General features: G+C 57.5%; 34 protein-coding genes and 1 pseudogene (1 of these 35 only partly in view). 17 read left to right on the top strand and 18 right to left on the bottom strand.

The window, feature by feature from the left end:
* A pseudogene (locus WFM46_RS01900) lies at nucleotides 1-192 on the bottom strand (H(+)/Cl(-) exchange transporter ClcA); the annotation flags it as partial.
* Nucleotides 193-369: 177 nt separating this feature from the next.
* On the opposite strand from WFM46_RS01900, the gene hemL reads away from it, so the two are divergent.
* Entirely contained in the window at nucleotides 370-1,650 is a 1,281-nt protein-coding gene (gene hemL / locus WFM46_RS01895; protein ID WP_180210901.1) for a glutamate-1-semialdehyde 2,1-aminomutase, read from the top strand.
* Nucleotides 1,651-1,744: 94 nt separating this feature from the next.
* Here the strand turns inward: hemL and fhuB are convergent, their stop codons facing one another.
* From fhuB to hrpB, 6 genes are all read right to left on the bottom strand, one after another.
* Nucleotides 1,745-3,727, bottom strand: a complete 1,983-nt coding sequence (gene fhuB, locus WFM46_RS01890; protein WP_159339970.1) for a Fe(3+)-hydroxamate ABC transporter permease FhuB — start codon at nucleotides 3,725-3,727, stop codon at nucleotides 1,745-1,747.
* Nucleotides 3,724-4,611, bottom strand: coding sequence for a Fe(3+)-hydroxamate ABC transporter substrate-binding protein FhuD (gene fhuD, locus WFM46_RS01885; RefSeq protein WP_442913437.1), 888 nt, complete (start codon nucleotides 4,609-4,611; stop codon nucleotides 3,724-3,726). Before fhuD ends, fhuB begins: the two co-directional genes overlap by 4 nt.
* Nucleotides 4,611-5,408 (bottom strand): Fe3+-hydroxamate ABC transporter ATP-binding protein FhuC, encoded by a 798-nt coding sequence (gene fhuC, locus WFM46_RS01880; protein WP_103823288.1) that lies wholly within the window; start codon nucleotides 5,406-5,408, stop codon nucleotides 4,611-4,613. Before fhuC ends, fhuD begins: the two co-directional genes overlap by 1 nt.
* 54 nt (nucleotides 5,409-5,462) lie before the next feature.
* Nucleotides 5,463-7,712, bottom strand: coding sequence for a ferrichrome porin FhuA (fhuA, locus tag WFM46_RS01875; RefSeq protein ID WP_336996962.1), 2,250 nt, complete (start codon nucleotides 7,710-7,712; stop codon nucleotides 5,463-5,465).
* 236 nt (nucleotides 7,713-7,948) lie between these two features.
* Nucleotides 7,949-10,465, bottom strand: a complete 2,517-nt coding sequence (gene mrcB, locus WFM46_RS01870) for a bifunctional glycosyl transferase/transpeptidase (protein ID WP_159339971.1) — start codon at nucleotides 10,463-10,465, stop codon at nucleotides 7,949-7,951.
* Between the two features lie 112 nt (nucleotides 10,466-10,577).
* Entirely contained in the window at nucleotides 10,578-13,007 is a 2,430-nt protein-coding gene (gene hrpB / locus WFM46_RS01865) for an ATP-dependent helicase HrpB (RefSeq protein ID WP_336996961.1), read from the bottom strand.
* A 73-nt stretch (nucleotides 13,008-13,080) separates the two neighbouring features.
* Here hrpB and thpR point away from each other — a divergent pair, with 73 nt between their 5' ends.
* The 9 genes from thpR to panD all read left to right on the top strand — a co-directional run bounded on the left by thpR (nucleotide 13,081) and on the right by panD (nucleotide 20,094).
* Nucleotides 13,081-13,611: an RNA 2',3'-cyclic phosphodiesterase gene (thpR, locus tag WFM46_RS01860; RefSeq protein ID WP_336996960.1), complete on the top strand. Its 531-nt coding sequence runs from the start codon at nucleotides 13,081-13,083 to the stop codon at nucleotides 13,609-13,611.
* Between the two features lie 12 nt (nucleotides 13,612-13,623).
* Nucleotides 13,624-14,328: a DNA/RNA nuclease SfsA gene (gene sfsA / locus WFM46_RS01855; RefSeq protein ID WP_103178315.1), complete on the top strand. Its 705-nt coding sequence runs from the start codon at nucleotides 13,624-13,626 to the stop codon at nucleotides 14,326-14,328.
* Between the two features lie 177 nt (nucleotides 14,329-14,505).
* The gene (gene dksA / locus WFM46_RS01850) at nucleotides 14,506-14,961 is read left to right on the top strand and encodes an RNA polymerase-binding protein DksA (protein WP_012016093.1); all 456 of its coding nucleotides are present in this window, start codon (nucleotides 14,506-14,508) and stop codon (nucleotides 14,959-14,961) included.
* Nucleotides 14,962-15,033: 72 nt separating this feature from the next.
* The gene (gene gluQRS, locus WFM46_RS01845) at nucleotides 15,034-15,921 is read left to right on the top strand and encodes a tRNA glutamyl-Q(34) synthetase GluQRS (protein ID WP_336996959.1); all 888 of its coding nucleotides are present in this window, start codon (nucleotides 15,034-15,036) and stop codon (nucleotides 15,919-15,921) included.
* Nucleotides 15,922-15,974: 53 nt separating this feature from the next.
* Nucleotides 15,975-17,372 carry a polynucleotide adenylyltransferase PcnB gene (pcnB, locus tag WFM46_RS01840; protein ID WP_210405546.1) on the top strand — a complete coding sequence of 466 codons (1,398 nt, stop codon included), beginning with the start codon at nucleotides 15,975-15,977 and terminating at the stop codon, nucleotides 17,370-17,372.
* On the top strand, nucleotides 17,369-17,848 hold the full coding sequence (folK, locus tag WFM46_RS01835; RefSeq protein WP_156653924.1) for a 2-amino-4-hydroxy-6-hydroxymethyldihydropteridine diphosphokinase: 480 nt from the start codon (nucleotides 17,369-17,371) through the stop codon (nucleotides 17,846-17,848). The genes pcnB and folK overlap by 4 nt, the downstream gene beginning before the upstream one ends.
* Nucleotides 17,849-17,970: 122 nt before the next feature.
* The gene (panB, locus tag WFM46_RS01830; protein WP_103178311.1) at nucleotides 17,971-18,762 is read left to right on the top strand and encodes a 3-methyl-2-oxobutanoate hydroxymethyltransferase; all 792 of its coding nucleotides are present in this window, start codon (nucleotides 17,971-17,973) and stop codon (nucleotides 18,760-18,762) included.
* Nucleotides 18,763-18,773: 11 nt separating this feature from the next.
* On the top strand, nucleotides 18,774-19,628 hold the full coding sequence (gene panC / locus WFM46_RS01825; RefSeq protein ID WP_103823278.1) for a pantoate--beta-alanine ligase: 855 nt from the start codon (nucleotides 18,774-18,776) through the stop codon (nucleotides 19,626-19,628).
* Between the two features lie 85 nt (nucleotides 19,629-19,713).
* Entirely contained in the window at nucleotides 19,714-20,094 is a 381-nt protein-coding gene (gene panD / locus WFM46_RS01820; RefSeq protein ID WP_032616579.1) for an aspartate 1-decarboxylase, read from the top strand.
* A gap of 2 nt (nucleotides 20,095-20,096) precedes the next feature.
* On the opposite strand, the gene WFM46_RS01815 is transcribed toward panD, so the two are convergent.
* From WFM46_RS01815 to WFM46_RS01800, 4 genes are all read right to left on the bottom strand, one after another.
* Entirely contained in the window at nucleotides 20,097-21,344 is a 1,248-nt protein-coding gene (locus WFM46_RS01815; RefSeq protein ID WP_103178309.1) for a polysaccharide deacetylase family protein, read from the bottom strand.
* Nucleotides 21,345-21,406: 62 nt separating this feature from the next.
* Nucleotides 21,407-21,847 (bottom strand): PTS sugar transporter subunit IIA, encoded by a 441-nt coding sequence (locus tag WFM46_RS01810; RefSeq protein ID WP_156653922.1) that lies wholly within the window; start codon nucleotides 21,845-21,847, stop codon nucleotides 21,407-21,409.
* Nucleotides 21,848-21,952: 105 nt separating this feature from the next.
* Nucleotides 21,953-22,723 carry an ABC transporter permease gene (locus tag WFM46_RS01805; RefSeq protein WP_103178307.1) on the bottom strand — a complete coding sequence of 257 codons (771 nt, stop codon included), beginning with the start codon at nucleotides 22,721-22,723 and terminating at the stop codon, nucleotides 21,953-21,955.
* Entirely contained in the window at nucleotides 22,720-23,646 is a 927-nt protein-coding gene (locus WFM46_RS01800) for an ABC transporter ATP-binding protein (protein WP_103178306.1), read from the bottom strand. The genes WFM46_RS01805 and WFM46_RS01800 overlap by 4 nt, the downstream gene beginning before the upstream one ends.
* Before the next feature lie 107 nt (nucleotides 23,647-23,753).
* On the opposite strand from WFM46_RS01800, the gene can reads away from it, so the two are divergent.
* Complete coding sequence (gene can / locus WFM46_RS01795; protein ID WP_103178305.1) at nucleotides 23,754-24,416, top strand: carbonate dehydratase; 663 nt, start codon at nucleotides 23,754-23,756, stop codon at nucleotides 24,414-24,416.
* Nucleotides 24,417-24,492: 76 nt separating this feature from the next.
* Here the strand turns inward: can and hpt are convergent, their stop codons facing one another.
* Nucleotides 24,493-25,029: a hypoxanthine phosphoribosyltransferase gene (hpt, locus tag WFM46_RS01790; protein WP_103178304.1), complete on the bottom strand. Its 537-nt coding sequence runs from the start codon at nucleotides 25,027-25,029 to the stop codon at nucleotides 24,493-24,495.
* A gap of 205 nt (nucleotides 25,030-25,234) precedes the next feature.
* On the opposite strand from hpt, the gene WFM46_RS01785 reads away from it, so the two are divergent.
* A complete protein-coding gene (locus WFM46_RS01785; RefSeq protein ID WP_336996958.1) occupies nucleotides 25,235-27,622 on the top strand; it encodes a glucose/quinate/shikimate family membrane-bound PQQ-dependent dehydrogenase in 2,388 nt (795 codons plus the stop codon).
* Nucleotides 27,623-27,712: 90 nt separating this feature from the next.
* Here the strand turns inward: WFM46_RS01785 and cueO are convergent, their stop codons facing one another.
* Nucleotides 27,713-29,266, bottom strand: a complete 1,554-nt coding sequence (cueO, locus tag WFM46_RS01780) for a multicopper oxidase CueO (RefSeq protein ID WP_180210894.1) — start codon at nucleotides 29,264-29,266, stop codon at nucleotides 27,713-27,715.
* A gap of 145 nt (nucleotides 29,267-29,411) precedes the next feature.
* Between cueO and WFM46_RS01775 the strand changes: the two genes are divergently transcribed.
* The 3 genes from WFM46_RS01775 (at nucleotide 29,412) to speD (ending at nucleotide 31,527) form a co-directional block, all read left to right on the top strand.
* The gene (locus WFM46_RS01775) at nucleotides 29,412-29,759 is read left to right on the top strand and encodes a YacC family pilotin-like protein (protein WP_103178301.1); all 348 of its coding nucleotides are present in this window, start codon (nucleotides 29,412-29,414) and stop codon (nucleotides 29,757-29,759) included.
* A 110-nt stretch (nucleotides 29,760-29,869) separates the two neighbouring features.
* Nucleotides 29,870-30,727, top strand: a complete 858-nt coding sequence (gene speE / locus WFM46_RS01770) for a polyamine aminopropyltransferase (RefSeq protein ID WP_336996957.1) — start codon at nucleotides 29,870-29,872, stop codon at nucleotides 30,725-30,727.
* Nucleotides 30,728-30,732: 5 nt separating this feature from the next.
* A complete protein-coding gene (gene speD, locus WFM46_RS01765; protein ID WP_103181029.1) occupies nucleotides 30,733-31,527 on the top strand; it encodes an adenosylmethionine decarboxylase in 795 nt (264 codons plus the stop codon).
* A gap of 30 nt (nucleotides 31,528-31,557) precedes the next feature.
* Here speD and yacL read toward each other — a convergent pair whose 3' ends face one another.
* Together yacL and acnB are read right to left on the bottom strand one after the other, a co-directional pair.
* Nucleotides 31,558-31,920, bottom strand: a complete 363-nt coding sequence (gene yacL / locus WFM46_RS01760) for a protein YacL (protein ID WP_103178299.1) — start codon at nucleotides 31,918-31,920, stop codon at nucleotides 31,558-31,560.
* A 157-nt stretch (nucleotides 31,921-32,077) separates the two neighbouring features.
* Nucleotides 32,078-34,675, bottom strand: a complete 2,598-nt coding sequence (acnB, locus tag WFM46_RS01755; RefSeq protein WP_156653918.1) for a bifunctional aconitate hydratase 2/2-methylisocitrate dehydratase — start codon at nucleotides 34,673-34,675, stop codon at nucleotides 32,078-32,080.
* 314 nt (nucleotides 34,676-34,989) lie between these two features.
* On the opposite strand from acnB, the gene WFM46_RS01750 reads away from it, so the two are divergent.
* On the top strand, nucleotides 34,990-36,495 hold the full coding sequence (locus tag WFM46_RS01750) for a DUF3300 domain-containing protein (protein WP_336996956.1): 1,506 nt from the start codon (nucleotides 34,990-34,992) through the stop codon (nucleotides 36,493-36,495).
* 10 nt (nucleotides 36,496-36,505) lie between these two features.
* Nucleotides 36,506-37,297: a DUF2950 family protein gene (locus WFM46_RS01745; protein WP_336996955.1), complete on the top strand. Its 792-nt coding sequence runs from the start codon at nucleotides 36,506-36,508 to the stop codon at nucleotides 37,295-37,297.
* 87 nt (nucleotides 37,298-37,384) lie between these two features.
* Here WFM46_RS01745 and WFM46_RS01740 read toward each other — a convergent pair whose 3' ends face one another.
* The 3 genes from WFM46_RS01740 to aceF all read right to left on the bottom strand — a co-directional run.
* Complete coding sequence (locus tag WFM46_RS01740) at nucleotides 37,385-37,669, bottom strand: hypothetical protein (RefSeq protein WP_336996954.1); 285 nt, start codon at nucleotides 37,667-37,669, stop codon at nucleotides 37,385-37,387.
* Between the two features lie 226 nt (nucleotides 37,670-37,895).
* Nucleotides 37,896-39,320 (bottom strand): dihydrolipoyl dehydrogenase, encoded by a 1,425-nt coding sequence (gene lpdA / locus WFM46_RS01735; protein WP_103178294.1) that lies wholly within the window; start codon nucleotides 39,318-39,320, stop codon nucleotides 37,896-37,898.
* Nucleotides 39,321-39,519: 199 nt separating this feature from the next.
* On the bottom strand, nucleotides 39,520-41,390 hold the 3' portion of the coding sequence (aceF, locus tag WFM46_RS01730; RefSeq protein ID WP_336996953.1) for a pyruvate dehydrogenase complex dihydrolipoyllysine-residue acetyltransferase. The gene runs 34 nt beyond the window's last position; only the last 1,871 of its 1,905 coding nucleotides appear in the window; the start codon falls outside the window, past its right edge; the stop codon is at nucleotides 39,520-39,522.

The raw sequence follows: 41,390 nt of genomic DNA, 5'->3' as shown, positions 1-41,390 counted from the left end.
ACGCCAGTTCAGTACGCCATTGACGGCCCTTTCGAACGCGACGCCCACCAGCCCTGCCAGCGTGCCGACAACGGCTGCGCCCAGCAAAATTGCCAGCGGCGTCTTGTCGCGGTTGAGCAGCCGACGGATGCTGATACGGTATTGCGCGCGCGCAAATTGTTGTTCTTCAAATGAGGGGGAGTCTGATTTCATTGCCTGTTAGTTTTCGTCATACAAATCGCCGCAGGGATTTTACCAGAGACCGTCCAGCCGTCTCCTGAAAATTGCTTAACAATTGTTAATGCATTACCAGGGTAAAAATTTCATAACCTTCCACGAATCACTTAGAATAGTGCGCTTAACCATTTTATACGAGCCAGGAATCACGCCATGAGTAAGTCTGAAACGCTTTACAGCGCTGCCCGCGAGCTAATCCCTGGCGGTGTTAACTCCCCGGTCCGCGCCTTTACCGGCGTGGGCGGTACACCGCTGTTTATTGAACGTGCCGATGGCGCCTATCTGTATGATGTGGATGGCAAAGCCTATATCGACTATGTCGGCTCATGGGGCCCGATGGTACTGGGACATAACCACCCGGCTATCCGTAACGCGGTCATCGAAGCGGCGGAGCGCGGTTTGAGTTTCGGCGCGCCAACCGAGATGGAAGTCAAAATGGCGGAGCTGGTGACTGAACTGGTCCCGACCATGGATATGGTGCGCATGGTGAACTCCGGTACCGAAGCGACCATGAGCGCCATCCGTCTGGCCCGTGGTTTTACCGGCCGTGACAAAATTATCAAATTTGAAGGCTGCTACCACGGTCATGCCGACTGTCTGCTGGTGAAAGCCGGTTCCGGCGCCCTGACCCTCGGCCAGCCGAACTCTCCGGGCGTGCCGGCGGATTTCGCGAAGCACACCCTGACCTGTACCTATAACGATCTCGATTCGGTGCGTGCCGCCTTTGAACAGTATCCTCAGGAGATCGCCTGCATCATCGTTGAGCCGGTGGCGGGCAACATGAACTGCATTCCACCGCAGCCGGGCTTCCTGCAGGGCCTGCGTGCGCTGTGTGACGAGTTCGGCGCGCTGCTGATTATCGACGAAGTGATGACCGGCTTCCGCGTGGCGCTGGCGGGCGCCCAGTCTTATTACGACGTGGTGCCGGATCTCACCTGTCTGGGCAAAATCATCGGCGGCGGCATGCCGGTGGGCGCCTTCGGCGGTCGCAAAGAGGTGATGGATGCGCTGGCCCCAACCGGTCCGGTCTACCAGGCGGGCACCCTCTCCGGGAACCCAATTGCCATGGCCGCCGGTTTCGCCTGTCTGACCGAAGTGGCCCAGCCGGGGATCCACACCACCCTGACCGATCGCACTACCCAGCTGGCAAACGGTCTGCTGGACGCGGCGGAAGATGCGGGTATTCCGCTGGTGGTAAACCACGTGGGCGGCATGTTCGGCCTCTTCTTCACCACGGCTAAAACCGTCACCTGCTATCAGGATGTGGTGCAGTGCGACGTTGAGCGCTTCAAGCGCTTCTTCCATCTGATGCTGGACGAGGGCGTTTACCTGGCGCCGTCGGCGTTTGAGGCGGGCTTTATGTCGGTTGCGCACAGCGAAGAGGACATCAACAAAACCATCGAGGCGGCGCGCCGGGTGTTTGCGAAGCTCTGATGATGTTGTTTGCCGGGTGGCGCTAACGCTTACCCGGCCTTCAAAACCCTCAAACCGTAGGCCGGGTAAGGCGAAGCCGCCACCCGGCATTTTTTTACCGGCTCTGCTTGCGCAGCAGATAGATAAAGTACGGCGCACCGATAAAAGTGGAGAGCAGCCCCGCCGGGATCTGATACGGGAACAGCACCATCCGGCCGCACCAGTCGGCGAACACCAGCAGTATCCCTCCGATTAACGCCGACATCACAATGTGCGGCATCGTCCGACGGAAGCCCATCATCCGCGCGATGTGCGGCGCCATCAGCCCGATAAAACTCAGCGGGCCAATCGTCAGGGTCGCCGTCGCCGTCAGCGCTGCCGCCAGCAGCAGCAGGCCGATTCGCGAGCGGTTCAACGCCATGCCCACCGAACGGGCCGTGTCGCCACCCAGCGGCAGCACCGTCAGCCAGCGACGGCAGAGCGGCACCAGCGCCAGCAGGAGGAGCATTGCTATCCCGGTGCTCATAACCTGTTCGGTCGTCGCATTATAGGTTGAGCCGGAAATCCAGGTCAGGATCTGCGCCATACGCGGATCGCCGCTGGCCTGCAGCATCATCAGCAGCATGGTGAAGGCGGTACTCAGCGCCATCCCCGCCAGCAGCATCCGGTGCGGCGAGAAGCCGCCGCGCCCGGCAGAGACCAGGATAATCAGCAGCGTCGCTGCGGCACCAAGGCTACCCGCAGGCATCAGCCAGCCGAAGGCATTACCCGGTACAAAGAAGAGCATCAGCACCACGCCGAACGCCGCACCGGAGCTGATCCCCAGCACTTCCGGGCTCGCCATCGGGTTACCGGTAAGGCGCTGAATAATGCAACCCGCCACCGCCAGCATCACCCCGGCCATCAGGGCGGCAAAAATACGCGGCGCGCGCCACGGCAACAGTTCGTCAAGCATCGCTCCGCTCGCCCAGTGCCATCCCTGCGCATCCCGGCCAAACGCCATCGCCGCTATCACCGCCAGCAGCAGTACCGCGCCGCCTGCCAGGGCAAACCACACCACGTGGTGGCGCTCGGCCTGCACTTTATCGCCCGCGTTCATCGCCGGGGCGCTCATGCTGCGCAGACGCGGCAGCAGCCACAGCAGCAGCGGCGCGCCGATCAGGGCGGTTACAGAACCGGTGGAGACCTCCATCCATACCCGCGTCAGCCAGAGGATCACCTGGTCAGAGAGCCAGAGGATCAGCGCCCCAATCAGCGGGGCCAGTATCAGTCGGGAGAGCAAGCGCCGCGCCCCCAGCATTTTCGCCAGCAGCGGCGCGAACAGTCCGATAAAGCCGATGATGCCCACGGCATTCACCAGCAGAGCACTGATAACAATCGCCAGCGTCAGCGCTGCCAGACGCGCCAGGGAGAGCGCCAGCCCGAGGTTACGCGCCACGCCATCATCCAGCCCCATCAGGGTAAGCGGGCGCAGCAGCAGCAGAGTCAGCACCACGCCGGCGAGCAGCTGCGGCCAGAGGCGCTGGACGATGCTCCAGTCGGTTTGCGTCAGCGTCCCGGTACTCCAGAGGAACATGCTTTGCAGCTGGTCGTGATGGAAAATCACCAGCAGTTGGTTAACCGCGCCGCAGTAAAGGCTCACCACCAGGCCTGCCAGGATCAGCGTGACCGGCGAGAGGCGTTTACCCCAGGCCACGCCAAAGACAATCGCCCCGACGACGCAAGCGCCCACCAGCGCGGCGAACTGCGCCGCCAGTACGCCCGGTAGCGCCCACAGGGTGATGATGGTCATCCCCAGCTGGGCGCCGGTCGCCACCCCCAGAGTGGTTGGCTCGGCGAGCGGGTTACGCAGCACCTGCTGGAACAGTACGCCCACCAGCCCGAGCCCTGCCCCCACCAGCAGCGAGATCGCCAGCCGCGGCAGCAGGCTGTAGTGGAACAGCATCTGTTGAATATTGTCGATATCCGGGGCGGCCAGCGCGCTGCCCCACTCGCTGCGCGGCAGCGCAATGCTCAGGTTCCACCAGGTTAAGCCCAGCGCAACGGCCAGCAGCAGCGCCATAAACAGCGCCGGGAAAAGGGCAATCCGTGACCTCATGCCTGGCCTCCCAGGGCGCTATCCAGCACGCGGGCAAAGTGCATCGCCGACAGCGTCGCGCCGTAGAACCACACCGCGGGAACGCGCTTCACGCGCTGCTGGCGGACAAACGGCATCGCCTGCCACAGCGGCGTCGCCATTAGGGTCTGCATTTCCCGTTCATTGCCGTGATCGAAGCAGAGCACATCCACATCCTTAAACGCCGCCAGACGGTCGATCCCCACGGCGGTACTCCCCCAGAAGGTCATCTCCCCTTCCCAGGCGTTTTTAATCCCATAGCGATCCAGCACTTCCTGGAACAGGCAGTTATTGCCAAACACCAGCATATGACGGGCATCGAGCAGCGTCACCATCAGCAGCGGACGATCTCCACGACCGGCGAAGCGCGGTTTATAGCTGTCAATCACGCTGTCGAAATGGTCGAGATGCTGGCGGGCCGCACTCTCCAGATTCAGAAGCTGCGCCATCTCGGTTAACGATTTCCGGGCATTGGTCAGCGGTTTTTTCCCGTCGCTAAAGGCAAAACCCCGCCCCGGCGCAATGCGCGCCAGCTTCTCTTCTGACGGGCCATACCCGGCCGACCAGACCAGGTACGAGGGTTTCATCTGGGTGAGCAGTTCGAGGTTGGGCTCGGTACGCAGGCCAATGTCGATAACCGACTCTGGCAGCCGGGGCTCGTTCACCCACAGGGTGTAGTTAGGAATATCGGCCACGCCGTAAGGGGTCACGCCGAGCGCCAGCAGGAGCTCAACGGGGAGCCACTCCAGGGCCACAATGCGCTGCGGATCGATAGCGGCAGCCTGCGCCGTGTTCATTTTCCACAGCAGCGGCGAGAGGGCCATGGCCGTCAGCAGGCGGCGACGGCTAATCATAAAATCAGGCATCAGTAGACAAAGCTCACCGGTGCCGCTCCCGCAGGATGCGGCAGAATACCCATAGGAATGCCGTAAATGTTTTCCAGCGTCTCGCTACGCATCAGCTCGGCAGGCGTGCCCTGAGCGATCATCTCCCCGCCGCGCAGCGCCACCAGGTAATCGCAGTAACGCGCCGCCATGTTGATGTCGTGCAGCACCGCAATCACCGTCAGCCCGCGCTGCTGGCTTAAGCGATGCACCAGCGCCAGCACATCCACCTGATGGGCGATATCGAGGGCCGATGTCGGCTCATCCAGCAGTAAACAACGGCTATCCTGCGCCACCAGCATGGCGATCCAGGCGCGCTGGCGCTCGCCGCCGGAGAGGCTATCCACCAGACGATGGGCCAGCGGTTTTAACCCCACCAGCGCAATCGCCTCTTCCACTTTCTCGCGGTCGGCCACGCCAAAACGCCCCAGCGCGCCATGCCACGGATAACGGCCGATCGCCACCAGCTCGCGGACGGTCATCCCTTCCGCCTGCGGCAGTTGCTGCGGCAGATAGGCCACCTTGCGGGCAAAGGCTTTGCTGTTCCAGCTCTCCAGCGGCTGGCCGTCGAGCAGGATATCGCCCTCAGACGGCGGCTGATGGCGGCCGAGCATTTTCAGTAAGGTGGATTTGCCAGAGCCGTTATGGCCGATAAGGCCGGTCACCTGGCCTGCGGGGAAGGTCAGCGAAAGGGGATGCAGCAGCGTGCGTCCGGGAACGCGAAAGGAGACGCCATCGAGCGCAAAAGTGGTATCGGATTGCGGGTTGTTTTCCTGCATGTCAGCCAACTTAAGTAAAGAAAAGGGCACGAAAAACGTGCCCAAATTTAAAGGTTAGAAGCGGAAGGTCGCAGTCGCAACAACCTGGCGTTCTGCTCCCCAGAAGCAGCCATAGGTGTTGAAGCAGCTGGCGACGTATTCACGATCCAGCAGGTTGTTCACGTGCAGCGCCACGTTCGAGCCCGCCATGCCAAAGCGCGCCAGATCGTAGCGCACCAGCGCATCCATCACTGCGTAACTGCCCACCTTAAAGGAGTTCGCCGGATCGCCATAGCTGGAGCTGGAGAAGCGACCGCCGGTGCCCAGGGTCAGGCCAGAGAGCGCGCCATCATAGAAGGTGTAATCCCCCCACAGGGAAGCCATATGCTCAGGCACCTGCGCCGGGGTGTTGCCTTTGTAGTTGGTGTCGGTGGTGTACTCCACGTCGGTGTAGGTGTAAGACCCCACCACGTTCACGCTGGCAGACAGCGCTGCTTTGGCTTCGATCTCCACGCCGCGGGCGCGGATCTCGCCGCCTTCAACCGAGAAGAACGAGCCCGCAGGATCGGCCATCAGGTTGTTGGTTTTGGTCAGTTGATACAGGGCACCGGTCAGAACGATCGGACGATCGCTCGGCACGTACTTCACGCCCACTTCGTACTGCTTGCCTTTAGAAGGCGCAAACGGCTTGCCTTGCGCGTCGGTCTGGGAAGAGGGCTCGAAAGATTCGCTGTAGCTGAAGTACGGGGTGACGCCATTATCAAACAGGTAGTTCACCCCGCCGCGCCAGGTGAACTGATTGTCATCACGTGATGCGGTGGTGCCCGCGACGCGGTTAAACGAATCCTGCTCTGCCCAGTCGTAACGGCCCCCCAGGGTGACCAGCACCTTATTCCACTGCGCTTGATCCTGCACGTAGAGACCGGTCTGCTGCTGTTTGTTCAGAAGCTGATACGGGCCGGAGTTGTCCGGGTTTTTCGAGCCGAAATCGAAATCGCTGTACACCGGGTTGTAGAGATCCAGCAGCGGAACGGAAGCGTCATAGCCGAACCAGGCGTTGATGTCGTTACGCATGCGCATATAGTCAACGCCGGTCAGGAGGATATGGTCAACGTCGCCGGTGGCGAATTTGCTCTGCAGCTGGGTATCAACGGTGAAGTTTTGCAGCTTCTCATCGTCAACCACATATTTACGCGCCAGGTAATGGCCTTTGTCCGCAGGTGATAACGCGTTACAGAGGGCGTTGCCACTGTTCGCCGCATCGGAGCAGACGCCGTAACCATAGACGCTGTTCTGCGAGGTTTTATTCTCGGCAAAACGCAGGTTCTGACGCACGGTGAAGGTGTCGTTGAATTCGTGATCGAAGCTATACCCGACCATCTTCTGGTTACGGGAGTAGGTATTGTTTTTCGCCCCTTCGTTGAAGTCGGTCGGCAGGCGATCGCCGTTTGGCAATGGATCAACCGTGCCCTCTTTCGGCAACCAACCGTAGTAACCGGTCTCCGGTTCGTTCTGGAAATAGGAGAGGAAGGTGAAGTTGGTTTTATCAGACGGACGCCAGGAGAAGGATGGCGCAATGGTGTAACGCTGCTCTTCCGCACGCTCCTGCTGGGCGTTGTTAGAACGCGCCAGACCGGTCAGGCGATAAGAGTACACCCCGTCGTCGTCCAGCGCATCGCTGAAGTCAAACCCGGTCTGGAACAGACTATCCGTCCCGACCTTAAACTGCACCTCTTTCAGCGGCTCGGTCAGTGGACGCTTGCTGACCATATTCAGCAAACCACCCGGGCTGCTTTTGCCGTAGAGAACGGAGGTCGGGCCGCGCATCACTTCCGCGCGCTCGATCATATAAGGGTCAATTACCGCGTCGTTATAGAAGTTGCCCTGCATCTTCATGCCGTCGAGGTAGTTGTTCTGGCTTTGGCCATCGGCAGCAAAGCCACGAATAATCAGGTAATCGTAAGTATTGGACGCGCCACGCGTACCGACTGCCACCCCTGGCGTATAGCTCAGTGCTTCTTTCACCGAGCGCGGCTGGTGCAGCGCCATCTCTTCCGCGGTCACCACGGAAATCGACTGCGGCACCTTCTCAATGGAGGTATCCGTCTTGGTGCCGGTAGCGGACTGGCGTGCCGCAATGGTCGCCGCCGGTCCCCAGGCGCTCTCCTGCGGAGCAGGCGCTGCGGTGACGGTGATGGTTTCTTCTTTTTTAGGGGTTTCGGCAGCGTGAGCGTAAGCAGACATGCCGCTAACCGCTGTGGCTACAACAACTGCGATTTTACGCAGTGAAGATTGCATTGGCTGAGCAGTTTTTGAAAGCGCCATTGGTATATCTCTGATGAAAGCGTGAATGATAACGTAAACGAGAATTATTATTATGACCGCAGCATATTATGCGAAACATTCACGGCATAGCAAGTGATATGCGCCCCTACAGGAAATGAGGGTATAAGAATTAAACAATGGAAAATAGAGGGTTAATAAATGAAGGTTTGAGTGTTGGAGGGATGTTTAATTGAGGTGAAAATTCCCTCTCCCGCAGGAGAGGGAATAGTGGTGAGTTAACCGCCGAACATATCCTTGATCCAGCCCGCGACACCGTCGCTCTCCTTCTTCTCGGGCTGCTGCGGCTGCTGTTGTTGCGGCTGCGACTGCGGCTGAGAAGACTGGTCAAACGGATTACCCGATGGTTCCGGGGCAGCCTGCTGACACAGGGAGTCCGGGTTGCTGGTCCAGACCGGCACACGGCGCATACCGCCGCCACACACAAAGTTGCCCGACTCATCCACGCCCATATCGACGATATCTTCCGGTGGCGTCAGGGTTAACGGCACCGGCGACTGGTTAGCCAGATAGCGCTGGTAGATAGACATCGCCCCGCTGGCACCATACAGCTTGGTTGGCTGGTTGTTATCGCGCCCTACCCAGGTGATCACCACTTCACGTCCGTCGATACCCGCAAACCAGGTGTCGACGTTGTTATTGGTGGTCCCGGTTTTACCCGCCAGATGCAGGCCAGGGTACTTCGCCCCCAGCTGACGCCCGGTACCGCGCTGCACAACCTGCTGCATGGTCCAGAGGGTCATATAGGCAGCCTGCGCCGGTACGGCACGCTCCGCCTGCGGGAAGCTCTGGTACAGCGGGGTGCCGTCTTCGGCAATCACTGAACGCAGCGCAGAGAGCGGAGCACGGTTCCCGCCGCTGGCGATGGTCTGGAACGCCTGCGCCACTTCAATTGGCGTCAGGTTCAGGGCCCCCAGCAGCATGGCCGGAACCGGATGCAGCTGATCTTTTGGCACGCCCAGTTTTAGCCAGGTATCGGTGACTGCTGGCAGGCCAAGCGCCATCCCGAGGTTAACCGTCGGCACGTTCATGGAACGCGTCAGGGCGTCCACCAGCATCACCTGGCCGCTGTACTGCTTATCGTCGTTCTGCGGCGACCAGACCTGGCCATTCGGCTGGCGCAGGGCAATCGGGGCATCGGCGATCCAGGTGTTGAGACGATACTGGTTCGGCTGGCTCAAAGCGGTGAGATAGGTCGCCGGTTTAGCCAGAGAGCCGATCGAACGGCGTGCCTGCATGGCGCGGTTATAGCCCGCAAACTGCGGCTCTGCCCCGCCGACCATCGCCCGCACTTCGCCGGTGGTGCGATCGACCACCACCATCGCGGTCTCCAGATCGTTCAGCTTGCGCTGTTTTTTCAGCGCCGGAATGCCTTCTACCGCCGCCTTCTCTGCGGCATCCTGCGCCACGGAGTCAAAGGTGGTGAAGATCTTCACGCCGGAGAGATCTTTAACTTTATCGCCCAGTTTGGCCTGCAGCTCCTGACGCACCATCTGCATAAATGCAGGCTGCGGGGAGATGACGCCACCGCGCGGCTGTACGCCTAACGGACGTGCGCTGAGCATGTCATACAGTTCCTGGTCGATCACCTGCTGCTGTTGCAGCAGACGCAGCACCAGATTACGCCGCTCCAGAGCCAGTTTCGGGTTACGCCACGGGTTGTAGATGGAGGCACCCTTAACCATGCCCACCAGCAACGCCTGCTGGTCGAGGCTCAGCTCTTCCACCGGACGGCCAAAGTAGTAGAGGCTCGCCAGCGGGAAGCCGCGAATTTCATTGTCGCCGCTCTGACCGAGATAGACCTCGTTCATATAGAGCTCAAGAATGCGGTCTTTGCTGTAGCGCGCATCCATCAGCACGGCCATGTAGGCTTCGTTGGCCTTACGCCAGTAGGAGCGTTCGCTGGAGAGGAACAGGTTCTTCACCAGCTGCTGGGTCAGGGTACTTGCCCCCTGCACCGTGCGTCCTGCGGTCAGGTTCGCCAGCACCGCACGACCAATGGAGTAGAGGCTGACGCCATCGTGCTCATAGAAGTGACGGTCCTCGGTCGCCAGCAGGGTATCCACCAGCAGATCCGGGAAGCCATTACGCGCCACAAACAGGCGCTGCTCGCCGTTTGGCGAGGAGAGCATGGTGATCAGCCGCGGATCGAGACGGAAGAAACCGAACTGACGGTTGTTCTCCATGTTCTCAATGGTTTCCAGATGATCGCCATCGAAGGTCAGACGCGCGCGCACCTGCCCCTCTTTACTGTCCGGGAAGTCAAACGGACGGCGGATCATCTCAATGCTTTTCGCCTGCACCGTAAACTCGCCGGGACGGGTCATCTTCGTCACCTGGCGGTACTGGGTCGCCTCCAGCAGCTTGACCATCTCGTTCTTGCTGATGGACATATCCGGCTCAAGGTTAACCATCCGGCCATAGACCGCCGCCGGCAGCTGCCAGACTTTGCCGTCAATGCGGCTGCGGATCTTTTGATCCAGATAGACGCCATAGATCGCCAGCAGGATGAGGAAAACAATAAACAGCTTCAGCAGCAGCCAGAACCAGCCGCGCTTGCCACGAGGTTTACCTTTTTTGCCTTTTCCTTTACGTGGCGCAGGTGCGTCATCGTCATACTCATTATCAACATCGTCGTACTCTTCATCTCTGAGGCGTCGACGGCCTGCCTTTTCTTTTGCCGGACGGGCAGGTCTTCCTTTACGTCCAATTGGCTCGCGGTCATTCCCCGCCATGCTTTCTCTCCGCAACTATCAGGCGCAAAGGCCCGATTCTCTGGTCTTCCCCCTGATGGAGGAAGAAGAAATCTCTCAAATTTACCCTCTCAGAGGGTATTGCCGGGTGGCGCTACGAATACTTCTTCGTGCGCCGGGTCGGCGCGGTATTTGCCGGGTCGTCCGGCCAGACATGTTTGGGATAACGCCCTTTCATCTCTTTTTGCACCTCGCGGTAGCTGCCAGCCCAGAATGCACCCAAATCCCGGGTGATCTGCAGCGGACGCTGGGCCGGTGACAACAGCTCCAGCACCAGCGGCACCCGCCCCTGCGCAATGGCAGGCGTGGTCGCCTCGCCAAACATCTCCTGCATGCGTACCGCCAGCGCCGGAGGATTATCTTCATGATAACGAATGGCTATCCGGCTGCCGGTGGGCACAGTGTAATGCCCTGGAAGCTCGGTATCCAGACGTTGGCGTAACGACCAGTCGGTTAAGTTCTGTAATGCCGCCTTAACATCCAGCGCTTTTAGCGCGCGCAGGGAGTGTACGCCACTCATTTGCGGCAGTAACCAGTTTTCCAGATTTGCCAGCAGCGAGGCTTCGTCTACCGCGGGCCACGCGTACTCCGGCAGCCACTGCGCCGCGCAGTGCAGGCGAAGCCGGTACTGCTCCGCCTCCGGGGTCCAGTTCAGCACGCTGAGCCCTTTATCGCGGATGCCGTTAAGCATCGCCTGATGCAGCTCCTCTTCCGAGGGCTTTGCCAGCGGCTTAACGCTCACCGTCAGGCGGCCAATCTGCGAACGCCGCAGCGCCTTCAGCGTGCCCTGCGCTTCATCCCACTCCACGGTGTCAGACTGTTCCACCAGGCCCGGAGAAGCGGCGATCAGAGTATCAATATCCACAGCTATGGCCTGCAGAATACGGGCATCCGGCGACTGGCTGCCCTGCAACAGTAGCGGGGCAATCAGCCACTCGTGGCGGGTCATGGCGTCGTCGCTCTGTAGCATCGCGCCCATGCCATTTGCCAGTTGATAGCGTCCATCAAGCCCACGGCGGCGGGCGATCCGGTCGGGAAACGCCTTCGCCAGCAGCACGGGTACCCGGTCGCTCTCCGGCGCCCCGCCCCGGCTGTTCAGGCGCGCACTCAACTGCCGGGCACGCTGCTGCCACTCCGGCTGATTACGGGAGAAGGCCTGAGCCAGATCGCTACTGGCGCCACGCGGCGGCTGTTCAAGGATAGCGGCCAGCTTTGCCGCCGTCGCAATATCGTCGTCATCCGTCGCGCTGGCCAGCATGGCCGCCAGCCGCGGATCGTTGCCAGACGTCGCCATCTTCTGACCAAAGGCGGTGAGTTGTTCTCCCGCCAGCGCCCCAAGCTGCGTTAATAAGCGCCGGGCCGCCGCAAGGTTAGTCGCAGGCGGCAGATCCAGCCAGTTTAATTGTGAGGGCTCCCGGCAGCCCCACTGCAACAGTTCCATCAGCAGGCCGCTGAGATCGCTTTGCATAATTTCGGGCGTGCCCTGCGCCGCGGCGCGTTCTGCCTGCTCAAACGGCGTAAGATGCAGGCAGATACCCGGCTCCAGTCGCCCGGCGCGCCCGGCGCGCTGGGTCATGGAAGCCTGGCTCACGCGCTGGGTCAGCAGGCGGGTCAGGCCGGTGCGCGGGTCGAAATTCGCCACCCGCTCCTGGGCGGAGTCCACCACCAGCCTGATGCCCTCGATGGTCAGGCTGGTTTCGGCAATATTGGTCGCCAGCACCACTTTGCGCTGCCCTGGCGGGGCTGGCAGGATCGCTTTACGCTGCTCGGCCAGCGGCAGCGCGCCATACAGCGGGCAGAGCACCACGTCATCACTTACGCGACGTGACAGCTGCTCCTGTACCCGCTGGATCTCAATCACGCCGGGTAAGAACAGCAGCAGCGAGCCCGGCTCCTGGCGCAGCAGCTCGGCGGTGGCGACCGCCACCGCTTCGTCGAAACGCAGCTGGGTGGAGAGCGACTGATAGCGCCGCTCCACCGGAAACGTCCGGCCCTCAGACACAATGGTGGGTGCCTCCGGCAGCAGGCGCTGGAGCCGCTCGTTGTCCAGGGTCGCGGACATGATCAGCAGTTTGAGATCGTCCCGCAGTCCCTGCTGGACATCCAGCAGCAGTGCCAGCGCCAGATCTGCCTGCAGGCTGCGCTCGTGAAACTCATCAAGGATCACCAGCCCTACGCCGTTAAGCTCGGGATCCTGCTGCAGCATCCGGGTGAGGATCCCCTCGGTGACCACCTCCAGCCGGGTATTAGCTCCGACGCAGGTCTCGGCGCGCATCCGGTAGCCGACCGTCTCGCCGGGCTTTTCCCCCAGTAGCTCCGCCAGACGCTGCGCCACGTTGCGGGCCGCGAGCCTGCGCGGTTCGAGCAGGATGATTTTGCCGTTGATTCCCCCCTGCGCCAGAATTTGCAGCGGCAGCCAGGTTGATTTGCCCGCACCGGTTGGCGCGTTCAGCAGCACCTGGGGGGCATGTTGTAAGGCGTGAAGGAGATCGGGAAGGACAACGGCGACCGGCAACAAGGACACGAATGGCTCCAGAGGGTTAACTTTACACGGCGTACATTGTAGCATCGCCACAATTCATTACCGAGTGCGCCGTATGCCCGAGTCAAAAAGGTTGTTTTTTGCCATTGAAATGCCTGCCCCGCTCCAGCGGCAGATCGTCCGCTGGCGCGCCGACCACTTTGCGCCGGAAGCGGGCCGTCCGGTGGCGGGCGGCAACCTGCACCTGACGCTGGCGTTTTTAGGGGATGTCAGCCCTGAGAAACAGCAGGCGCTGGCGGCAATGGCCGGACGCATCCGTCAGCCGAAGTCTACCCTGACGCTGGACGATGCCGGACAGTGGCTGCGCTCCCGCGTCGTCTGGCTGGGTACCCGCCAGCCGCCGCGGGGGTTATTACAGCTGGCCAACATGTTGCGGGCCCAGGCGGCGCGCAGCGGCTGCTATCAAAGCCCCCAGCCGTTTCATCCGCATATCACCCTGCTGCGCGATGCCAGCCACGCTGTCGCCATTCCGCCACCGGGTTTTCACTGGTCGTTTGCGGTGAAAGATTTTGTCCTCTACGAAAGCCGTTTCGCAGGCGGGCGCACGCGCTACACGCCGCTCCAGCGCTGGACGCTTACCGAATAACAAGGAATTCGCATGCAGTTTACCCCTGCCCTACAACCCGCCACGCTGGTACAACGCTATAAACGTTTTCTTGCCGACGTGGTAACGCCTAACGGTGAAACCCTGACGCTGCACTGCCCCAATACCGGGGCGATGACCGGCTGCGCCACGCCGGGGGATACCGTCTGGTACTCCACCTCCAGTAATATCAAACGTAAATATCCTCACACCTGGGAAATAACCCAGACCGCGGACGGAGAATATATTTGCGTCAATACGCTGCGAGCGAACCAGCTGGTCAAAGAGGCGATTAGTCTGGATTTTATTCCGGAACTGCGCGGCTATAACACGCTAAAAAGCGAAGTAAAATATGGCAGCGAAAGCAGCAGAATCGACTTTATGTTGCAGGCAGACGATCGCCCCGAGTGCTATATTGAAGTGAAATCAGTGACGTTAGCTGAGAAAGATAACGGTTATTTCCCGGATGCGGTGACGCTGCGAGGGCAGAAGCACCTCCGGGAGCTTATGAGTGTAGCGGCGGCGGGCAAACGCGCCGTGCTGTTATTTGCGGTATTGCACAGCGCAATTGGGCGATTTTCACCCGCCCGCCATATTGACCTTAAGTACGCGCAACTGTTGAATGAGGCACAAAAGCAGGGGGTAGAGGTTTTGGTGTATAAAGCTGAACTTTCTGCCGATAATATCACTCTGAGATCCGCTCTCCCCGCCACGTTATGAAAGGGGTTGAGCGTTGGCTAATAAGTATTCTGGTCGTGTGCGCAAATACGCTTTTCCTCACAGGCTTGTCAAGTGTTACGTTTAGATAATTGCCTTACGGAAAAGCATCTGCTATTTATAGCGGCCTGATTTTTCCCCCAACACGGGGATCGATAGTGCGTGTTAAGGAGAAGCAACATGCAAGAAGGGCAAAACCGTAAAACATCGTCCCTGAGTATTCTCGCCATCGCTGGGGTGGAGCCGTATCAAGAGAAGCCGGGCGAAGAGTATATGAATGAAGCCCAGCTATCACACTTCAAGCGAATCCTTGAAGCATGGCGTAATCAACTCCGGGATGAAGTCGATCGCACCGTTACACATATGCAGGACGAAGCGGCTAACTTCCCGGATCCGGTAGACCGTGCCGCCCAGGAAGAAGAGTTCAGCCTCGAACTGCGTAACCGTGACCGCGAGCGCAAGCTGATCAAAAAGATTGAGAAAACGCTGAAAAAAGTCGAAGACGAAGATTTCGGCTTCTGCGAGTCCTGCGGTGTCGAAATCGGCATTCGTCGTCTGGAAGCCCGTCCGACAGCCGACCTGTGCATCGACTGTAAAACGCTGGCAGAAATCCGCGAAAAACAGATGGCCGGTTAATGCCAGCCCTGTTATGACGCTACCACAGGCGGGAGTTCTCTCCCGCCTGATTACTTTCTGCGCCGTGTAATTATGCCTGCTGACTATATTGGGCGCTTCGCGCCATCCCCCTCTGGCGAACTGCATTTCGGCTCGCTTATTGCCGCCCTTGGCAGCTATCTGCAAGCCCGTGCCCGACAGGGTATCTGGCGCGTGCGGATTGAAGATATCGACCCTCCGCGTGAAGTTCCCGGTGCAGCAGAGTCCATTCTGCGACAGCTGGAACATTACGGCCTGCACTGGGACGGCGACGTTCTCTGGCAATCCCAACGCCACGAGGCCTACCGGGAACGCCTGGCCTGGCTGCACGCCCAAGGCCTTTCCTATTACTGCACCTGCACCCGCGCCCGCATTCAGCGCGTCGGCGGCGTCTATGACGGCCACTGCCGCACCCTGCATCACGGCCCGGAAAATGCGGCGGTGCGCGTGATGCAACAGCATCCCGTCACCTGCTTTACTGACCGGTTACAGGGTGAGCTCCACGCCGATGCGCGCCTGGCGGGCGAGGATTTCATTATCCATCGGCGGGACGGGCTGTTTGCTTATAACCTGGCGGTGGTGGTGGATGACCATTTCCAGGGCGTAAGCGAAATTGTGCGCGGGGCCGACCTGATTGAACCTACCGTCCGGCAGATTTCACTCTACCGGCTGTTTGGCTGGCCGGTTCCGGACTACATTCACCTGCCGCTGGTGGTGAATGAAAAAGGGATGAAACTCTCGAAACAGAATCATGCCCCCGCATTACCAACCGGCGATCCTCGCCCTGTTCTTATCAATGCTTTACAATTTCTAAACCAGGATGTAACAAATGAGTGGCAGGATCTGCGCACCGAAGAATTGCTGGAAAAAGCGGTGGCCAACTGGTCGCTCATTCGCGTGCCGAAAATCCAGCATTCTCAAATGCGTCTCGCTGAGCTATGATTAGCCGCTATTTTTTGTCCTGAATTCTGAAACACACACTACCGAGGTGTACTATTTTTACCCGAGTCGCTAATTTTTGCCGTAAGGTGCTGAGCCGCGATGAGAGCATGGCGGATGACGTCATTGTTCAAAATACGATGTCGGTTATTCCGCGCGAACAGCATGCTATTTCCCGCAAAGATATCAGTGAAAACGCCCTTAAGGTGCTTTATCGCCTGAATAAAGCTGGCTATGAGGCGTATCTCGTTGGTGGCGGGGTGCGTGACCTGTTGCTGGGCAAAAAGCCGAAAGATTTTGACGTGACCACCAGCGCCACGCCTGAGCAGGTGCGTAAATTATTCCGCAACTGCCGTCTGGTTGGCCGCCGCTTCCGTCTTGCTCACGTGATGTTTGGGCCGGAGATCATCGAAGTGGCCACCTTCCGTGGTCATCACGAAGGCACGCCAACCGATCGCACCACTTCCCAGCGCGGCCAGAACGGTATGCTGCTGCGTGACAATATCTTCGGTTCTATCGAAGAAGATGCCCAGCGTCGCGATTTCACTATCAACAGCCTTTATTACAGCGTGGCTGACTTTACCGTCCGCGATTTCGTGGGTGGGGTGCCGGACCTGAAAGCGGGTCTGATTCGCCTGATCGGCAACCCGGAAACCCGCTACCGCGAAGATCCGGTGCGGATGCTGCGTGCCGTGCGTTTTGCCGCCAAGCTGGGTATGCACATCAGCCCGGAAACCGCCGAGCCGATCCCGCGCCTGGCGACGCTGATCAACGATGTACCCCCGGCGCGTCTGTTTGAAGAGGCGCTGAAGCTGCTGCAGGCTGGCCACGGTTTTGCCACCTATCAGCTGCTGCGCGAATACAGCCTGTTCCAGCCCCTGTTCCCGACCATTACGCGCAACTTCACTGAAAAAGGTGATAGCGCGATGGAACGTATCATCGACCAGGTGTTGAAGAATACCGATAACCGCATTCAGAACGATATGCGCGTTAACCCGGCATTCCTTTTTGCGGCGATGTTCTGGTATCCGCTGCTGGAAACAGCACAGAAGATTGCTCAGGAGAGCGGTCTGGCCTACTACGATGCCTTCGCCCTGGCCGCTAACGATGTGCTGGATGAAGCCTGCCGTTCGCTGGCGATCCCGAAACGCATCACCACGCTGGTGCGTGATATCTGGCAGCTTCAGCTGCGGATGTCCCGTCGTCAGGGTAAACGCGCATGGAAGTTAATGGAGCATCCAAAATTCCGTGCGGCTTACGATCTGATGGCCCTGCGTGCCGAAGCGGAGAACAACCGCGAGCTGCAGGCGCTGGTGCAGTGGTGGGGTGAGTTCCAGGTTTCTGCGCCACCGGCGCAGAAGGACATGCTGACCGGTCTCGATGAAGAGCCGGCGCCGCGTCGCCGCCATCGTCGTCCACGTAAGCGTGCTCCACGCCGCGAAGGGGCCGCATGACGCTGGCCTATATCGCCATCGGCAGTAATCTGGCCTCTCCGCTGGAGCAGGTCAATGCTGCCGTCCAGGCGCTGGGCGACATTCCGCAGAGCCGCGTTGTCGCCCTCTCCTCTTTCTATCGCACGCCCCCGCTGGGCCCGCAGGATCAGCCCGACTACCTCAACGCCGCCATTGCGCTGGAAACCGCCCTTAGCGCCGACGCGCTGCTGGACAACACCCAGCGCATTGAGCTGCAGCAGGGGCGCGTGCGTAAAGAAGAGCGCTGGGGACCGCGCACCCTCGATTTGGATATCATGTTGTTTGGTGATGCGGTGATTAACACCGAACGCCTGACCGTGCCGCATTACGACATGAAACGCCGCGGCTTTATGCTCTGGCCGCTGTTTGAAATTGCCCCCGACCTGATCTTCCCCGATGGCGAAAGTCTGAGCGCCCTGCTGACGCAGCTTAACGCCGAAAAACCAGCTCACTGGTAACAGTAAATTTCCGTTGATTAACCATGAAATATTTATGGTTAATCGGTTACGTAAAATCATTGTTCCCCCGAATGTTACTGTTAGAATGCGCAAAGATTCGCTTTGGGCTATCAGGAAACAGTATGAAACCAACCACCATCGCTACCCTGCAGAAATGCAAACAGGACAAGCAGCGCTTCGCCACCATTACCGCCTATGACTACAGCTTCGCCAAACTCTTTGCCGAAGAGGGCATTAACGTCATGCTGGTCGGCGACTCGTTAGGGATGACGGTCCAGGGACATGACTCCACTCTGCCGGTAACGGTAGAAGATATTGCTTATCATACCCGGGCGGTTCGCCGCGGAGCCCCAGCTTCTCTGCTGCTCGCCGATCTCCCGTTTATGGCCTACGCCACACCGGAGCAGGCGTTTGAAAATGCCGCCACGGTGATGCGCGCCGGTGCCAACATGGTCAAAGTGGAAGGCGGCGCCTGGCTGGTTGAGACCGTACGCATGCTCACCGAGCGCGCGGTGCCGGTATGCGGCCATCTGGGGTTAACCCCGCAGTCGGTCAATATCTTCGGTGGCTATAAGGTGCAGGGCCGCGGTGACGCTGCCCAGACCCTTTTTGATGATGCGCAGGCGTTAGAAGCCGCAGGGGCACAGCTGCTGGTGCTGGAGTGCGTGCCGGTGTCGCTGGCGAAACGCATTACCGAGGCGCTTTCTATTCCGGTGATCGGCATTGGCGCCGGTAACGTCACCGACGGACAAATTCTGGTGATGCACGATGCATTTGGCATTACCGGCGGGCATATCCCAAAATTTGCGAAGAATTTCCTTATCGACGCAGGCGACATGCGCGGCGCAGTCAGGCAGTATATTGCCGACGTTGAATCGGGTGTTTACCCGGGTGAAGAACACAGTTTCCAGTAAGGAGTCTTGTTGTGCTAATCATTGAAACCCTGCCGCTGCTGCGCCAGCATATTCGTCGCCTGCGCCAGGAAGGTAAACGTATCGCGCTGGTTCCCACCATGGGCAACCTGCATGACGGCCACATGAAGCTGGTGGACGAAGCCAAAGCCCGTGCCGATGTGGTAGTGGTGAGCATTTTCGTTAACCCGATGCAATTTGACCGTGCCGACGACCTGGCCCGCTACCCGCGCACGCTGCAGGAAGATTGCGAGAAGCTGAAAAAGCATCAGGTCGATTTCGTCTTCGCCCCGGCACCGAATGATGTCTATCCTAAGGGTACGGAAGAGACGACCTATGTGGACGTACCGGGTATCTCCACCATGCTGGAAGGCGCCAGCCGTCCGGGTCATTTCCGCGGTGTTTCTACCATCGTCAGCAAGCTGTTTAACCTTGTGCAGCCGGATATCGCCTGTTTCGGCGAGAAAGATTTCCAGCAACTGGCGCTGATCCGCAAGATGGTAGCCGACATGGGCTACGACATCGACATCGTTGGCGTACCGATCGTGCGTGCCAAAGATGGCCTGGCGCTGAGCTCCCGCAACGGCTACCTCACCGCTGACCAGCGTAAAATCGCGCCGGGTCTGTATAAGGTGATGAGCGCGATGGTTGAAAAGCTGCAACAGAAGGCGCTGAGTAGTGAAGAGATTATCGCCATTGCCGAACAGGAGCTGAATGACAAAGGCTTCCGGGCTGATGATATTCAGATCCGCGATGCCGATACGCTGCTGGAGCTCTCTGCCACCAGCAAACGCGCGGTGATCCTGGTTGCTGCATGGCTCGGTCAGGCGCGCCTGATCGACAACAGTGTCGTTGAACTGGCTCAGTAATCACTGAGCTGATAGATAGCTAATGGATTAGTTTCCCTTCCCACTTGCGGGCAAGTGGGTTACGAAGAAGAGTAAAGGTAACATCATGATTCGCAAAATGTTGCAAGGTAAGCTTCACCGTGTGAAGGTCACTCAGGCCGATCTGCACTATGAAGGCTCCTGCGCGATCGATCAGGATTTTCTCGACGCGGCGGGTATTCTTGAAAACGAAGCCATTGATATCTGGAACGTGAGTAACGGCAATCGTTTCTCAACCTATGCTATCGCGGCTGAACGAGGTTCTAAAATCATCTCCGTGAACGGTGCGGCCGCGCACTGTGCCAACGTGGGCGATATCGTCATCATCGCCAGCTTCGTTATGATGTCCGACGAGGAAGCCCGCCGCTGGCAGCCGAAAGTGGCCTATTTCGAAGGCGACAACGACATGAAACGCACCGCGAAAGCGATCCCCGTTCAGGTTGCCTGATGCTACCCCTGCGGCTGATTGCTGATCAGCCGCGACATGGTCTCTAAAGAATCCGTTCTGAGAACGTACAAACGCTTTAACAAGAACGGATTATCTCCCGGCTTTACCTTGCCTTTTACCGTCGTCACCGCCAGATGAAAACCGGCGTCATTCGCCGCTTTTACCGCATTATCGTTGTAACCGCCAAAGGGGTACGAAAGATAGAGCACGTGCGGGTTAAACTGCGCCAGCGCGCGGCGGGAGTGTTTGAAATCCATCACGATGTTGTGGTAACTGCGGCTGAGCAGGATCGGATGGCGGTTATTGTCCACCCGGTGCAGGAAATGGGTGTGCGACTGCACGTCAAAAACATCCTGGATCTCCCGCAGCTCGGAAATGCTCATAAACTGCAGCGTCTTTGGATCCCACTTCTGCGGATGCGCTTTGATGCGCGACGAGATAATAAAGGCCGTGGCGTGAAAGCCGTACTGCCTGAGGATTGGCCAGGCGTAGCGGCTGACCGATTTCAGGCCGTCGTCAAAGGTGATCACCACTGCCCTGGCGGGCAGGTTCATTTTGTTACGCACATAACCTTCGAGCTGATACAGGGTCAGCGTGGTATAGCCCTGGTCGCGCAGCCAGGTCATCTGGTTATTGAAGGCACGTACGCTGGTGGTGGTTGAGGTATGGCGGAAACGGGTGTTCTCTTCATCGCGCAGGATATGGTGATAAGTGAGCACCGGCAGGCCATTATCTTCCTGCGCATCCAGGCTGCTGACCCAGGCCAGACGGTTAGCGATGCGGATCTGATACCAGGTCTGATTCAGGCGATCCTTGAGTTTATTGAGGATCGGATAGCGCAGATTATCTGCCAGCGTACCGAACGGGGCGCTACCGGCGCTGGGCGCGTTGTAGATCGGCGTATCCTTCCACGTAATTAAATTCTGGTTGCTGAGAGGCTTATTCAGATCGCCCAGGCTATCCTCCACCCGCTGTTTGCCCTGCACTTCGCCCAGATGCCCTTTGTCGATAAAACCGGTGCCAAAGCCAAACCGGAACTCATAGTAATCTGCCGGGGTGGGAGAAACGGCGATGATCTGCCCGGCGCGCACATTGCCGACGGTCACGACGCGGTTACCTACCTGCGCCCAGATGGTGGCATCTTCGGTGGTTTGCATATAACGGGCCGGAGCCCCTTGCGGGCTTAGCAGACTGGCAGAAGCGCCGCCGGAAACCAGCAGAAGAAGCAGAAGAAAAATACGCGAGAACATAGAGAATTATTCAGTACGAAAATCGGACGACATTGTAGCAAAAGCACCGGTAATACCAATGTTTAATATTTCTCCGGTCCATGCAGCAGAACGAAGGGCGGGTTTTTCTGCTGCTGGTGCCACAGGCTGCTGACGTCCGGCGCGCCGTGGGCCACGATGGTGTTACGAAAGCTGACGCTGTCGGTCGTTTCACGCAGGGGGTACATCATCTCCAGCAGCGGATAGCTTATCCCGGAGATCACTTCGCAATTCTCATGCTTATGGCTGAGCAGGGCGGCTGCGCGATACGGCGCAGCGCCGGAGATGTCGGTCAGAAAGATCACCCCGTCACCGCTGTCGGCATGATGCTGGGCATCACACAACATACGGCTGAGCATATTGCAGCTTAAGCCGCGCCAGAAATTGACCACCTGGCATTGCTCCAGCGGCCCAAAGCGAGCGGCAAGCCGATCCGCCATCAGCTGCGCGTGTTCTTCATGGCACGTTATTACCCAACCCAGCATCGTCACCTCTCATCAGAAAGGGGTAGTGTAGCGGGAGAGATAAGGTATGGGGGTGACGGTGGTCAATAAAGCGGCCCGGCAACAGAACGCCGCCGGGCCTGATGGTTAGCTACGCAGCCCGCGTCCGCGCTGGATCAGATTCCAGCACAGCAGATAGAAGGCAACGATAAAGATCACCAGCACGCCAACGGTTGTCACCAGTGGCACATCGGAAATGCCGAGGAAACCAAAGCGGAAGCCGCTGATCATATAGACGATAGGGTTCAGGTGTGACAGCCCCTGCCAGAACGGCGGCAGCAGCGTCAGGGAGTAGAAGACCCCACCGAGGTAGGTGAGCGGCGTCAGGACGAAGGTCGGGATCAGGCTGATATCGTCAAAGGTTTTGGCGAATACCGCGTTCAGCAGCCCCGCCAGAGAGAACAGTATCGCCGTCAGCAGCAGCGTCAGGCCGACAAACAGCCAGGAGTGCACCTGGAATGGCACAAAGAACAGCGAAACGGCGGTGACCAGAATGCCGACGCAAAGGCCGCGCGCGACCCCGCCCCCGACGTAACCGGCGATGATGACGTGGGTAGGCACCGGCGCCACCAGCAGCTCTTCAATGTTGCGCTGGAACTTGGCGCTGAAGAACGACGACGCCACGTTGGCGTAGGCGTTGGTGATGACCGCCATCATGATCAGGCCCGGCACAATAAACTGCATATAGGTAAAGCCGTGCATCTCGCCGATGCGCGAGCCAATCAGGTTGCCGAAGATAATAAAGTAGAGGGTCATGGTGATCACCGGCGGAACCAGGGTCTGGATCCAGATACGCATGAAACGGTTGATCTCTTTGGCCCAGATACTTTTCAGCGCCACCCAGTAAAGCTGCATCATGCGCGATCTCCTTGTTTCTCATGGACCAGCGAGACGAAGAGCTCTTCCAGTCGGTTTGCTTTGTTACGCATACTTAATACCTGAATCCCCTGCTCGCTCAGCTGGCTGAAGACGCTGTTGATCCCCTGCTCGCGCAGCACTTCCACTTCAAGCGTGGAGGTATCCACCAGACGGTACTGATAGCCGACCAGCTTCGGCAGCGGACTTTTTGCCGCCAGGTCGAGAATGAACGTCTCTGACTTCAGCTTGGAGAGCAGATCTTTCATTGAGGTGTTTTCCACCAGCTCGCCGTGCTGAATGATGCCAATATTGCGACAGAGCATCTCAGCCTCTTCCAGATAGTGGGTGGTGAGGATAATGGTGGTGCCTTTGTCGTTTAAATCCTTCAAAAAGCTCCACATTGAGCGGCGAAGCTCGATATCCACCCCGGCGGTGGGCTCATCGAGGATCAGCAGCTTTGGCTCGTGCATCAGGGCGCGGGCAATCATCAGACGACGCTTCATGCCGCCGGACAACATCCGCGCACGTTCGTTGCGTTTCTCCCACAGATCGAGCTGCTTAAGATACTTTTCGCTGCGCGCGACCGCCTCTTTGCGCTCCACGCCGTAGTAACCCGCCTGGTTCACCACAATCTGTTGTACGGTCTCAAACGGATTGAAGTTAAACTCCTGCGGCACCAGCCCCAGCTGGCGTTTGGCGTTGACCACATCTTTCTCCAGGTCATAGCCAAACACGCTCACCCGGCCGGAGGATTTGTTCACCAGCGAGCTGATGATACCGATGGTGGTGGATTTACCTGCCCCGTTAGGTCCCAGAAGCGCATAGAAATCACCGGCTTCTACTTTGAGATCTATCCCGCGCAGCGCCTGGACGCCGCCCGGATAGGTTTTTTTAAGTTGCTCAAGCTCAAGTGCAATCGCCATGAAATAAACTTACCTATAGTTCTGACACACGTTGTGTGGTTTCATTAAAAGTCGGGTTACCCTATAGTAGCGCAACGCAATCACTCGGTTACAGGCCGTTAGCCTCCATGAATGACATAGATACACTCATCAGCAATAACGCACTATGGTCAAAGATGCTGCTGGAAGAAGATTCCGGATTTTTTGAGAAACTGTCTCAGTCTCAGAAACCACGCTTTCTCTGGATTGGATGCTCCGACAGCCGCGTTCCGGCTGAACGTCTTACCGGCCTTGAACCTGGCGAACTCTTTGTTCACCGCAACGTTGCGAACCTGGTGATCCACACCGACCTGAACTGTCTCTCTGTGGTGCAGTATGCGGTAGATGTTCTGGAAGTCGAACACATCATCATTTGTGGTCACTACGGCTGCGGCGGCGTGCAGGCAGCGGTTGAAAATCCGGAACTGGGCCTTATCGACAACTGGCTACTGCACATTCGTGATATCTGGTTCAAACATAGCTCACTGTTGGGTCAAATGCCGCAGGAGCGCCGCCTGGACACCCTGTGCGAGCTGAACGTGATGGAACAGGTCTACAACCTCGGCCACTCCACCATTATGCAGTCGGCGTGGAAACGTGGGCAGAAGGTGACGATCCACGGCTGGGCGTATGGCATTCACGATGGCCTGCTGCGCGATCTGGAAGTGACCGCAACCAACCGGGAAACGCTGGAGCAGCGCTACCGTCAGGGTGTCTCTAACCTGACTCAGAAGCACGTTAACCACAAGTAAACGCAAAACGGCAACGCAAGTTGCCGTTTTTAGTCCGCAGGCCCGTTAAGCGTAGCGCCAACGGGTAATATCCGCCTTACTCGTCCAGCAGCACCACTTTGCCGACATACGGCAGATGGCGATAGCGCTGCGCGTAGTCAATCCCGTAGCCCACCACAAATTCGTCCGGGATCGAGAAACCGACAAACTCCACGGGAACGTCCACTTCACGGCGGGTCGGTTTATCCAGCAGGGTACAAATCGCCAGCGATTTTGGGCCGCGCAGGCTGAGAATTTCGCGTACTTTTGACAGCGTGTTCCCGGAATCGATGATGTCTTCCACAATCAGAACATCTTTGCCGCGAATGTCTTCATCCAGATCTTTGAGAATTTTAACATCACGGGTGGTCGACATGCCGCTGCCATAGCTGGAGGCGGTCATAAAATCGACTTCATGGGAGACCTGCACTTCGCGGCAGAGATCGGCCATAAACATGAAGGAACCGCGTAACAGACCCACCAGCACCATCTCACTGCCGCTGTCTTTATAATGTTCGGTGATCTGACGACCAAGTTCGGCGATACGCGTTTTGATCTCCGCTTCAGGGATCATCACTTCAACAGTATGTTTCATTTTACTAACCGTATGATTTTATAACGAATTTCTCAATGCCTATGGATTCGCGTCCGGCATCGCTTCATAAGCCCTGAAGTATACCAGCAAATGGATCCTCCTGGCGCATGAGTTCACAAAAGCCATATTTGTGATTCCGATCACACTTGTTAAGTCCTATAATTAATTGCTACTAAATAATTAACAAACTTATCGAGTGTCTTTTATGGCGGAAACAAAAAATCAACATTCACGTTTACTCGTGAGGCTAACAGCCCTGTTCGCTGCATTTTGCGGACTGTATCTGTTAATCGGCGGGGTCTGGCTGGTAGCCATTGGCGGCTCCTGGTACTACCCGGTAGCAGGTGTGGTTATGCTCGGCGTCACCCTGCTTCTCTGGCGCAGTAAACAATCGGCACTGTGGCTCTACGCGGCCCTGCTGCTGGCTACGATGATCTGGGGCGTATGGGAGGTCGGCTTCGACTTCTGGGCTCTGACCCCGCGTAGCGACATTCTGGTCTTCTTCGGTATCTGGCTGATCCTGCCTTTCGTCTGGCGTCGTCTGCTTGTGCGCTCCAGCGGTGCGGTTGCCGCCCTGGTCGTGGCGCTGCTGATTAGCGGTGGCATCCTGACCTGGGCTGGCTTTAACGATCCGCAGGAGGTGAAAGGCACCCTGAATGCGGAATCTACGCCTGCGGCGGCGATCTCCGACGTGGCAGATGGTGACTGGCCTGCCTATGGCCGTAACCAGGAAGGTCAGCGTTACTCCCCGCTGAAGCAGATCAACGCGGACAACGTGAAAAACCTAAAGGAAGCCTGGGTATTCCGTACCGGCGATCTTAAGATGCCGAACGATCCGGGTGAACTGACCAACGAAGTGACCCCAATTAAAGTGGGCAACATGCTTTACCTCTGTACGGCGCACCAGCGTCTGTTCGCGCTTGATGCGGCCACCGGTAAAGAGAAATGGCACTTCGATCCGCAGCTGAAAACCAATAACCAGTTCCAGCACGTGACCTGCCGTGGCGTCTCTTACCACGAAGCGCGTACCGATAACGCCAGCCCGGAGGTGATCGCCGACTGTCCGCGCCGCATTATGCTGCCGGTGAACGACGGTCGTCTGTTTGCCATCAACGCCGAAACCGGCAAGCTGTGCGAAACCTTTGCCAACAAAGGTGTGCTGAACCTGCAGACCAACATGCCGGATCAGACCCCGGGTCTGTATGAACCTACTTCACCGCCAATCATCACCGATAAAACCATCGTGATTGCCGGTTCGGTAACGGATAACTTCTCCGTTCGCGAAACCTCCGGCGTGATCCGCGGTTTTGACGTTAACACCGGTAAGCTGCTGTGGGCCTTCGATCCGGGTGCGAAAGATCCAAACGCTATCCCGTCGGATGAACACACCTTTACCTTCAACTCGCCAAACTCCTGGGCGCCAGCCGCCTATGACGCGAAGCTGGACCTGGTCTACCTGCCGATGGGTGTGACCACGCCGGATATCTGGGGTGGCAACCGCACGCCAGAGCAGGAGCGTTATGCCAGCTCTGTTCTGGCGCTGAATGCGACCACCGGTAAACTGGCATGGAGCTACCAGACCGTTCACCACGATCTGTGGGATATGGACATGCCGTCCCAGCCGACGCTGGCAGACATTACCGTCAACGGTAAAACCGTACCGGTGATCTACGCCCCGGCGAAAACAGGCAACATCTTCGTGCTGGACCGTCGTAACGGCGAGCTGGTCGTGCCGGCACCGGAAAAACCGGTTCCGCAGGGCGCGGCGAAAGGCGACTATGTCACCAAAACCCAGCCGTTCTCCGATCTGAGCTTCCGTCCGAAGAAAGATCTCAGCGGCGCGGACATGTGGGGCGCCACCATGTTCGACCAGCTGGTGTGCCGCGTGATGTTCCACCAGTTGCGCTATGAAGGCATCTTCACCCCACCATCCGAGCAGGGCACGCTGGTGTTCCCGGGTAACCTGGGGATGTTCGAATGGGGCGGTATCTCCGTTGACCCGAACCGTCAGGTGGCGATTGCCAACCCGATGGCGCTGCCGTTTGTCTCTAAACTGATCCCACGCGGCCCGGGCAACCCGATGGAACAGCCGAAAGATGCCCAGGGCACCGGTACGGAATCCGGTATTCAGCCGCAGTACGGCGTGCCGTATGGCGTGACGCTGAACCCGTTCCTCTCTCCGTTTGGCCTGCCGTGTAAACAGCCTGCCTGGGGTTATATCTCTGCGCTGGATCTGAAAACTAACCAGGTCGTCTGGAAAAAACGTATTGGTACGCCACAGGACAGCATGCCGTTCCCGATGCCGATCCCGGTGCCGTTCAATATGGGTATGCCGATGCTGGGTGGTCCAATCTCCACCGCTGGTAACGTGCTGTTCATCGCGGCAACCGCAGATAACTACCTGCGCGCGTACAACATGACCAACGGTGAAAAACTGTGGCAGGGCCGTCTGCCTGCGGGTGGACAGGCCACACCGATGACCTATGAAGTGAATGGCAAGCAGTACGTTGTCATCTCTGCGGGGGGTCACGGTTCGTTTGGGACGAAGATGGGCGACTATATTGTTGCTTACGCATTGCCTGATGAAAAATAAGTGACTAAAAAGCCGGGTGGCGGCTTCGCCTTACCCGGCCTACAGTTCGAGCTCACGTAGGCCCGGTAAGCGTAGCGCCACCGGGCTTTTTTATACCGTGAACCCCAGCATCATCCCGGTATCTTCATGCTCTAACAGATGGCAGTGCGCCATATAGGCATACTCTTTCGGCGCGTCATGATCGAACTTCACTAACACCTCGCTCACTCCGCCTTCAACGCGCACCGTATCCTTCCAGCCTGCGCGATGCACCGCTGGCGCTTTGCCGTTTTCCGTCAGGATGCGGAACTGGGTGCCGTGAATATGGAACGGATGCAGCATCATGTCCCCTTCCCCGGAGATCGTCCAACGTTCATACTGCCCTTTAGCGGCGGCAAACTGCGGCGTGTGCATATCGAAGGCTTTGCCATTGATCCGGTTGCCGTTGTGGAAATCGAACCCATGCATGCTGTGATCCATTCCCCCCATCTGGCCATGATTCATATGGCCCTGCATCTGGCCGTGATGCATCCCCGCCATCGCCTGGTCGCCATACTTCTTCATCAACGCCTGCATGCCCATCATGTCGAGCATCGGGTCCATGGAGAGCTGGAGCTTGCGCTGGGTCAGCCCCTCCAGCGACGGCAGTGCGGGCAGCGTGGTCAGGGTGTCCGGCAGTGCGCCCGAGGCGGTCACCAGCAGCGGCTGAATGCGCAGCACCGGCTGCGGTTTATCGAAGGGGGCAACCGCCATTCCCATCTGGCTTACCGGCAGGGTTACCAGGTCAAAGGGCTTGCCGTCGCTGATGTCCACCAGCACCTCGAAACGCTCCCCCATCAGCATCGGCAGTTCGGTCACTTTTACCGGCTCAGCCAGCAGCCCGCCGTCGCTGGCGACGACATAGAGTGGACGCTTATCGCTGGCGGCGAAATTGAGCGAGCGGGCATTACAGCCGTTGAGCAGACGCAGGCGCAGCCACCCTTTCGGCGCATTGTGCTGCGGGTAGATCGCCCCGTTGGTCAGCAGCGTGTCGCCAAACCAGCCCACCGCGGCGCTCATTACATCCAGTTGATAGTCAATTTGCCCGTCGGCGGTAAATTTCTTGTCCTGCACGATGACCGGTACATCGTCGATGCCCCACTGCTTTGGCAGGCGCAGCAGACGGCTTTCGTCATCTTCAATCAGTACCAGCCCGGCTAACCCCATCGCCACCTGATGGCCGGTTTTACCGTGCTGATGGGGATGAAACCAGCAGGTCGCCGCTCGCTGCTCCGGAGTAAAGGTCACCGTCCGCTGGCCGCCGGGCTTAATGATACCGTGCGGTCCGCCGTCTACCTCACCCGGCACCTCCAGACCGTGCCAGTGGACGGTGGTCTCTTCGTTCAGGGTATTATGAATGTTAACGGTCAGCGCTTTTCCCTTGCGTAGCTGAATGGCCGGGCCCAGCAGGTTGCCGTTGTAACCCCAGGTGGTAGCGTGATGCGCACCAAAGGCGGTTTTCCCCGCCTGCACCACCAGATTCACCTGATTGCGTGCATCGGGAGCGAGTAAATTCGGGATCGGCAAAACAGGCCGCTCGGCGGCAAATGCCGCGCGGCTCCAGAGGGGAAGCGCACTGGCGACGCCCAGTGCGGCAGAATATTTTAAAAAATCACGGCGTTGCATGTTCATCTCCTTATTCGCAGCAGTCAATGTTCTGAGCATAAACCCTCCCCTTGCCGGAAGGTCAAGAAAAGCCGCAATAATAAAGATCGTCGCACCGGCGGGAAGTGTGCTAACGTTGAATTTCCGTGACGTATTGGTAGAAGCAATGAAGACGTTTTTCCGAACAATTCTGTTCAGCACCCTGATGATTAGTTGCGCAAACAGCTATGCGCTGAGTGAAAATGAAGCCGAAGATATGGCGGATTTAACGGCGGTGTTCGTGTTCCTGAAAAACGACTGCGGCTACCAGAATTTACCCAACGGTCAGATTCGCCGCGCCCTGGTCTTTTTTGCTCAACAGAACCAGTGGGATCTGAGCAACTACGACAGTTTTGACATGAAAACCCTCGGTGAAGACAGCTACCGCGATCTCAGCGGCATCGGCATTCCCACGGCAAAAAAATGTAAAGCCCTGGCTCGCGACTCGCTGAGCCTTCTTGCCTACGTTAAGTAAATCCTCATCCGATGCCCCTTTGCTGAATTTATGACCGTGCAACCACGGTCATAGTTAGCTATGATGTTGCCCCCGTTTTATGCGGGTGTTAACAAAGGAGGTATCATCCCATGGCCGAAAAAAATATGTGGCATGAAACGCTGCATGACCATTTTGGACAGTACTTTGCCATTGATAACGTGCTCTATCATGAGAAAACCGATCATCAGGATCTGATCATTTTCGAAAACGCGGCCTTTGGCCGGGTGATGGCGCTGGATGGCGTGGTGCAAACCACCGAGCGTGACGAGTTCATTTATCATGAAATGATGACCCACGTCCCGCTGCTGGCACACGGCAATGCGAAACATGTGCTGATCATCGGCGGCGGCGACGGCGCTATGCTGCGCGAAGTCTCCCGCCATAAATCCATTGAAAGCATCACCATGGTTGAGATTGACGCGGGCGTCGTCTCTTTCTGCCGCCAGTACCTGCCGAACCACAATGCTGGCAGCTACGACGATCCGCGCTTTACGCTTGTGATCGACGACGGCGTCAATTTTGTTAACCAGACGACGCAGACCTTCGATGTGATCATCTCCGATTGCACCGATCCGATTGGTCCCGGTGAGAGTCTCTTTACCTCGGCCTTCTATGAAGGCTGCAAACGCTGCCTGAACCCTGGCGGTATCTTCGTTGCCCAGAACGGCGTCTGCTTCCTGCAGCAGGACGAGGCCATCGACAGCCACCGCAAGCTGAGCCACTACTTTACCGACGTCAGCTTCTACCAGGCGGCAATCCCGACCTATTACGGCGGTGTTTTGACCTTTGCCTTGGCCACGGACCACGATGCCCTGCGCCATCTCTCCCCCGGCATCATTCTGTCGCGCTTCCAGCAGGCGAATCTGACCTGCCGCTATTACAATCCGGCCGTCCATACCGCAGCCTTTGCCTTACCGCAATATTTGCACGATGCTCTGAGGGGGTGAACGAATTGAAAAAGCTGAAACTGCATGGCTTTAACAACCTGACCAAAAGCCTGAGTTTTTGTATTTACGATATCTGCTATGTAAAAACGGCGGAAGAGCGCGATGGTTATATCGCCTATATCGATGAACTCTATAACGCCAACCGACTGACCGAGATCCTGTCAGAAACCTGCTCTATCATTGGCGCCAATATCCTGAACATTGCGCGTCAGGATTATGAACCCCAGGGTGCCAGCGTCACCATTCTGGTCAGCGAGGAGCCCGTCGATCCCACCCTTATCGACCATACGGAGCATCCCGGTCCGCTGCCGGAAGCGGTGGTTGCCCATCTCGATAAAAGCCATATCTGCGTACATACCTACCCGGAGAGCCATCCGGAAGGCGGGCTGTGTACTTTCCGCGCCGATATTGAAGTGTCCACCTGCGGCGTGATCTCCCCGCTTAACGCGCTCAATTACTTAATTCATCAGCTTGAGTCCGATATCGTGACCATTGACTACCGTGTGCGCGGTTTTACCCGCGATATCAATGGTATGAAGCACTTTATCGACCATGAAATTAACTCCATTCAGAACTTCATGTCCGAAGACATGAAAGCGCTGTATGACATGATGGATGTGAATGTTTATCAGGAGAATATCTTCCATACCAAGATGCTGCTTAAGGAATTCGATCTTAAGCACTACATGTTCCATACCCGGCCGGAAGATTTAAGCGAAGATGAGCGCAAGGTCATTACTGACCTGCTGTGGAAAGAGATGCGCGAAATTTACTACGGCCGCAATATCGCGACCGTATAAGATGCGTCAGGAGCAGGGATGCTCCTGATACTATTTCTGCTTCACAAACTCGCGGTAGGCCGCCACCACCTGCAGAAAATCCTCTACGCCGCACAGCGACAGACTCTCTTCATCGTAGTAGCTCATCCCCTCTTCCATCTCGTCGCCGGAAAACTCCAGCTGATTGGCACGAACCATGACCTCTTCGCCATCCATCCACAGCGTGTATTCATGCCCGGCGCGTTGCCAGGATCGTTCACTGCCTTTGACCGTGCGCGCAGCCTGTTCCACTTCATCGAGCAGGCCCAGGTTCTCTTTTACTTCCTCGTTGAACCAGTGACCGACCACCTCGTGGCCCATCGACATCCGCACTTTCACCACACCGGTGATGTCACGCAGAAATTCGTAATCCATAGTATTTTCCTCTGCAAAGCTCTTGCAGTAATTATCGCAGCAGCGGGGAAGAAAAAAAGCCGAACGGGTGGAAGGAATGAAAATAAAAAACCCACCGCATGTGCGATGGGTTTGACAGGCCCGGTAAGCGTCGAGCCACCGGGCAATGAGGCGTTGATTACACCGCCGTCTGGAAGATCACCCCGTCCGCTTTCTCGGTGTACTGAGAGAGCTGGTCGAAGTTCAGATAGCGATAGGTATCCACCGCGGTCTTATCTACCTGCGACACGAAGGTCTGGTACTCTTCCGGCGTTGGCAGTTTACCAATCAGCGCTGCAACCGCCGCCAGCTCCGCAGAGGCCAGGTAGACATTTGCACCGGTACCTAAACGGTTCGGGAAGTTACGGGTAGAGGTGGAAACCACCGTCGCACCGTCAGCCACGCGCGCCTGGTTACCCATACAGAGGGAACAGCCAGGGATTTCGATACGCGCCCCGCTCTTACCAAACACGCTGTAGTAGCCCTCTTCCGTCAGCTGAGCCGCATCCATACGGGTTGGCGGCGCCACCCACAGACGGGTTGGCAGCTGGCCTTTGTGGGTATCCAGCAGTTTACCGGCAGCGCGGAAGTGACCGATGTTGGTCATGCAGGAGCCGATGAACACTTCGTCGATCTTGTCGCCCTGAACGTCAGAGAGCAGACGCGCGTCATCCGGATCGTTCGGCGCACAGAGGATTGGCTCTTTGATGTCAGCCAGGTCGATCTCGATCACCGCGGCATATTCTGCATCGGCATCGGCTTCCAGCAGCTGTGGATCTGCCAGCCATTTCTCCATGCCCTGAATACGACGCTCCAGGGTACGGCGGTCGCCGTAACCTTCAGCAATCATCCACTTCAGCAGCACGATGTTGGAGGTCAGGTACTCGATAATCGGCTCTTTGTTGAGCTTGATGGTACAGCCCGCAGCGGAACGCTCGGCGGAGGCATCGGTCAGCTCGAACGCCTGCTCCACTTTCAGCTCCGGCAGACCTTCGATCTCCAGGATACGGCCAGAGAAGATGTTCTTTTTACCTTTCTTCTCAACGGTCAGCAGGCCCTGTTTGATGGCGTACAGCGGGATCGCATGCACCAGGTCGCGCAGGGTGATGCCCGGCTGCATTTTACCTTTGAAACGCACCAGCACCGATTCCGGCATGTCCAGCGGCATAACGCCGGTCGCGGCAGCAAAGGCCACCAGACCGGAGCCCGCCGGGAAGGAGATACCAATCGGGAAGCGGGTGTGGGAGTCACCACCGGTACCGACGGTATCCGGCAGCAGCATGCGGTTCAGCCAGGAGTGGATCACGCCGTCACCCGGACGCAGGGAGACACCGCCGCGGTTCATGATGAAGTCTGGCAGCGTGTGGTGCGTGGTGACGTCAACCGGCTTCGGATAGGCCGCGGTGTGGCAGAAGGACTGCATCACCAGGTCTGAGGAGAAGCCCAGGCACGCCAGGTCTTTCAGTTCGTCACGGGTCATCGGACCGGTGGTGTCCTGAGAGCCCACGGAGGTCATCTTCGGCTCGCAGTACGCACCCGGACGGATACCGGCTACGCCGCATGCACGGCCAACCATTTTCTGCGCCAGAGAGTAACCACGGTTGCTTTCCGCCACGTCTTTTGCCTGACGGAATACGTCTGAGTGCGGCAGACCCAGCGCTTCACGCGCTTTGGTAGTCAGGCCACGACCGATGATCAGCGGGATACGGCCACCGGCACGCACTTCGTCAATCAGCACGTCGGTTTTCAGTTCAAAGCTCGCCAACAGCTCGTTGGTTTCGTGGTTACGCACTTCGCCTTTGAACGGGTAAACGTCAATCACGTCGCCCATGTTCAGGTTAGAGACATCCACTTCAATTGGCAGTGCCCCCGCATCTTCCATGGTGTTGAAGAAGATTGGCGCGATTTTGCCGCCGAGGCACAGGCCACCGCCACGTTTGTTCGGCACGTGTGGGATATCATCACCCATGAACCACAGCACGGAGTTGGTCGCGGATTTACGGGAAGAGCCGGTACCGACTACGTCACCGACGTAAGCCAGCGGGAAGCCTTTTTTCTGCAGGGCTTCGATCTGTTTGATCGGGCCGACAGCGCCTGGCTGATCCGGCTCAATGCCTTCGCGGGCGTTTTTCAGCATCGCCAGGGCGTGCAGTGGGATATCAGGGCGTGACCACGCATCCGGCGCCGGAGAGAGGTCATCGGTGTTAGTTTCGCCCGTCACCTTGAAGACGGTAACGGTCATTTTTTCCGCCAGCGCAGGGCGGCTCAGGAACCACTCGGCATCCGCCCAGGACTGCATCACCTGCTTCGCGTAGCTGTTGCCCGCTTTGGCTTTCTCTTCTACGTCGTAGAAGTTATCGAACATGAGCAGCGTATGGGACAGGGCTTTGGCGGCGCCAGGCGCCAGCGTGTCGCTGTCCAGGGCATCGATCAGCGGATGAATGTTATAACCACCCTGCATGGTGCCGAGCAGTTCAATCGCTTTTTCAGGGGTAACCAGTGGGGAGGTTGCGTCGCCTTTGGCAATCGCAGCAAGGAAACCGGCTTTTACGTAGGCAGCTTCATCTACGCCTGGCGGTACGCGGTTGATCAACAGATCTAACAGGAATTCTTCTTCGCCTTTTGGCGGATTCTTCAGCAGCTCGACGAGCGCGGCCATTTGGGTTGCATCTAACGGTTTGGGTACAATCCCCTCGGCGGCACGTTCTGCTACGTGCTTACGGTATTCTTCTAGCACGACGGTTCTCCTCGCTCTCATTGTCATATGCGGCGGGCGTTCTCTTCACGCTCCTGTGAGACAGCAGTTTGTAGGGTATATGCCCGATACCGCGTCGGGCAGCATAGCAGGATTTTCAGACAGTGTTAATCTGTTTACAAAAAAGCAACATTAAATTGTTTGCTGAATCGTTAAGCATGGTGTAGCGGTACGCTGCTGTGTAATAAATAGTCACACTCTTTACCCGGAGAAGGCGTACGGTTCCACCCGTAAAGTCAAAAAGTGAGGGTCGGGAAGATTATACTCCCGGCATCACTCTTCCCTTCGGAGTCTTTATGAAGCTGCCCTTTTCCCCAACGTTGCTCGCCCTTCTCTGTAGCGTCGGGCTATTTGCCGCCTCCGGGGTGATGTATGTTAAAAGCCGCGCACCTGAAACCGTAAGTGAAGCTGCGCCAGCTGCCACGGCCGCCACTCCGCCAGCGCCCGCTGTCACCCCGGCTTATAGCGCCGCGCAAATTGACCAGTGGGTTGCGCCCATCGCGCTCTATCCCGACCCCCTCCTGTCACAGATTCTGATGGCTTCGACCTACCCTTCCAGCGTTATCCAGGCGGCGCAGTGGTCGCAGGATAATCCCAAAATGGAGGGTGATGCCGCCATTCAGGCCGTCTCCGGTCAGCCCTGGGACGCCAGCGTGAAATCCCTGGTCACCTTCCCGCAGCTTATGTCGTTGCTGGGCGGCAACCCCGAATGGGTACAAAATCTGGGAGACGCTTTCCTGGCGCAGCCAAAAGATGTGATGGAGGCAGTGCAACGCCTGCGCGCGCTGGCGCAGCAAACCGGGGCGTTAACATCGACGCCGCAGCAAAAAGTGACGGTAGCGACAGTACCCACCTCAACCGCTACGGTGAAAACAGCCTCCACGCCCAGCCAGACGGTGATCAAAATAGAGCCTGCCGACCCGCAGGTGGTCTATGTACCATCCTATAACCCATCTGTGGTGTATGGAACATGGCCCAATGCCAGCTATCCGCCGGTATATCTGCCCCCTTCTCCCGGTCAGCAATTTACCAGCAGCTTTGTGAAAGGGTTTGGCTATAGCCTGGGTGTCGCCACCACCTACGCGCTCTTTAGCAGTATCGACTGGGATCATCACGACGATGACCACCATCATCACGATGACGATCATCACGACGACCATCATCATGATGGTTATTCGCATAATGGCGATAATATCAATATTAACGTTAACAATTACAACAAGATAACCGGAGAGCACCGCACAGATAACCACATGGCCTGGCAGCATAACCCGGCTTATCGCAACGGCGTTCCCTACACCAATAGCCAGCTCGCCAGCCACTTTCACCAGACCCATATTTCCCAGGGGCTGAGCGCGACAGAGCATCAGTCGGTCAACCGCGACAGCCAGCGTCAGGCGGCGATGGCGCAGGTGCAGCAGTCGACGGGCAAATCACTGACCCAGCTCAGGCAACCTGCAACCCTGCATGGACAGCATCCGACCTCCAGCCAGCAGCTTAAACAGATCTCACAGCGGAACAATTTCCGTGGTTACGACAGCCCACAGTCCCGGATGCAGCATCGCCTTAGCCAGCCGCATACTGAGCACAAACAGGCTGCGCGCCCTGTGGAGCATGACTCCCGACCACTACGCGCCAATGCGCTGAGCGGTAACGACAGCCGCTCAGCTAACTGGCGGGCCCAGCAGCAACGCGGGCTGGAAAGCCGCCAACGCGCTTCGCTTAACGGCGAGCAGCGTGCGGACCTGCGAGAGCAGCGGTTCGAACGCCATGTTGAACACCGTGAATTACGCCATCGTTAAGGAAGCCGTCATGAAAAGTAAACCGATCGCGGGCGTCTTATTGCTGATGGTTTCATCGTTTGCCATCGCCCAGGCGCATTTTCCTACGCCCGACGGGGCTGCCAGCGCGCTGACCAAAGCCATTAGCGAGCAAGATCAACGCGCCATGCAGGATCTGCTGGGTGATAACTGGCACGATGCGCTACCGCCGGAAGGGGTCGATCCTGACGCGGTGGACCGTTTTCTGCGCGACTGGCAGGTGAAGCATGAGATAGTCCTCGACGGAGAGGTTGCCCATCTGGCCGTTGGCAGCAGCGGCTGGCAGCTACCTGTCCCGTTGGTTAAAACCGCCGAAGGCTGGCGCTTTGATATGAAGGCTGGCGCAGAGGAAATTCAGACCCGGGAAATCGGTCGAAATGAACTGGCGGCCATGGAAGCGCTGCATGCGTATGTTGATGCCCAGCAGAGTTACTACGCGCTGAATCATCGGTATGCACAAAGCATCGTCAGCACTCCCGGGAAAAAAGAGGGTCTTTACTGGCCCACAGTCCCAGGCGAAGCGCCAAGCCCGCTGGGTCCGGCATTCAACCCGCCGCAACCGGGCGAAGGCTACCACGGCTATCATTTCCGCATCTTACCCGCTCAGGAGGGATTTGCGATGGTCGCCTGGCCCGTAAGCTACGGTCAGACAGGGATAATGAGCTTTATCATCGATCAAGATGACAAGGTGTATCAGCGCAATCTCGGCGCGGATTCACAGCAACAGGCGCAGGCGATGAGCGCCTTTACGACGGCGCCAGGCTGGCTGCCGGTGGCCCGCTAAGGAATGGGCCCGGATGCGGCTTCGCCTTACCCGGGCGATTATCAACAAGCCCGGATAAGGTGTTTGCTCCGCATCCGGGAATCAGCGTTATCCCTGATGCGGCATCAGCTCAGGGTAGCCTTTAAAAGCCGATTTCGTGCTGGTTAAGGCCGCCTCATCATCATGAATACTGCCAGAGTTCGCTGCCCAGACGCCTTCCTGAGTATGGGTGATCTGTTGGTGCCGCGCATTCAGATCCTGCCCCATCGCAGCAATGTGCGTACTTTCGGTTACCCCGCTGTTAGCGGCCCACGGAATCACCGGATCGCTGGCGCAGGCCATACCGGATACCAGAACAGTCATTAACAGAGCAGGCTTTAAAAAGCTTTTCATTACATTCCCTCAATTTAATTACCTTGCTACTAGTTTACTACGTTACTAGTGTCAGGGAATGACAAGTTACTGGGAATTATTTCTTGTGAAACAAGGTGTTGTTTAGATAATCAATTGTCAAAATTGTTAACACACCGGCAGGTTGGCAGGCACAAAAAAAGCGGCCACAGGCCGCCTGATTAAGAGCCAGAAAGCAGAGAGCGCCTTCTGGCTGGTCAGCGTAAGCTTACTTCTTCTTCGCTTTCGCGTTTGGCAGGTCGGTGATGCTGCCTTCAAACACTTCTGCCGCCAGGCCAACGGACTCGTGCAGAGTCGGGTGAGCGTGGATGGTCAGCGCGATGTCTTCAGCGTCGCAACCCATTTCGATCGCCAGACCGATCTCGCCCAGCAGCTCGCCGCCGTTGGTGCCGACAATCGCACCACCGATTACACGGTGAGTCTCTTTGTCGAAGATCAGTTTGGTCATACCGTCTGCGCAGTCGGAAGCGATAGCACGGCCAGAAGCAGCCCACGGGAAGGTGGCAGTTTCGTAGCTGATGCCTTTCTCTTTCGCTTCTTTCTCGGTCAGACCGACCCATGCCACTTCTGGCTCGGTGTAGGCGATAGATGGGATCACTTTCGGGTCGAAGTAGTGCTTCATCCCGGCGATAACTTCTGCGGCAACGTGGCCTTCGTGAACACCTTTGTGCGCCAGCATTGGCTGACCGACGATATCGCCGATAGCAAAGATGTGCGGCACGTTAGTGCGCAGCTGTTTGTCAACGCGGATGAAACCACGGTCGTCCACTTCCACGCCCGCTGCACCTGCATTGAGGTTTTTACCGTTCGGCACACGACCGATCGCCACCAGCACGGCGTCGTAACGCTGCGCTTCAGCAGGGGCTTTTTTGCCTTCCATGGAAACGTAAATACCGTCTTCTTTCGCTTCAACGGCAGTCACTTTGGTTTCCAGCATCAGATTGAATTTCTTGCTGATGCGTTTGGTGAAGACTTTAACGATGTCTTTGTCAGCAGCCGGGATAACCTGGTCGAACATCTCAACCACGTCAATGTCTGAACCCAGCGCATGGTAAACGGTACCCATTTCCAGACCGATAATACCACCGCCCATAACCAGCAGGCGTTTTGGTACTTCTTTCAGTTCCAGCGCATCGGTGGAGTCCCATACGCGCGGATCTTCATGTGGAATGAATGGCAGTTCGATCGGACGGGAGCCCGCCGCGATGATCGCGTTGTCGAAGTTGATTACGGTTTTGCCGTTTTCGCCTTCCACTTCCAGGGTGTTGGCCCCGGTGAATTTACCCAGACCGTTAACTACTTTTACTTTACGGCCTTTAGCCATACCAGCCAGACCGCCGGTCAGCTGATTGATGACTTTCTCTTTCCAGGTACGAATTTTATCGATATCGGTTTTCGGCTCGCCGAAGACGATACCGTGTTCAGCCAGCGCTTTGGCTTCTTCGATAACTTTCGCTACGTGCAGCAGCGCTTTAGAAGGGATACAGCCGACGTTCAGACAAACACCACCCAGGGTGTTGTAGCGTTCTACGATGACGGTTTCCAGACCTAAATCAGCGCAACGGAAGGCAGCAGAATAACCTGCCGGGCCTGCCCCAAGTACCACGACCTGAGTTTTGATTTCAGTACTCATCATGACCTCTTATTGATTTCCGGCGGTCCAGGTACTTTGTCGCCCTTCATCCACCGGGACGTTCTATCCGCCCGCAGTTTACAAAATTGTTAACAATTTTGAAACAACAAACGGCTCACGAATTTCCGCTTTCGCCAATAACCTCACGAACTGCATGAGATTAACAGAAAAAAGCCGGCCGTCAGGCCGGCTTTTTTACTTACATCACTAGGCGGCGAATGTCGCTCAGCATGTTGTTGATGATGGTGATAAAGCGCGCACCATCAGCACCGTCGATCACGCGGTGGTCGAAGGAGAGAGAGATTGGCATCATCAGACGCGGCACAAACTCTTTGCCATTCCACACCGGCTCCATCGCGGACTTGGAGACACCCAGGATCGCCACTTCCGGCGCGTTCACGATCGGCGCGAAGTGGGTGGTACCCAGGCCGCCGATGCTGGAGATGGTGAAGCAGCCGCCCTGCATTTCGCCGGCAGTCAGCTTACCATCACGCGCTTTCTTGGAGATGGTGGTCAGTTCACGGGACAGCTCGGTAACGCTCTTCTTGTTCACGTCTTTAAAGACCGGAACAACCAGACCGTTTGGCGTATCAACCGCAACACCGATGTTGATGTATTTCTTCAGCGTCAGCTTCTGGCCATCTTCGGACAGGGAGCTGTTGAAGCGTGGCATCTGTTCCAGAGCCGCAGCAACTGCCTTCATGATGAAGACCACTGGGGTGAATTTCACGTCCAGTTTACGCTTCTCAGCTTCGGCGTTCTGCTGTTTACGGAACGCTTCCAGATCGGTGATATCGGTTTTGTCGAAGTGGGTAACGTGCGGGATCATCACCCAGTTACGGCTCAGGTTAGCACCAGAGATTTTCTGGATACGGCCCAGTTCCACTTCTTCGATTTCGCCGAACTTGCTGAAGTCCACTTTCGGCCAAGGCAGCATGCCCGGGATACCGCCACCGGTGGCAGCAGCAGGTGCCGCTTCAGCGCGTTTAACCGCCTCTTTCACGTAAGCCTGAACGTCTTCGCGCAGGATACGACCTTTACGGCCAGTCCCTTTCACTTTCGCCAGGTTCACACCGAATTCGCGCGCCAGGCGACGAATCAGCGGGGTCGCGTGGACGTATGCGTCGTTTTCAGCGAACTCAGATTTGCCTTCCGCTTTCGCAGCCGGAGCGGCAGCTGGTTTAGCAGCCTGAGCCGGTGCAGCAGCAGGTGCTGGCGCAGTAGCAGCGGCCGGAGCGGCTGCAGGCGCAGCGCCTTCCACTTCGAAGACCATGATCAGGGAGCCGGTAGAAACTTTGTCGCCGGTGCTGATTTTGATCTCTTTAACGGTACCGGCGAACGGCGCAGGCACTTCCATAGAAGCCTTGTCGCCTTCAACGGTGATCAGTGACTGTTCAGCGGCAACTTTATCGCCCACTTTCACCATCACTTCGGTGACTTCAACTTCGTCACCACCGATGTCAGGAACGTTAACCTCTTTCGCACCGCCAGCCGCAGCTGGAGCAGCAGCCTGAGCCGGAGCAGCTTCCGCTTTCGCTGGAGCCGCAGCGCCTTCAGCACCCGCCACTTCGAAGACCATGATCAGGGAGCCAGTAGAGACTTTGTCACCGGTGTTGATCTTGATCTCTTTAACGGTGCCCGCGAACGGTGCCGGCACTTCCATAGAAGCTTTATCGCCTTCTACGGTGATCAGGGACTGCTCAGCCGCAACGGTATCGCCCACTTTCACCAGGATCTCAGTGACTTCAACTTCGTCACCACCGATGTCAGGCACGTTAACTTCTTTCGCTGCCGCAGCAGCTGCTGGAGCAGCGGCGGCTGGAGCGGCTTCTTTCTTCTCTTCCTGCGCAGGTGCAGCAGCGGCTGCACCATCGGCGGAATCGAAAATCATGATCAGTTTGCCCGTCTCGGTTTTATCGCCAACAGAGACTTTGATCTCTTTAACGATGCCAGCCTGAGGAGACGGGACTTCCATAGAGGCTTTGTCGCCTTCTACGGTGATCAGCGACTGTTCAGCTTCAACTTTGTCGCCTACTTTGACCAGGATCTCGGTGATTTCAACTTCATCAG

Source organism: Leclercia sp. M50, assembly GCF_037150775.1.
In the GTDB taxonomy this organism is placed as follows: Bacteria; Pseudomonadota; Gammaproteobacteria; order Enterobacterales; family Enterobacteriaceae; genus Enterobacter.
The sequence above is the reverse complement of the archived record's forward strand: the minus strand, read 5'-3'. Positions and strand labels throughout refer to the sequence as shown.

What these genes read in the sequence shown, in the direction of transcription:
- hemL (WP_180210901.1), top strand. Translation starts at nt 370, where the DNA reads ATGAGTAAGTCTGAAACGCTTTACAGCGCTGCCCGCGAGCTAATCCCT.
- fhuB (WP_159339970.1), bottom strand. Translation starts at nt 3,727, where the DNA reads ATGAGGTCACGGATTGCCCTTTTCCCGGCGCTGTTTATGGCGCTGCTG.
- fhuD (WP_442913437.1), bottom strand. Translation starts at nt 4,611, where the DNA reads ATGCCTGATTTTATGATTAGCCGTCGCCGCCTGCTGACGGCCATGGCC.
- fhuC (WP_103823288.1), bottom strand. Translation starts at nt 5,408, where the DNA reads ATGCAGGAAAACAACCCGCAATCCGATACCACTTTTGCGCTCGATGGC.
- fhuA (WP_336996962.1), bottom strand. Translation starts at nt 7,712, where the DNA reads ATGGCGCTTTCAAAAACTGCTCAGCCAATGCAATCTTCACTGCGTAAA.
- mrcB (WP_159339971.1), bottom strand. Translation starts at nt 10,465, where the DNA reads ATGGCGGGGAATGACCGCGAGCCAATTGGACGTAAAGGAAGACCTGCC.
- thpR (WP_336996960.1), top strand. Translation starts at nt 13,081, where the DNA reads ATGCCCGAGTCAAAAAGGTTGTTTTTTGCCATTGAAATGCCTGCCCCG.
- sfsA (WP_103178315.1), top strand. Translation starts at nt 13,624, where the DNA reads ATGCAGTTTACCCCTGCCCTACAACCCGCCACGCTGGTACAACGCTAT.
- dksA (WP_012016093.1), top strand. Translation starts at nt 14,506, where the DNA reads ATGCAAGAAGGGCAAAACCGTAAAACATCGTCCCTGAGTATTCTCGCC.
- gluQRS (WP_336996959.1), top strand. Translation starts at nt 15,034, where the DNA reads ATGCCTGCTGACTATATTGGGCGCTTCGCGCCATCCCCCTCTGGCGAA.
- folK (WP_156653924.1), top strand. Translation starts at nt 17,369, where the DNA reads ATGACGCTGGCCTATATCGCCATCGGCAGTAATCTGGCCTCTCCGCTG.
- panB (WP_103178311.1), top strand. Translation starts at nt 17,971, where the DNA reads ATGAAACCAACCACCATCGCTACCCTGCAGAAATGCAAACAGGACAAG.
- panD (WP_032616579.1), top strand. Translation starts at nt 19,714, where the DNA reads ATGATTCGCAAAATGTTGCAAGGTAAGCTTCACCGTGTGAAGGTCACT.
- WFM46_RS01815 (WP_103178309.1), bottom strand. Translation starts at nt 21,344, where the DNA reads ATGTTCTCGCGTATTTTTCTTCTGCTTCTTCTGCTGGTTTCCGGCGGC.
- WFM46_RS01810 (WP_156653922.1), bottom strand. Translation starts at nt 21,847, where the DNA reads ATGCTGGGTTGGGTAATAACGTGCCATGAAGAACACGCGCAGCTGATG.
- WFM46_RS01805 (WP_103178307.1), bottom strand. Translation starts at nt 22,723, where the DNA reads ATGATGCAGCTTTACTGGGTGGCGCTGAAAAGTATCTGGGCCAAAGAG.
- WFM46_RS01800 (WP_103178306.1), bottom strand. Translation starts at nt 23,646, where the DNA reads ATGGCGATTGCACTTGAGCTTGAGCAACTTAAAAAAACCTATCCGGGC.
- can (WP_103178305.1), top strand. Translation starts at nt 23,754, where the DNA reads ATGAATGACATAGATACACTCATCAGCAATAACGCACTATGGTCAAAG.
- hpt (WP_103178304.1), bottom strand. Translation starts at nt 25,029, where the DNA reads ATGAAACATACTGTTGAAGTGATGATCCCTGAAGCGGAGATCAAAACG.
- WFM46_RS01785 (WP_336996958.1), top strand. Translation starts at nt 25,235, where the DNA reads ATGGCGGAAACAAAAAATCAACATTCACGTTTACTCGTGAGGCTAACA.
- cueO (WP_180210894.1), bottom strand. Translation starts at nt 29,266, where the DNA reads ATGCAACGCCGTGATTTTTTAAAATATTCTGCCGCACTGGGCGTCGCC.
- WFM46_RS01775 (WP_103178301.1), top strand. Translation starts at nt 29,412, where the DNA reads ATGAAGACGTTTTTCCGAACAATTCTGTTCAGCACCCTGATGATTAGT.
- speE (WP_336996957.1), top strand. Translation starts at nt 29,870, where the DNA reads ATGGCCGAAAAAAATATGTGGCATGAAACGCTGCATGACCATTTTGGA.
- yacL (WP_103178299.1), bottom strand. Translation starts at nt 31,920, where the DNA reads ATGGATTACGAATTTCTGCGTGACATCACCGGTGTGGTGAAAGTGCGG.
- WFM46_RS01750 (WP_336996956.1), top strand. Translation starts at nt 34,990, where the DNA reads ATGAAGCTGCCCTTTTCCCCAACGTTGCTCGCCCTTCTCTGTAGCGTC.
- WFM46_RS01745 (WP_336996955.1), top strand. Translation starts at nt 36,506, where the DNA reads ATGAAAAGTAAACCGATCGCGGGCGTCTTATTGCTGATGGTTTCATCG.
- WFM46_RS01740 (WP_336996954.1), bottom strand. Translation starts at nt 37,669, where the DNA reads ATGAAAAGCTTTTTAAAGCCTGCTCTGTTAATGACTGTTCTGGTATCC.
- lpdA (WP_103178294.1), bottom strand. Translation starts at nt 39,320, where the DNA reads ATGAGTACTGAAATCAAAACTCAGGTCGTGGTACTTGGGGCAGGCCCG.